The sequence below is a fragment of the Erwinia sp. MMLR14_017 genome, from assembly GCF_033657285.1.
In the GTDB taxonomy this organism is placed as follows: Bacteria; Pseudomonadota; Gammaproteobacteria; order Enterobacterales; family Enterobacteriaceae; genus Erwinia.
The window spans coordinates 1-57,671 of the sequence record NZ_JAWVWP010000011.1; the positions used below are offsets into that span (position 1 = coordinate 1).

Consider the following 57,671-nt stretch of genomic DNA (forward strand, 5'->3'; position numbering starts at 1 on the left):
GCGGCGTTACCGCAGGTAAAACCGGAGAGCGTTGCAGACGCGGCGTGATGCCCACCGGCGCGGAAGAAGAAAGAAAAGGGCCCCGCGCTGACGCACGGGGCCCTTTTTTATTGCCATGTTGCATGTATAAAAAAGCCCCGACACTATGTCGGGGCTGGTTTTACGAAGCGCTTTGGTAAGGTTATCTCCCTTAGTGAATAACCTGGGAGAGGAAAGCGCGGGTACGTTCAGATTTCGGATTGGAGAAGAACTCCTGCGGCGGAGCTTGCTCGACGATCTCGCCCCGATCCATAAAGATCACCCGATCTGCAACAGTACGGGCAAAGCCCATCTCATGCGTTACGCAAAGCATGGTCATACCGTCTTCAGCCAGACCAATCATGGTATCAAGCACTTCTTTCACCATTTCAGGATCCAGAGCTGATGTGGGCTCATCAAACAGCATGATTTTTGGTTTCATACACAGAGAGCGGGCAATCGCCACACGCTGCTGCTGGCCACCCGACAATTGACCGGGAAATTTGTGCGCATGCTCAGCGATACGCACACGCTCCAGGTAATGCATAGCCAGAGCCTCAGCTTCTTTCTTCGGCGTTTTGCGTACCCATATGGGTGCCAGCGTGCAGTTTTGCAGCACGCTTAAGTGGGGGAACAAATTAAAATGCTGAAATACCATGCCGACTTCAGTACGTACCCGCTCAATATTCCGCAAATCGTCGTTCAGATGAATGCCGTCTACCACAATACGGCCTTGTTGATGCTCTTCCAGATGATTGATGCAGCGAATGGTCGTGGACTTTCCTGAGCCGGAAGGGCCACAGAGTACGATGCGCTCACGCGGTTTAACATGCAAATTGATATCTTTCAGCACGTGAAACTGACCGTACCACTTGTTAACGTTCTCGAGTGTAATCATCATTGCGTCGTCAGATTGGGTCATAGTTTGTGTCATTTTAAGCCTCAGTGCGGTGCACGTCCGGTGTGGAAACGCTTCTCCAGATACTGGCTATAGCGCGACATGCTAAAACAGAAAATCCAGTAAACCAGTGCGGCAAAAACGTAGCCTTCTGTAGACATTCCCAGCCATGCAGGGTCCACGGTGGCTTGCTGCACACTGCTGAACAGGTCAAACAGGCCGATGATGATCACCAGGCTGGTATCTTTAAACAGCGCAATAATGGTGTTAACTAAACCAGGGATAACCATTTTCAGCGCCTGTGGCAGAATAACCAGTCCCTGCGTCTTCCAGTAACCGAGCGCCAGTGATTCCGCCGCCTCATACTGACCTTTTGGCAAAGCTTGCAGGCCGCCACGTACCACTTCCGCCACATAGGCTGACTGGAACAGAATGACGCCAACCAATGCGCGGATCAGTTTGTCGATACTGCTTCCTTCAGACATAAACAGCGGCAGCATCACCGAGGACATAAAGAGCACGGTAATCAGCGGCACGCCGCGCCAGAATTCAATAAAGATGATGCAGAGAGAGCGAACCACCGGCATGGTCGAACGTCGACCTAAAGCCAGTAAAATCCCAAGCGGCAGCGCGCCTGCAATGCCTACCGAAGCGATAATCAGCGTCAGCGTTAATCCGCCCCACTGGCGCGTCTCCACGCGTTCCAGACCGAAGAAACCCCCGTACAGCAAAAGCCAGACTATTATCGGATAGGCCACAACCCAGACGGCAATATAGAGTCCCCGGCGGGGCAGGCTTTTCAGGAACATGGGAACAATCGAAGCGAGGCCAATAATCAGTGCCAGATTGATGCGCCAGCGCAGCTCATGAGGATAAAGCCCGTACATAAACTGGCCAAAGCGGGCATGGATAAACACCCAACATGCACCCTCTTTTGTACAATCTGCACGCGTGGTTCCGAACCAGTTAGCCTGGAAAATCAGCCAGTTGAGGGCGGGAGGGATCACCGCCCAGATCACCCAGAGACAGAACAGCGTTAGCAGGGAGTTACCCCAGCTTGAGAACAGATTTTTTCTTGCCCAGCGGACGGTGCGGGAAAACGCGTTGGTCGGCACCGGCGGGGTTTCATGCGTAGCTAAAGTCATAATGATCCCCTTCCCTTAACGCTCAATCAGACGGATTTTGCGGTTATAAATATTCATTAACAGCGAAATCAGCAGGCTGATAATCAGATAGACCCCCATGGTAATAGCGATAGTCTCGATTGCCTGGCCGGTCTGGTTCAGTACCGTTCCCGCAAACAGCGAAACCATATCGGGATAGCCAATTGCTGCGGCGAGCGAGGAGTTCTTCACAATGTTCAGGTACTGGCTGGTCAGCGGCGGAATAATCACCCGCATAGCCTGCGGAATGATCACCTGGCGCAGCGTAACGGGATTAGGCAAGCCTAACGAACGTGCGGCTTCATGCTGACCGTATGGCACTGACTGGATACCGGAGCGGATAACTTCAGCAATAAACGACGACGTATAGATGGAGAGCGCCAGCGTCAGAGCCGCCAGTTCAGGGATCAGGGCAAACCCTCCGCGGAAGTTAAAGCCGCGCAGCTGAGGTACATCCCAATGCATGGCCGCACCGAAGGTGAAATGCGCAATCAGCGGGAAGAGGATCAGCATCATAACGGTCACTGGCCAGGTCCGGCGCAGTTGTCCCGTTTTCAACTGATATGCCCGGTTATAACGAAACAGGGCCAGGGTTCCAGCTATCGCTAACAGCACGGCAATTACAAAAGGCCAGGTGCCTGGAGCATACTCAGGCCATGGAATATAGAGTCCCCGGTTACTGACGAAAGCTAAATCAAACGCATTTACGGCCTGACGCGGCCCCGGCAAATTGCGCAATACAGCAAAGTACCAGAAGAAAATTTGCAGCAATGGCGGGATGTTGCGGAAGGTTTCGATGTAGATATTAGAGATTTTCCGCAGCAGCCAGTTATCTGACAAACGCGCAAGGCCAATAAAGAAGCCCAGAAAGGAGGCAAAAACGATACAGAGTGCAGAGACCAGCAGCGTATTAGTTAAACCGACGAGGAATACCCGAGCGTAAGTGTCACCCTCTGTATACTCGATTAAGTGCTGAACAATACCAAAGCCAGCGCTACGTTCAAGGAAGCCAAAACCGGAAGTTATGCCGCGGTTTGCCAGGTTAAGCACGGTATTATGAACCAGATACCCTGCCACACCTAAAACAACGACAATCGCAATGATCTGGTACAGCCAGGCGCGCACCGCAGGATTGCTGAATGAAAAATCCCTTTTTACGGTTGGGCGTTGAGACATGTTAAAACCTCAGTGACGACAATTCTGACGAAGGCGCCAGCGAACCGGCGCCCTGTTAACGGAAGGAATTAACGCACTGGCGGAGCGTACTGAATGCCGCCTTTGTTCCAGAGGGCGTTCTGACCACGGGCAATTTTCAGCTGGCTGTCTTTACCAACGTTACGGTCAAAGACTTCCTGATAGTTACCAACCTGTTTAACGATGTTATAGGCCCATTTGTTGTCCAGCTTCAGATCTTTACCGAAGTCGCCTTCAGAACCTAACAGGTGAGCCATATCAGGCGTGGTAGGTTTGGCTGCCATCTGATCAACGTTTTTCGAGGTAATCCCCATCTCTTCTGCGTTCAGCATAGCGAACAGAGACCATTTCACGATGGTGAACCAGTCATCATCACCACGACGCACCACAGGCCCTAAAGGTTCTTTAGAAATCACTTCTGGCAGAACGATAAATTCGTTTGGCTTGCCGAGTTTGATACGCAATGCGTAGAGCTGCGACTGGTCAGAGGCCAGCGTATCACAGCGGCCGGTATCCAGCGCTTTAGCGGATTCGTCAGAACGATCGAAGGTGACCGGGGTGTACTGCATATTATTGGCTTTAAAGTAGTCCGCCACGTTCAGCTCAGTATCCGTACCGGCCTGAATGCAAACGGTTGCGCCATCAAGCTCTTTGGCGCTTTTAAGGCCTGCTTTCTGATGTGTCAGGAAACCGATGCCGTCATAGTAATTTACGCCAGCAAAAATGAAGCCCATGCCGCCATCGCGGGCAGAGGTCCAGGTGGTGTTACGGGAAAGAATGTCCACTTCGCCAGACTGCAGTGCGGTGAAACGCTCTTTTGCAGTCAGTGGGGTATATTTCACTTTATTCGCATCACCAAACACGGCCGCTGCTGCCGCACGACAAACATCCACGTCGATGCCGCTGAATTTGCCGCTGGCGTCCGCAAAGGAGAAACCAGGAAGACCATCACTGATACCGCACTGAACAAAGCCTTTCTTTTTAATGGCATCCAGGGTGGCGCCGGCGTGAGCCTGATTCGCAACTGCAAACAGCGCTGCAGCGGCAACCAAAGTGGAGAGCATCATTTTTTTCATAAAGCATCCTGTGTGGCGAAATCGTTTTTATGTTTAACGCACGCTGTGGTGCACTTTTCCTGTCTGTGGCAAGAAGCCATCCACGACACTGCAAAGGTAATGCCAAACTTGCAGAGTCCTGAATTTGTTGGAAAGGTTTGCTTATAATTCGAAGCATTTGGAAAGTTTGCTTAATATCGCGCACTACAGGGGGGCAAAAACAGGTGGGACGGTCACAAATGGTGCAACTTGTTTCACTATATGAAAGCAATGTGAGCAAAAGCTTGGTTTATGTTTCAGGATTGTTAAAGTTGGCATAATGGCCCAGCTCAGAAGCGAGCCGGACCACAACTATGACAAGAAGGGATCAATAAAGAGAATTTGCCCCATCCGGGCGGGTTTTAAAACGGCGATGGAGCCACATGTATTGATTGGGCGCGCGCATAATTTCACGCTCAATAACCTTATTCATATAGGCTGCTGCCTGCTGCTCATCCCCGATAGGGTACTCCTTGAGCTCTGGTTGGATAACCAACTCGTAGCCACTGCCATCCTCATTACGGATCAGGACTACGGTAATCATTGCCGGTTTGGCCATACGGGCAATCATCCATGTTCCGCTGGTGGTGGCCGCCTGTGGAACGGCAAACAGTGGAGCGAAAACGCTGCCTTTAGGACCATAGTCCTGGTCCGGGGCAAACCAGACGGCCTCGCCCTGTTTCAACGCCTGAACCATTCCACGCAGATCGCGACGGTTAATCATCGCTTTGTTAGAACGCATGCGGCCTTTAGTCTGCACCCACTCCATTAATTTATTATTGTGCGGGCGGTACATCGCCATCATTGGCTGGCAAAGCCCCATCGCCCGTCCACCCAGTTCGAGGGACATAAAATGGACGCCAATGATCAGGGCGCCACGGCCTTCTTGCTGCGCCGCTTTAAGATTATGCAGACCGTTGACCGTAAACCAGCGTTTAACACGACTGTCCGACCAGAACCAGGCCATGCCCGTTTCTAACAGTCCCATACCCAGGGATTCGAAATTTTTCACAATCCGGGCTTCAAGCTGATCGGCAGGCATATCAGGAAAGCAGAGTTCAAGATTACGGCGAGTAATGCGGATGCGGCGTTTCAGAAAACGCATCGAAGTGCGGCCCATCCAGGTTCCCAGCTTTTGCAGCAGCGGAAAAGGCAGTTGGACCAGCAAAAAAAGAAAACCCACTCCTGCCCATGTTATCCAGTAACGTGGGTGCAGTAAGCTGCGGTTGAAACTCGGGGAAGACTTCATAGTTCTCTCTTTTGCATGCATAGGATATGTAGCGCAGCAGGACGCGATACATAACTCTGACAACTTTATTGGCAGGAAGTTGAGCCTGGTGCTGCTGATTTACACAATCAAGACAATTCTGCTCGTGCAGAGGATATAAAAAAGGCGCTAACAGTACGGTAGCGCCTCCATCACAATGAACCGAAACTTAGTTCATGCCGTATTTTTTCAGTTTTTTACGCAGTGTACCACGGTTGATGCCCATCATCAGGGCCGCACGGGTCTGGTTGCCACGGGTGTATTGCATCACCATGTCCAACAAAGGCTGTTCTACTTCAGCCAGTACCAGCTCATACAGGTCATTCACATCCTGACCATTCAGTTGAGCAAAATAGTTCTTCAGTGCCTGTTTGACCGAATCACGCAGTGGCTTTTGAGTCACCTGATCCTGTGAGTTTACGGTAGATACGGTCAGTACGTCAGAATTTACGCGTTGTTCGAACATAGTTCTGTCAGCTCTTTATTTCTATTAGGCAAGTTTTTCGAAGTATGCTTCCAACGCCTCCAGCTGTTCGCTGGCATCCTCTATGGCGTTGAATGTGCGCCGAAACTGGTCGTTTGGGGCGTGCTCCTGCAGATACCAGGAGACGTGCTTCCGGGCAATACGGTATCCCTTGCGATGACCATAAAAGTCGTGCAGTTCCCGTAGGTGCCCGATGAGCAAGTGCTTAACCTCAGCCAGTGGCATCGGTGCCAGCAGCTCCCCAGTGTCCAGATAATACTGGATTTCCCGGAAGATCCACGGTCTTCCCTGAGCCGCACGTCCTATCATCAGGGCATCTGCCCCCGTATAGTCGAGTACGGCTCTGGCTTTATGCGGGTCAGTGATGTCACCATTCGCGATAACGGGAATAGAGACATTCTGCTTAACTGTCCGAATGCTGTCATATTCAGCTTCACCGTTGAACAAACACGCGCGAGTGCGTCCGTGAATGGTCAGGGCCTGAATACCGCAGCGTTCAGCCAATTGGGCAATCTCAACACAATTACGGTTTTCTGGATCCCAGCCGGTACGAATCTTCAGCGTAACAGGGACGTCAACTGCATTCACTACCGCAGAGAGGATAGATTTCACCAACTCTGGGTGTTGCAACAGGGCCGACCCCGCCAGTTTGCGATTCACCTTTTTTGCCGGGCATCCCATATTGATGTCAATAACCTGCGCGCCAGATGCAGCATTGATGCGCGCGGCTTCCGCCATCTCATGAGGGTCACAGCCGGCAATTTGCACGGTACGAATACCGGGCTCATCACTGTGAACCATACGCAACCGGGATTTGTCCGTGGCCCAAACTTCAGGGTTTGATGACAACATCTCAGATACGGTCATACCAGCGCCCATTGCATAACAAAGCGTCCGGAAAGGCCTGTCGGTTATCCCGGCCATTGGTGCTGCAATCAGACGATTACGAAGCTGGTGGTTTCCTATGCGCATGAAAAAAAAGTGACCATAGTGTGTCCGCAAGGCGGCGTATATTACGCATTTTTTAGCGAAGATGAAAGGCCAAACTTTGAACAATCAGGAAGAAAAAGGATGAGAAGAGTATCGTAACAGAGGGAAAAGGGTGAATAATCATAATTATCATTGTGTTAGAGTGAAACGATAAATCCGTAAGCAAGTTTTTCTTTTTTTTGTGACTCACTTAACAACATAAATACCATAACTTAACCCCTTAAACGGAACAACTTATCGTCGGTTCATCAGCAAAAGAGAGGGCAACAGAGAAAGTTCTGCGTTGCCCGGTTTTTTATTCGACGATGAGGCGTCCATGTAAAGGTTGCAGCGGACGATTATTGCTTTGTTTTAATTGCCGCTGGAACTGTTGTAACTGCTTCTGAGAAAGAGTGGCCGTTTCTTTCATTACCAGCCAGCGAACGCCTTCCGTACAAGGTGGTGTAGTCAACGAGCCGCTGAAACGGTAGTAATGTTTGTCTGACGGGAACAGTGCGGCAAGGTTTACGGATTTTTTGAGCACCTCTGTCTCATTAATTTTTGGCGGAATTGCGGCCAGAAGAGGATCGAGCGCGCTATTTTTGTCGCCAGGCTCAAACATAACGGCAACAACAGCTAGCTCACCTTGAGCGTTGGCATGCACAAAATGCGCCTCTAAAGGAAAAGCTTTTCCGTTAATGTGGTTCTCACCTGGCGTATGGAAATGGAACTGCATCAACTTAAAGTCTTCATTATCCAGTACAAAATCATCGCTGTCGTTCACGGTAATTTGAATGGTATGACCATTATTAACGATTGACTCAGTATCGGTATGGAAGTTGATTTCCAACGGAGGGAGCCTGGCATCGACAAGGTTTTTAATATCGACTGGGGACTGAAACTGGCCATTTTTACAGGTCTGAAATTGTTCACTTAACTCACCCCAATGGTCTGGAGAAGCCCGCCCTTCATAGGCCCAGTGTGGGGAGGAAGTAGCCAGGGCAGGGAGAGTGGCGGTAAGGGCAAGTAATATAACCAGAGATTTGAATTGCATCTGTAGAGTCTTCCATGAAATGGCCAGCCCTGTGAGGCTGGCACGGATATAACTGGCTGAGCAGCAAAACTATGCTGAATTGAATGTATACCACATTTCAGCGGCACTAAAGTAAAAATAAAATCAGCTATTAAGCTCTTATCCCGGTAATGCGGCACCACTCCTCTTTTTCGGCCACGGCGTCTAAAGTAAAGAGATCCTGATAGGCTTCACAAACGCTTTCAGCCTGGCTGGCCAGTACACCGGAAAGCCCTAAATGGCCCCCTTTCACAGGCAGCACGCTAATCAGCGGAGCCAGTTCACGCAGTGGGCCAGCCAGAATGTTTGCCACCACCACGTCGGCAGTGAGATTTTCAGGCTGCTCATGGGGCAGATAGAGAGAAAGACGCTCAGAAACGCCGTTGCGCTGGGCATTATCCCTGCTGGCCTGGATCGCCTGCGGATCGATATCGATCCCGATAGCGCTGGCGGCGCCAAGCTTAAGGGCGGCAATGGCAAGGATGCCTGAACCACAACCAAAATCGATCACGGTCTTTCCAGCCAGATCCAGGCCATCAAGCCAGGTAAGGCAGAGTGAAGTCGTGGGATGCGTCCCGGTCCCGAAAGCCAGTCCCGGATCCAGCATCACGTTGACCGCATCCGGGTCCGGTACATCACGCCAGCTTGGACAGATCCATAAACGCTGCCCGAAACGCATGGGGTGGAAATTATCCATCCACTCGCGCTCCCAGTCTTTATCTTCTATCTGCTCAATTTTATGAGCGAAGCCATTACCCAGCAGCGGACAAGCCTCAAGGCCAGCGATGACTCCCTCCATATCCGTTTCGGCATCAAACAAGCCTATCGCGTCAGTATCGCCCCACAGCAGCGTTTCGCCAGGGAGAGGCTCGAACACCGGATTATCGTGCGTGTCCTGAAACGTGACCGAGACAGCCCCGTTCTCGATTAGCGCATCGCCCAGCTCTTCTGCCTGGGTGCCGGTGGTGTTAATTTTCATTTGTATCCAGGGCATGGCAATTCTCTTTATCTGACAAAGGTGGAAGTCTGCGCTGAGGGGAGAGCCGCAGGACCAAAACGGTTTCCGATGATGAAGGCGATCAGGCTGATGACCAACGACGGAACGATAGGGTGGAAACCCCAAAGCTGCAGCGAGAAGCTGGCCAGCAGGGTATAGCAGCCGGCACCAAAGAGCATGCTGCTTAGCGCACCGGATGCATTGGCTTTTTCCCAGTATAAACCCAGCACCAGCGGCCAGAGGAACACCGCTTCAAGGCCGCCAAACGCCAGCAGGTTTAGCCAGATAAGCATCTGCGGCGGATTCCAGGCGGCCAGCAGCAGCAGCAGGCCCAGCACAAGGGTGACAATACCGGACAGGCGTTTCAGCAGAGGTTCGTTATCCATCTGCTGTGGCCGCACCCGTAAATAGAGATCCTTTACGATCGTGGCGGAAGATTGCAGCAGCTGAGCATTGATGGTCGACATAATGGCGGCCATCGGCGCGGCAAGAAAGATCCCGGCAGCTATCGGCGGCAGCACGTGGATCATCAGCGTGGGGATGACCTGGTCAGGGATCGCCAGATCGGGCATCACCGCACGGCCAAGCGCGCCAGCAAGATGCATACCAAACATCAGCAGCGTGACGACAATCGTACCGATGATAATTCCGCGATGGACCGCTTTGCTGTCTTTATAGGAGATGCAGCGCACTGCGGTGTGCGGCAGGCCGATCACGCCGAAACAGACCAGTACGGAAAAAGAGGCCAGGAAAGTGGGGCTGAGGATATTGTCAACGCCGCTGGAAGAGACCAGTTGGGGATCGATCTGTTGGAGCTTTTCTACCGCGCTGTGCACGCCACCGGCGGCATGAATAACGGCAAACAGCAGCAGAAACGTACCTGCCAGCATCACCATTCCCTGCATGGCATCATTCAGCACGCTGGCTCTGAAGCCGCCAAATGCGGTATAGAGCGCAATGCTGCCGCCAAAAATAAGCAGCCCCTGATTGTAAGGGATCCCTGCGGCGGTTTCTAACAAACGCGCGCCACCGATAAACTGCACGGTCATTGCGCCGATAAAGGCAATCAGCAGGCTGAGACTGGCAATCCATACCAGCAGCGGGCTGTGATAACGTGCGTAAAGCATGTCGTTAAGCGTAACGGCGTTATAACGTCTCGCCAGAATGGCGAATTTCTTCCCCAGGATCCCTAAGGAGAGCCAGACCGCAGGCACCTGCACCATCGACAGCAGCACCCAGCCAAGACCATATTTGTAAGCCGCACCCGGGCCGCCGATAAAGGAACTGGCGCTGATATAGGTCGTGGTCAGCGTCATCGCCAGCACAAAACCACCCATTGACCGGCTACCCAGGAAATATTCATTCAGGAAGTTGCCTTCGCGGCGTTTGCGCATGGCAAAAACAGAGAGGCCGGCAACCAGCAGCAGATAAGCAATCAGAGGCAGGATGATTTCAAGTTTCACTTTTCATCTTCCAGAGGAATGTCACGGAATACCAGCCTGATCATCAGCCAGCAGAGCAGAATAAACAGCATGGGAACCAGCAGGCAGGCCATTTCAAACCAGTGCGGCAAGCCAGTAATCCCGGGAAGATCGTCCGATAGCCAGCTCGTTGCGGCCCAGGCCGCAAGATAAGCCACGGCGAGCCAGAACGACCAGCGAGCCTCACGATGAGCCTGAACGAAACGCTTGTCCATGTTTCACCTCACCTTACAAACGCAAAGAAAAAGGCCGGTCAGACCGGCCTTTATTCAGAACATCAGGCTAATCAGGTTTCCTGAAGGCCGAGTTTTTTCTCCAGATAGTGGATGTTGGTGCCACCCTGCTGGAAATTCTCGTCATTCATGATCTTCATCTGCAGCTCAACGTTCACTTTGATGCCATCAATGATCAGCTCCGCCAGCGCATTTTTCATGCGGGCGATAGCCACTTCACGGTTTTCACCGTAAGTGATCAGTTTACCAATCATGGAGTCATAGTACGGCGGCACGGTATAACCAGCGTAGATATGAGATTCCCAGCGCACGCCAAAACCACCTGGCGCATGGAAGCGCGTGATTTTGCCAGGGCTTGGCAGGAAAGTGTTTGGATCTTCGGCATTGATACGGCATTCCACCGCATGGCCACGGATCACTACATCTTCCTGCTTGATAGAGAGAGGCTGACCGGCAGCAATACGCAGCTGCTCTTTGATCAGATCAACGCCGGTGATCATCTCGGTAACCGGATGCTCAACCTGAATACGGGTGTTCATCTCAATAAAGTAGAACTCGCCGTTTTCGTACAGGAACTCAAAGGTACCTGCACCGCGGTAGCCGATCTCGATACAGGCTTTAGAGCAGCGTTCGCCAATAAAGCGGCGCATCTCTTCAGTGATGCCTGGCGCAGGTGCTTCTTCCACTACCTTCTGGTGGCGGCGTTGCATAGAGCAGTCACGTTCAGCCAGATAGATGGCGTTGCCCTGACCGTCAGCCAGTACCTGAATCTCGATGTGGCGCGGATTTTCCAGGTACTTCTCCATATAGACCATATCGTTGTTGAAAGCCGCTTTGGCTTCCGCACGGGTCATATTAATGGATTGTTCCAGGTCTTTGTCGTTGCGCACAACGCGCATACCACGACCGCCGCCGCCGCCAGACGCCTTAATGATTACCGGATAGCCGATACGCTTGGCGAAGGCACGGTTTTTTTCCGTGTCATCCGTCAGCGAACCATCAGAGCCGGGTACGGTGGGTACGCCCGCTTTTTTCATGGCGTTGATGGCAGAGACTTTGTCTCCCATCAGGCGAATGGTTTCCGCTTTAGGGCCAATGAAAATGAAACCAGAACGCTCAACCTGCTCGGCAAAGTCCGCATTTTCAGACAGGAAGCCATAACCAGGGTGGATAGCCACCGCACCAGTTATCTCGGCAGCGGAGATAAGAGCAGGGATGTTCAGATAGCTTTTCACTGACTGGGCAGGACCAATACAAACGGTTTCATCTGCCAGCAGCACATGTTTCAAATCGCGGTCCGCGCTTGAATGCACGGCAACAGTTTTAATGCCCAGCTCTTTGCAGGCACGCAAAATGCGCAGCGCGATTTCACCGCGGTTAGCTATTACAATTTTATCCAGCATGGTTCGCCTCGTTATTCGATGACTACCAGCGGCTCGTCAAATTCAACGGGTTGGCCGCTTTCAACCAGAATCGCTTTCACAACGCCGGATTTATCGGCTTCGATCTGGTTCATCATTTTCATCGCTTCAACGATGCACAGAGTGTCACCAGCGTTGACTTTCTGACCCACTTCCACAAACGCTTTAGCGTCCGGGCTTGGGGTGCGGTAGAAAGTGCCAACCATTGGGGAACGTACGATGTGGCCACTGATCTCTGCAGCTGCCGGGGCTTCCATAACAGGTGCGGTTGCCGGTGCAACGGCGTTAGCCAGCGCAGGCTGCTGCATCATTGGCGCAGCATAGTGCTGCATCATCGGGTAGCCAGGATTTGCCGGTGAACGACTGATACGAACAGACTCTTCGCCTTCAGAAATTTCCAGTTCAGAGATGCCTGATTCTTCAACCAGTTCAATCAGTTTTTTTATCTTACGAATATCCATGAGTGTGGTTCCGTACTCTGTTTAATTAGATTGTGACAGACGTTTTACCGCCGTCTGTAAAGCCCAGGAATAACCGTCGACACCAAGTCCACAGATTACGCCGGCAGCAATATCAGAAAGATAAGAATGATGGCGAAACGGCTCGCGAGCATGCACATTCGACAGGTGAACTTCAATGAATGGAATGCTAACGGCCAGCAAGGCATCCCGCAGCGCTACGCTGGTATGGGTAAATGCCGCCGGGTTAATGACGATATAATCGACATTGCCTTTTGCCTCATGAATGCGGTCAATTAACGCATATTCCGCATTGGACTGGAGATGACTCAGCTTCACGTTGAGCGCGTCAGCCTGCGATGACATATCACTGACGATCTCTGCCAGGGTCGTTTTCCCATACTTTTCTGGCTCACGCGTGCCGAGAAGGTTAAGGTTGGGACCGTTTAAGAGCAGTATGTGAAACTTATCAGCCATTGTGCTGCTATCTCCCGCGATAATTGAGGCATCGCACAAAATACATGGGGAAACGCCGTTTGTCACCTTTCCTGGTGAAAATCGGGCCGCATGCCGGTGTAAAGTCGGGCATTATAACGATTTCGTGGCAATTCGCAGCTAAATACTGGTCGTATCAGCGAAGATTATCAACCGCCTGTCGCACAGGAGAGGCGGTTGACTGCAGGATTTGCGGAGCGGCACACACTCTTACGGGAACTTTAACGCAGCCACTGGCGGAATTTTTTATACCGACATGCCAGCAGAATGGCCGCAATAAGCGCATAAATCCACGGTTGAGGCGAGAACGTCTTCACCGACCAGAGATAGTGAATGGGCGCCAGGATCAGCACCAGATAGACGCCATTATGCAGAGTTTGCCAGCGTTTACCTAGCTTGCGCTGTGCTTTCTGGAAGGAGGTGAGCGCCAGGGCCAGCAATACCAGCCAGCTGATAATGCCTAATGTCAGATAAGGTCGGGAGATCAGTTCCGAACCTAACAGCCCTAAATTACTGATGCCTAACTCCAGCACCGAGTAGCTCACCAGATGCAGCGTGGCCCAGGCAAAGCACCACAACCCCAGCAGCCGACGCACACGAATCAGCAAAGGCTGCTTTCCATAACGGGCCAGAGGAGCGATCAACAAGCTGCCGAGCAGAAATTTTAGCGCCATCCGCCCGGTAAAATGTTGAATATCTTTCGCTGGATCGGCGCTGAACCCCCCCTGATCGATCGATAATAGCAACCACAGCAGCGGCAAAAAGCCGGCAAGATGCAGTGCCACCTTCAGGCCGGTAATCTGTTTAGCTGTCAGACGAACCACTAGAAATTCTCCCGCAGATCCAGTCCACGATATAACGAGGCTACCTGCTCGCCATAACCATTAAAGAGTAAGGTTTGCTGGCGTTGCACATCCAGAATGCCGCCAGAGCCGATAAAACGCTCGGTGGCCTGCGACCAGCGAGGGTGATCGACATGGGGGTTAACGTTGCCGTAAAACCCATATTCGTTTGAAGCCAGCTGATTCCATGTCGTTGGCGGCATATCCCTGACCAGAGTAATTTTCACAATGGATTTGATGCCCTTGAAGCCATATTTCCAGGGCACAGTCAGGCGAATCGGTGCGCCGTTTTGCGGCGGTAACTCTTTACCATACACGCCGGTAGAAAGCAGAGTCAGCGGGTGCATAGCCTCATCCAGCCGCAGCCCTTCCACATAGGGATAATCGATCCCGCCGCCGATAAACCGATCCTTCTGGCCTGGCATCTCATCGGGCGCATAAATGGTCTGGAAAGCCACATAGCGTGCATTACTGTTTGGTTCGGCTGCTTTCAGCAGTTTTCCCAGCTCGAAGCCAACCCACGGAATAACCATTGACCAGGCTTCTACGCAACGCATGCGATAGATCCTCTGCTCAAGAGGGAAGCGCTTGTAAATATCATCCATCGACAGGGTCATGGGTTTGGCCACTTCGCCACCAATTTCGATCTTCCAGTCATCGGTTTTCAACGTCCCGGCATTGGCTGCCGGATCGGCTTTATCCAGCCCAAATTCATAGAAATTATTGTAACCCGAGACTTTATCTGCGGGCGTCAGCGCCAGGTCCGCCTGGTACTGTGCAGGTTTGGTAAAATCAAGAGGCTTACCGGCTGGGGCGGCAGGACGGTCGTTACCTTTAAACCAGGAAAGGACGTCAGCGCGGGCAGCCGCAGGCAGGGACAACGCTGCGGCACTAATGCCCAAAGTTTTCAACAGTTCACGCCGGCGGGTGTTAAAAATGCCTTCTGGCGTGACATCGCTTTCAGTGAGTTTATCAACAGGTTTCATCGGGCGGCCTCCAAAGGCACGGTCATATCTTACCTTGAGCATGACGAAAGAGCCGGATTTGCGCGAATTCAGAACCAAAAATGTGAAATTTCCTGGAAGACCCTCCTTCCTTTTCTGACTGCGGAAGGAGGCGAGGGGACTAGCGGATTTTCACCAGCGTGCGGCCGGTAATCTCATTGTTTAACAGCTTAGCGGCGCATTCCGGCACTTCGGCAAGGGAGATTTCCCGCGAGGCCTGCTGATAGAAGGTGTCCGGCAGCGTTTTCACCAGACGTTTCCAGGCTTCTCTTCTTCGGGCTACAGGCGTGCTGACGGAATCAACCCCCTGAAGGCGAACATTACGCAGAATAAAAGGCATCACGGTGGTGGGTAAAGCAAAACCACCAGCCAGTCCACAAGCCGCTACCACGCCGGAATAGTGCATTTGTGCCAGCACGGTTGCCAGAATGCCGCCGCCGGCCGTATCTATCGCGCCTGCCCAGCGTTGCTTATCCAGCGGTCGGGCGTCTCCACTGAAGGCGCTACGCGGAAGAATTTCAGTGGCTCCCAGCGTTTTCAGATACTCATGCGTAGTGTCGCGTCCGCTAACCGCGACCACGCGATAGCCCAGCGCGCTTAACAAGGCGACGGCGGTGCTGCCAACGCCTCCGCTTGCGCCGGTGACTAACACTTCACCACTTTCAGGGGTGATGCCACCCTCTTCGAGCGCCATGACGCAAAGCATAGCGGTGAAGCCAGCGGTGCCGACAATCATCGCTTTGCGGCCATCCAGCCCTTCCGGCACGGGAACCAGCCAGTCAGCTTTAACCCGCGCCTGGTCGGCAAGACCGCCCCAGTGATTTTCGCCAACGCCCCAACCCGTCAGCAAAACGGCCTGGCCTGTATGAAAACGCGGATCTTCGCTGTGATGCACTTTTCCGGCAAAATCAATGCCGGGTACCATCGGAAACTCGCGGATGATTTTCCCTTTGCCGGTGATGGCCAGCGCATCTTTATAGTTCAGGCTTGACCAGTCGATATCCACGGTGACTTCGCCAGCGGGCAGCGCATCAGCGTCCAGCGTTTTAATAGCGGCGAGAGTCTTACCTTGCGATTGTTCAAGGATCAATGCTTGCATGAGAATCTCCTGAAAAATGGAACCAGAAAATAGTATTAAATTCTTACATCACTATACTCCCGATAAGGGAGAGTAAACTGATTACCAGCAAGTAATTACCTTACAGCACGTGATAATTTCTCGGGCGGCCCGCAGAGCGGGATGGAGATAACGTTATACTGCTGACTGAAAACGCAAATGCCGTTATTCAGAAGCAGTCAATGGACACAGGGATGCGATTAACCACCAAACTTTCGACGATGATTACCCTGATGAGCGCACTGGCGATGTTACTGATGCTGGTGGGCTGCGTTATGAGTTTTTTTTACCTGAGTACCCAGCGAGCGGAACATCGGCTGGAAATGATGGCCGAAGATGTGGATACGGCGCTGGCGTCAGAGTCACCTGAGCAGGTCGCGCAGTGGTTGAGCAGAGTGATGGGGCCGCTGCAAATTGTCCGGTTAGAGTTAAAAGAGGGGGAGAATACCCGGCTGGCCATCGCGCATCATCAGGAACCGGTTCTGGATGATGAGCCTAATCAGTATCGTATCACCGTTCTGCCGCTGCAAAATAACTCCCGTTACTCCCTTAACATTCAGTGGGTCGATTCCACCAAAACCTGGCTGAAGTCATTTATTGGCGCCTCAATCCTCAGCGTGGTTGTGACCGTTGTGACAATCATGACCGCCATCCTGTTTGTGACCCACCGCTGGTTAAACCGTCAGCTCGAGGGTATGGAGCGCCTTGAGTTCAGGGCCGGAAAAATTGTGAAGGGGGAGAGAGAGACGGTAAAACCGGGATCTGTTCATGAATGGCCACCGAAAGCCAGCAGCGCAATTGACCTGCTGCTGGCCGATCTTCAGGAAGCGGGGGAGCAGCGCTCGCGTCTTGATACCTTGATCCGGGCTTTTGCTGCGCAGGATGCGAAGACGGGTCTTAGCAACCGCCTCTTTTTCGATAATCAGCTGGCTACCATGCTGGAAGATACCGAGACGGGCGGCGTCCACGGCATGGTGATGATGATCCGTCTGCCAGACTTCGATACCTTGCGGGATAACTGGGGACACAACCAGACCAAAGATTACCTTTATGCGTTGGTGAATCTGCTTTCAACCTTCGTATTACGCTACCCAGGCGCGCTGTTGGCCCGCTATTTCCGCAGTGATTTTGCCGTGCTGCTTCCACACCGTAGCCTGAAGGATGCTGACAGCATCGCTTCGCAGCTGATCAAAGCTGTTGACGCGCTTCCCCCCACCCGAATGTTGGATCGTGAAGATATGATCCATATCGGCATTAGCGCCTGGCGCAGCGGGCAGGCTACGCAACAGGTTATGGAGAATGTGGAGCTGGCTACGCGTCATGCGGCTTTGCTGGGGGGTAATAACTGGTCACTGGGTGAAGCGCCGCAGCAGGAATTTGCCCGTGGCAGCGTCAAATGGCGCACGCTACTGGAAAATACGCTACAGCGGGGTGGGCCAAGATTATATCAGAAGCCCGCCGTAAGGCGGGATGGCACGGTCCATCATCGGGAGCTAATGCCGAGGATCTTTGATGGTGAGAAAGAGCTGCTCTCAGCGGAATATTTGCCCTTTATCCAGCAGTTAGGCATGGCCGAAGGGTATGACCGTCTGCTGGTGACGCGGATTATAGCGCTGCTGGCTCTCTGGCCGGAAGAGACGCTGACGATCCCGCTCACCGTTGACGCTTTATTGCAGCGGCCTTTCCAAATCTGGCTCCGGGATATGCTGCTGCAATGCACTAAATTACAAAGAAAACGCATTTTATTTGAACTTGCTGAAGCAGATGTGTGTCAACACATCAGCCGTTTGGGTTCTGCCTTTCGACTGCTGAAGGGTTTTGGCTGTCGGATTGCGGTTAACCAGGCCGGGTTAACGGTAGTGAGCACGGCCTATATCCGACAGTTCGAAGTGGAGCTGATCAAACTGCATCCGGCACTGGTCAGGAATATTGAGCGCCGCACCGAGAATCAGCTCTTTGTCAGGAGTTTGTTAGAGAGTTGTACCCGGACATCCACTCAGGTTTTTGCTGCGGGCGTCCGTACCAGAACCGAGTGGCAACTCCTTATGGAACTAGGCGTGGCGGGCGGTCAGGGGGAATTTGTTGCGTCTTCGCAACCGCTTGACAGCCGCGTGAAAAAATATTCGCAAAGATATCAAGTTTAATCTGCCGTTGTGCTGGAATTCACGTAGAATACCCGCGCGGCTGTGGTGCCGGCATGGGGCTTCTGGTCTGCCAGTAACCCGAAACATGGTAAATATTATGTACGTTATGTCCTTCTGTCAGCCCTGAATACTGCGTGCAAGGCCTGAGTCAGGCTGATTGATTCGCCCATATTTCAAACGACTGACGAAAAAGTGAGATAGCGTGATTTTTCACCGAAGTAGAACGTTTTTGCGCCTTGTCGCTGCTTCGTGTGGTTGGTAAAGTAAGCGGATTTTATTTTCCGCCCCCAGCTTGCAGGATTATCCTTTAGTATGTTTAAAAAATTCCGTGGCATGTTTTCCAACGACTTGTCCATCGACCTGGGTACAGCCAATACCCTGATTTATGTGAAAGGGCAGGGCATCGTTCTGAATGAGCCCTCTGTCGTTGCTATCCGTCAGGATCGTGCCGGCTCCCCTAAGAGCGTTGCGGCAGTCGGTCATGACGCCAAACAGATGCTGGGACGTACTCCCGGCAATATCGCTGCTATCCGGCCAATGAAAGATGGCGTGATCGCCGACTTCTTCGTCACCGAGAAGATGCTGCAACACTTCATTAAACAGGTTCACAGCAACAGCTTTATGCGCCCAAGCCCGCGCGTGCTGGTGTGTGTGCCTGTTGGCGCAACGCAGGTGGAGCGTCGTGCCATCCGTGAATCCGCGCAGGGTGCGGGCGCCCGTGAAGTCTTCCTGATTGAAGAGCCAATGGCTGCGGCTATTGGTGCCGGTCTGCCGGTCTCTGAAGCAACCGGTTCAATGGTTGTCGATATCGGTGGCGGTACCACAGAAGTAGCAGTGATCTCCCTGAACGGCGTGGTTTACTCCTCCTCCGTTCGTATTGGTGGCGATCGCTTTGATGAAGCTATTATTAATTATGTGCGCCGTAACTATGGTTCATTGATTGGTGAAGCAACCGCTGAGCGCATCAAACACGAAATCGGCTCGGCCTATCCGGGCGATGAAGTACGTGAGATTGAAGTCCGTGGGCGTAACCTGGCCGAAGGTGTGCCGCGCGGCTTTACGCTGAACTCCAACGAGATCCTGGAAGCTCTTCAGGAGCCGCTGACCGGTATCGTCAGCGCGGTGATGGTTGCGCTGGAGCAGTGTCCGCCGGAACTGGCATCTGACATTTCCGAACGCGGTATGGTTCTGACCGGCGGGGGCGCGCTGCTGCGTAACCTCGATCGTCTGCTGATGGAAGAGACCGGCATCCCGGTTGTGGTGGCAGAAGATCCGCTGACCTGCGTTGCACGCGGTGGCGGTAAAGCGTTGGAAATGATCGACATGCACGGCGGCGATTTGTTCAGCGAAGAATAATTTGCCTCAGGGAGTGCGGACGCGCGCTGTTCCGTACTCCTTTTTTAAGATGTCGAGGAATACGCCGAGTTTATGAAGCCGATCTTCAGCAGGGGACCTTCCCTGCAGTTACGCTTATTTTTAGCGGTTATTGTGGCTATAGGCGTGATCATCGCCGACAGTCGTATGGGCGCTTTCAGCCAGATACGCACCTATATGGATACGGCGGTCAGCCCATTCTATTTTTTGGCCAACGGGCCACGTCAAATTCTGGACAGTGTTTCTGAAACACTGGCCTCCCGCCAGCAGCTGGAGCTTGAAAACAAAGGGTTACAGCGCGAGCTGATGCTGAAAAACAGTGAACTGCTGATGTTGGGTCAGTTCAAGCAGGAAAATGCCCGCCTTCGTGAACTGCTGGGTTCGCCGCTGCGTCAGGATGAGCATAAGATGGTCACCCAGGTCATCTCTACCGGCACCGATCCTTACACCGACCAGGTCGTCATTGATAAAGGCAGCGTCAATGGCGTGTATGAAGGTCAGCCAGTCATCAGCGATAAAGGCGTAGTAGGGCAGGTGGTTGCCGTTGGCAAAATAACCAGCCGCGTGATGCTGATCTGTGATTCCTCCCATGCGCTACCGATTCAGGTGCTGAGAAATGACATCCGGGTGATCGCTGCCGGGAACGGCTGTACTGAAGATTTGCAGCTTGAACATTTGCCCGGTAACACCGATATCCGCGATGGTGACGTGCTGGTGACCTCAGGCCTCGGCGGTCGTTTCCCGGAAGGTTATCCTGTAGGGGTAGTCTCCTCGGTGAAGCTGGATACGCAGCGTGCTTATACCGTGATTCAGGCACGGCCAATGGCTGGCTTGCAGCGCCTTCGCTATCTGCTTCTCCTGTGGGGAGCCGATCGTAACGGCACTATGCCAATGGCGCCGAACGAAGTGCATCGGGTAGCTAACGAGCGGCTGATGCAGATGATGCCGCAGGTGCTGCCTGCCGCCAGCGAGATGGTAGGGCCGCCAGCGCCGGGACAAACCGTTGTCACGCCGCCTGCTACTCAGGGGCAACCCGCCGCTCAGAGCGTTGCGCCCGCCTCCTCTGCGGAGCATCGGGCGCGCGGAGGCCAACCGTGAGCAGTTATCGCAGCCACGGACGTTGGGTTATCTGGCTGTCATTCCTCGTCGCACTGGTTTTGCAAATAATGCCCTGGCCTGAGCAACTTTATATGTTCAGGCCCTCCTGGCTGCTTCTGATTTTGATTTACTGGACGCTGGCTCTGCCGCACCGTGTGAATGTCGGCACGGGCTTCGTGATGGGATCTATAATGGATCTTATCTCTGGCTCAACGCTGGGCGTACGGGCGTTAGCGTTCAGTATTGTGGCTTATCTGGTAGCGTTCAAATTCCAACTCTTCCGTAACCTCGCGCTCTGGCAGCAGGCGCTGATGGTTATGGTGCTCTCCCTGGCAATGGACGTTATTGTATTCTGGGCTGAATTTTTAGTGATAAACGTCTCGTTCCGGCCGGAAATTTTCTGGAGCAGTGTTGTCGACGGTATCCTCTGGCCCTGGCTCTTCTTGCTGATGAGAAAAATACGCCGCCAGTTTGCCGTTCAATAAGGAAGATTATGATATCCCTTTATCTGGCCTCTGGTTCTCCCCGTCGTCGCGAGCTGCTTACCCAGCTTGGCCTGCGCTTTGAACGCCTCTCCACTGAAGTTGAAGAACAAAAACGACCCGATGAACAGGCGGAAGCCTATGTGCGCCGTCTGGCGCGTGAAAAAGCTCAGGCGGGCGTTGTGGTTGCCACACGGGATCTCCCGGTGCTGGGTGCAGACACCATTGTAGTGCTCAACGATGCAGTGCTGGAAAAACCGGTAAATGAGGCAGCCGCTACAGAGATGCTGACGAAACTCTCTGGCCAGACGCATCTGGTGATGACAGCGGTAGCCCTGGCAGACAGTAAAGCCTGTCTTGACTGCCTTGTGGTGACCGAAGTGACTTTTCGCACCCTGACGATGGAAGATATCGCCGCCTATATCGCCAGCGGTGAACCGATGGATAAGGCTGGCGCATACGGCATTCAGGGTTCAGGGGGCAATTTTGTCCGAAAAATTAATGGAAGCTATCACGCCGTAGTGGGTCTGCCGCTGGTTGAAACGGCCGAGCTGCTGAGCCACTTTCAGTCACTGCGTGAAGTAAGGGAGCAACATGACCGCTGAACTGCTGGTAAATATTACGCCTTCGGAAACGCGGGTTGCCTATATTGATGGCGGCATCCTGCAGGAGATCCACATTGAACGTGAAGCGCGCCGTGGCATTGTCGGCAATATCTATAAAGGGCGCGTAAGCCGCGTGCTGCCTGGTATGCAGGCGGCCTTTGTTGATATCGGGCTGGAAAAAGCCGCGTTTCTGCACGCCTCCGACATCATGCCGCACACCGAATGCGTGGCGGGTGATGAGAAAAAGAATTTCACGGTGCGTGATATTTCCGAACTTGTCCGCCAGGGGCAGGATCTGGTGGTGCAGGTGGTGAAAGATCCGCTGGGCACCAAAGGGGCGCGTCTGACCACCGATATCACGCTGCCGTCGCGCTACCTGGTATTTATGCCCGGTGCTTCACACGTCGGCGTTTCGCAACGGATAGAGAGTGAAGCCGAGCGCGACCGCCTGAAGAAAGTAGTCTCTTCCTACTGCGACGAGCTGGGCGGCTATATCATTCGCACCGCCGCTGAAGGCGTAGGGGAAGTTGAGCTGGCTTCCGATGCCGCTTTTCTTAAGCGTCTGTGGACAAAGGTTATCGAGCGAAGGAAACGCAATCAGACCCGCTGTCGTCTGTATGGCGAAGTGGCGCTGTCGCAGCGAATTCTGCGTGATTTTGCTGGCGCAGCGCTCGACCGCATTCGTATTGACTCGCGCCTGACCTATGAACATCTCGTCGAGTTTACCAGCGAATATATCCCGGAAATGACCGACAAGCTGGAGCTCTATACCGGTAAACAGCCGATCTTCGATCTGTTTGACGTCGAAAACGAAATTCAACGCTCGCTGGACCGTAAGGTGGAGCTGAAGTCTGGTGGTTACCTGATCATCGATCAAACGGAAGCGATGACCACCGTCGATATCAATACCGGCGCGTTTGTTGGCCACCGCAACCTCGATGAAACCATCTTTAATACCAATATTGAAGCCACCCAGGCTATCGCCCGTCAGCTGCGGCTGCGTAATCTGGGGGGCATTATCATCATCGACTTTATCGATATGACCAATGAGGATCACCGCCGGCGGGTACTGCACTCACTGGAGCAGGCGCTGAGCAAGGATCGGGTGAAAACCGGAATTAACGGTTTCTCGCAGCTTGGGCTGGTGGAGATGACACGCAAGCGGACGCGGGAAAGTATTGAACACGTACTGTGCCAGGACTGCCCGGTCTGCAAGGGGCGCGGCACGTTAAAAACGGTTGAAACCGTTTGTTATGAAATCATGCGTGAAATTGTTCGTGTGCATCATGCCTATGATTCGGACCGCTTCCTGGTCTACGTATCACCAGCCGTGGGCGAAGCGTTAAAAACTGACGAATCGCATGCGCTGGCCGAAGTGGAAATTTTTGTCGGCAAGCAGGTCAAAGTTCAGGTCGAACCGCTCTATACTCAGGAGCAATTTGACGTGGTCATGATGTGACAACCACAGGGAGAAGTGCGTGAGGCGATTACCAGGAATTCTGCTGCTGACTGGCGCAACGGTTGTGGTGATCGTTGCGCTGATGGTCAGCGGGCTGCGTCTGGTTTTGCCGCATATCAACAGCTGGCGGGAGCCTTTGCTGGAGAAGATCTCTTTGGTTGCCGGAGTGCCGGTGCAGGCCAGCGCCCTGAACGGTCACTGGGAGAATTATGGCCCGGTGCTGGAAATCCGCGATCTGCATCTCAGCCTGAAAGAGGGCGACGATCTGCAAGCGGAGCGCATTACCCTGGCGCTGGATATCTGGCAGTCCATACTGCATCTGCGCTGGCAGTTTCGTAACCTCACTTTTTATCAGCTTAACCTGGCCACCAGCAAGCCGTTGACCTCAGGAGACGGCGCAAAGCTAAAGCTGGAACCGGGTAAATTCATCGATCTCTTCCTGCGTCAGTTTGACCATTTCGATCTGCGCGACAGCCATATCAGCTTCCTCACGCTTTCCGGCCAGCGCGCCAGGCTCGATATCCCGCAGTTGACCTGGCTCAACGAGAAAACCCGTCACCGCGCAGAAGGTATCGTTAACCTCTCCAGCTTTACCGGGCAGCACGGCGAAGTGCAGGTTCGTCTGGATCTCAGCGACAGCGATGGCTATCTCGATACTGGCCGGGTCTGGATGCAGGCCGACGATGTGGACGTGAAACCGTGGCTGGGAGAGTGGATGCGTGATAACACCACGCTCGACAGCGCCCGCTTCAGCCTGGCAGCCTGGATGAGCCTGAGAGAAGGTGAAATTTATGACGGTGATATTCAGCTAAAAAAAGGCGGGGCGAGCTGGCAGGGCGATAAGCAGCGGCACAGGCTCACGGTGGATAACGTGACTGCTCACGTCTCCCGCTTTAACAGCGGCTGGCAGATTGAACTGCCGCAAACCAACCTGGTAACGGATGGCCAGCCCTGGCCTGCAGGGCGGCTTTCCCTGCTGTGGCTGCCGGAAAACGGGCTGCTGCCGGGGCCGAATCATAATGAAGAGGTGCGGGTGCGTGCCACCCAACTGGATCTGGAACGTCTTGATCCGCTTATCCCGCTTTTTTCCCGACTCTCTCCCACGCTGCTGGAAAACTGGCGTTCTTTACAGCCTCAAGGTCGGCTTGAGGCACTGGCTGTTGATCTTCCCGTTCAGCAACCAGAGCAGAGCCGCTTCCAGGCGCGCTGGCGTGATCTGAGCTGGCAGCACTGGGAATTGCTGCCCGGCATGGAGCATTTCAGCGGAACAGCGTCTGGCGGGGTTGCCAGTGGCAAGGTGAGTTTCGACATCAACAAGGCAAGCCTGCCTTATGGCACCATGTTCCGTGCGCCGCTTGAAATCGAAGCGGCTAAAGGATCGTTTAACTGGCAGTATGATAAAGACCACTTCACGTTTGCCGGTCACCAGCTGGATATCAAAGCCCGTTCGCTGTGGGCTAAGGGTGATTTCACCTATGCCCAGCTTAAAGATCAGGCTCCGCGCCTGGATATCCTCGCCGGGATTAATCTCACTGATGCTGGCGATGCATGGCGTTACTTCCCGGAGCCACTGATGGGCACCTCGCTGGTGAACTATCTGAGCGGGGCGATCAAGGGTGGTCAGGTTCACAATGCTTCTCTGATCTTCGCTGGTAATCCGCATCTTTTCCCGTTTAAGCATAATGAAGGGATGTTTGAGGTGTGGGTGCCCCTCCGGCAAGCAACCTATCAGTTCCAGCCAGGCTGGCCTGATTTGCAGGATCTGGATATCAATCTCGATTTCGTCAATAACGGACTGTTTATGAAGGCCGAACAGGCGAAACTTGGAAAGGTTGACGGAAACAGGGTCTCTGCAGTCATCCCCGATTATCTCAATGAGAAGCTGATTGTTGACAGCGAGATCGTCGGCGCAGGTAAAGAGATTGGTCACTATTTTAATCAGACGCCGTTAAAGTCTTCACTGGGCGCGGCGCTGGATGAACTCCAGATCGACGGGGATGTAAGTGGTCGCTTACATCTTGATATTCCGCTGGACGGTAAGCCGGTCAGGGCCACGGGCGAGGTGGATCTGCTTAACAATTCGCTGTTTATTAAGCCGCTCGACAGCACCATTAAACAGCTAACCGGACACTTTACCTACGACAATGGCGACCTGAAAAGCGACCCTATGACCGCCAGCTGGTTCGGTCAGCCTCTGAACGTCAGCTTCAATACGCAAGAGGGTGACAAAAACTATCAGATTGGCGTCGATCTGCAGGGGGACTGGCAACCGGGCAAGATAGAGGCAGTCCCTGTGCAACTGCGCGATAAGCTGTCGGGTGTCGCCAACTGGAAAAGTAATGTTCTGATCAATATGCCGCATAAAGGTAGTGCAAATTATCAGATCGCCCTGGAGGGCGACCTTAAGAATGTAAGTAGTCACTTACCCGAGCCGTTGGATAAAAAAAAGGGCGAGGCCCTGCCGGTAAAGGTTTCTGCTAAAGGGGATCTGCAGAGTTTCAACCTGAACGGTACGGTTGGCGATGGAGGCCGCTTTAACAGTCAGTGGCTGCTGGGCAAACAGCTGAAAGTAAGCCGCGGCATCTGGGAAAATAATACAAAGCATATACCAGCCTTGCCGGAATCGGATGGTATGGTACTGAATCTGCCGCCGCTGGATGGCGAAGCCTGGCTGGCGTTATTCGACAGCGGTGATGGAAATAAAAACGGCCCGTCAGCTGGCGGCCAAAGTCAGTCAGGCCGTGCGATGATCCCGGATAATATTACCCTGCGCACGCCAGCTCTGACGCTGGCCGGGCAGCAATGGCATGACCTGGAAGTTACGCTGGGTCAGACGGTATCGGGCGATCCTCAGGTACAGGCAAAAGGGAAAGAGATCGCTGGCACGCTTAAAATGAACCAGCGAGCGCCGTGGGATGCGCAGATCAATTACCTTTATTACAATCCGCAGTGGGGCGACGGGCAAAAGAGTTCGCCTCTGCCTGATGAAGCCACCGCGATCAATTTCAGTAGCTGGCCTTCACTGGGCCTCACCTGTGATGAGTGCTGGCTGCGTGGTCAGAAGTTTGGGCGGATGAGGGCTAACCTCAGCCATACCAGCGATACGCTGACCCTGAAAAACGGCCTGATAGATACCGGAAACGCCCGTCTGAAAGTGGAAGGAGAATGGGTTAACCGTCCGGGCGAGCAGCGTACGGCGCTGAAAGGTGTGCTGAGCGGCGGCAAAATTAATGATGCTGCCAACTGGTTTGGCGTGAATACGCCTTTGCGGGACTCTCCCTTCAAGATTGATTACGATCTGCACTGGCAATCCGCACCCTGGAAGCCTTCAGAGGCGACGCTGAGCGGCTTGTTGAAAACCCACTTCGGTGCAGGGCAGATAGCTGATGTGAACACCGGCAGAGCAGGACAGCTGCTGAGGCTGATGAGTTTTGATGCTCTGCTGCGCAAGCTCCGGCTCGATTTCAGCGATACGTTCAGCCAGGGCTTCTATTTCGACTCCATTAACGGCACGGCCTGGATTGAAAAAGGGGTGATGCGTACCGACAATCTGCTGGTGGACGGTCTTGAGGCGGATATCGCCATGAAGGGCAAGATGGACCTGGTGCAGCGGCAGATCGATATGGAAGCTGTTGTCGCCCCTGAGATTTCGGCTACGGTAGGGGTCGCCGCCGCCTTTGCCGTCAATCCAGTTGTGGGCGCAGCAGTCTTTGCTGCCAGTAAAGTTCTCGGTCCGCTCTGGAACAAAATTTCCGTGCTTCGCTATCATATTTCCGGCCCCATTGATAAACCGCAAATTGATGAAGTGCTGCGTAAGCCGCGTGAAAAGAGCGCGAAGTGAATTTGACGTGACCTGCGAATTGCCTCAGGCTATAGAGATGCGACGCCAGCGATTACTGGCTCATCCAAACAGAGCGAGAATACATGAGTCTGAATCTGGTAAGTGAGCAGTTGCTAACTGCGAACAACATTAATCAACAGGATCTCTTTTCCCTTCTCGGTCAGCTGTCTGAACGTAAACTGGATTATGCCGACCTCTATTTTCAATCCAGCTATCATGAATCCTGGGTGCTGGAAGACCGCATCATTAAAGATGGCTCCTGGAATATCGACCAGGGCGTGGGCGTGCGTGCCGTCAGCGGTGAGAAAACCGGTTTTGCCTATGCCGACCAGATTACGCTGAATGCCCTGACGCAAAGTGCCACGGCGGCGCGCAGCATTGTACGTGAGCAGGGAAATGGAAAATCGCATACCTTGGGCGCGGTAATGCACCGGTCGCTTTATCCCACAGCAGATCCGTTGCAGAGCCTGACTCGCGAAGAGAAAATTGCGCTGTTGCATCGCGTTGACAGCGCTGCCCGTGCCGCAGATAAGCGTGTGCAGGAAGTGAGTGCCAGCCTGAGCGGCGTTTATGAGCTGATTCTGGTGGCTGCCACCGACGGGACACTGGCGACCGATGTGCGTCCTCTGGTTCGCCTCTCTGTCAGCGTGCAGGTTGAGGAAAACGGTAAGCGTGAACGCGGCTCCAGCGGCGGCGGCGGACGTTTCGGCTATGAATTTTTCCTCGCCGATGAGTCTGGCGAAATGCGCGCAGAAGCCTGGGCGCGTGAGGCGGTGCGGATGGCACTGGTTAACCTCAATGCAGTGGCAGCGCCTGCCGGAACGATTCCGGTGGTGCTGGGCGCTGGCTGGCCTGGCGTACTGCTGCATGAAGCCGTTGGGCATGGACTTGAAGGTGACTTTAATCGCCGTGGCACTTCGGTGTTCAGCGGGCAGATGGGGCAGTTGGTGGCTTCTGAAATCTGTACCGTGGTTGATGACGGCACTATCGAAGGGCTGCGCGGCTCGCTCGCGGTAGACGATGAAGGCGTGCCGGGACAGTATAACGTGCTGATTGAAAACGGCATTCTGAAAGGTTATATGCAGGATAAGCTGAATGCGCGACTGATGGGTGTCAGCCCAACCGGCAACGGCCGCCGTGAATCCTACGCCCATTTACCGATGCCACGCATGACCAATACCTATATGCTGGCCGGGAAATCTACGCCGCAGGATATTATTGAAAGCGTTGAGTATGGCCTCTATGCACCAAACTTTGGCGGCGGCCAGGTGGACATCACCTCCGGTAAGTTTGTCTTCTCAACCTCTGAGGCGTACCTGATTGAGAACGGTAAAGTTACCAAACCGGTTAAAGGCGCGACCCTGATCGGTTCCGGCATTGAAGCGATGCAGCAAATTTCTATGGTCGGAAACGATCTGGCGCTGGATAAAGGCGTGGGTGTTTGCGGTAAAGAGGGGCAGAGTCTGCCGGTTGGCGTAGGTCAGCCAACCCTGAAGTTAGATAAGCTGACGGTGGGCGGCACGGCCTGATCCCACAACCTCTGCCCGGAGCACTCCCCCTTTCTGTAGTGAGGACGGTTTGTGCTTTAAGGAGAAGATGACTTGCCCCTGAATGGAGTGCTTTTAGCGCTCCATTTTTTTCGCTGGTCTACTCCTGCCGTGATCCCTGATAGATATCCGCCACTTTATCAAAATACTCCGTCAGATAATTAATGCACACTTCCACCTTCAGCGGCAGCTTGTCCTTCTGCGTATAGACTGCATAGACCGGTCTTGGCGCGGAATGATAATGCGTAAACAGAATGTCCACTTTCCCGGCATTGATCTCCTCTATCACCCACATCAGAGGGAGATAGGCGATCCCGGCACCGGAAACCAGCCAACGGATCAGCGTTTGTGAATCATTGGTAGCGAAACGGCCCTGTGGTGAAAGGCGAATAGAGACGCCTTCCGGCGAAATAAGGTCAAAGTCATTATCGGGACGAATGCTGTACTCCAGCCAGGAAAACTTACCGATATCTGTAGGGTTATCCGGGGTGCCATGCAGCGTCAGATAGCTTTTCGCTGCGCAGACCACCATGGGCATCGATCCCAGGCGTCGTGAAAACAAGCTGGAGTCCTGAAGTGCGCCTACGCGAATAAGCAGATCCAGCCCGTCGGCAATCAGGTCAGGTGCGGGGTTACCGGTCACCAGGCTTACCGTCAGTCCGGGGTACTCTTTCAGCATTTCAGCCGTCATTGTCGCCAGCACATTTTGCGCCATTGTTGAGGAGCTGCCGATGCGTAGCGCGCCAACCGGGGTGTTATTGAATGCATAAAGCTGTTCATGAACCTGTTGTGCCTCCAGCATCATGCGGCGGCAACCCTGAAAATAGATTTTTCCCGCTTCCGTTAGCCCAAGACTGCGCGTACTTCGGTTCAGCAGCTTAACCTGAAGTTCATCTTCCAGTCTGGCCACGCTCTGGCTGACGGCGGAGACGCTCATTTGCAACCGCTGTGCCGCGGCCGTAAAAGAACCCAGCTCCACTACCCGGGCAAAAACCGACATGCCTTTTAATCTGTCCATTATTAACTCTGGCTTAAAAGTGATTTAGATCACATTAGGTAGAAAACGTATAGTCAGGCGCGTTACTATAGCATCGCCGGGTTACTCTCTTGTAACTCTACTCGTCACTATGCTGGCTCATGGATACGCTATGATTCATTGAGCGCCGGTTAGGATTATCTGACAGCTTACCGTCATGAATTACCTTCAACCTGTAGATCAGCGGACCCCCTTATCAGGAAGGGAGCCTGACGCAAGGCGTGTGCCCGGCAAGGTACTGACAAGGAAAAAAGATGAGTGTGCTTCCGGTTATTGTAATATTTGGGCTTTCGTTTCCGCCCATTTTCTTTGAAATAATAGTGTCACTGATGCTGTTCTGGCTGGTGCGTCGGCTGCTGACGCCTACCGGGATCTATGACCTGGTCTGGCATCCTGCACTGTTTAATACGGCGCTCTATTGCTGCCTGTTCTACCTGGTTTCCCGATTGTTTGTCTGAGGTCTTAGTGAAAGCGCTAACAACTAAAATTGCCCGATACGCCATTACCATCATTCTGGTGATTATCGCCGTCATCGTTATCTTCCGCGCATGGGTGTTCTATACCGAATCGCCCTGGACGCGTGATGCTAAATTTACCGCTAATGTCGTGGCTATTGCCCCTGACGTCAGCGGGCTGATTTCCGATGTGCGCGTCCGTGATAACCAACTGGTGAAAAAAGACCAGGTGCTTTTTGTGGTCGATCAGCCCCGTTATCAGCAGGCGTTAGATGAAGCTGAAGCGGACGTGGCTTACTATCAGACGCTGGTGAATGAGAAACGGCGTGAAGCCAGCCGTCGAAATCAGCTTGGCGTTTCCGCCATGTCCCGTGAAGCAATTGAGCAGTCTAATAACGATTACCAGACTTCGGAACATCAGCTGGCGAAAGCGGTTGCCACGCGTGATACCGCTAAGCTGGATCTGGCCCGTACCGTGGTTAAAGCGCCTTCCGATGGCTGGGTCACCAATCTGAACGTCTACCGGGGAGAGTTTATTACCCGCGGCTCCACGGCGGTGGCGCTGGTTCAGCAGCATACTTTCTATGTGCTGGCCTATATGGAAGAGACCAAGCTGGAGGGCGTCCGTCCGGGTTATCGGGTTGAAATCACCCCGCTGGGCAGCAACCGGGTTCTGCACGGCACGGTAGACAGTATTGCCGCAGGCGTAACGAACAGCAGCAGCACCATCGACAGCAAAGGTATGGCTACCATCGACTCTAACCTTGAGTGGGTGCGCCTGGCGCAGCGCGTACCGGTACGCATTCATCTGGACGAGCAGCAGGGCAATCTCTACCCGTCGGGTACCACAGCCACTGTGGTGGTGACCGGCGCCCGGGACCGCAAACCCGAAGAGATGTCGCCGATGATGAAATTAATGCATCGCCTGCGTGAGTTCGGCTAACCAGGGGCGCATTATGCAGTGGCACCGTTTGCGGTTCCCGATCAAGCTGACCTTCGCCATTTTGCTGGCTCTGCTTATCGGCTTTCACTTTAATCTGGAAACGCCTCGCTGGGCGGTGATGACCGCCTGTATCGTTGCCGGCGGCACGGCCTTTGCCGCCGGGGGCGATCCCTTTTCTGGCGCCCTGCGCCACCGTGGCATGTTACGCATCATCGGCACTTTTCTGGGCTGTATTGCGGCACTGACCATCATGATAGCCACCATTCGCGCGCCCGCTCTGATGCTGCTGCTTTGCTGTCTCTGGGCGGGATTCTGCGTCTGGCTCTCTTCACTGATCAGAGTTGAAAACTCCTATGCGCTGGGGCTGGCGGGCTATACCGCGCTGATTATCGTGGTCAGCGTGGATGCAAACGGCTCTGTTCTTCTGGCTCCGCAGTTTGCGGTAGAGCGCTGCAGCGAGATCATTATCGGCATCGTTTGTGCCATTCTGGCCGATATGCTGTTTTCTCCCCGTTCCATTAAAAACGACATCGATCGTGAAATTGATGCGCTGCTGGTAGATCAGTACAAGCTGATGCAGCTCTGCATCGCCCATGGCGACCGGGAAGAGGTGGATAAACTCTGGACAGGACTGGTGCGCCGCACCTCCGCGCTGAACGGCATGCGCAGTAACCTGATGATGGAGTCCAGCCGCTGGCAGAAAATTGACGAGCGGATGCGGGCCCTGAATACCCTCTCGCTTACGTTGATCACGCAGGCCGCAGAAACCTATCTTATTCAGAACTCCCGCAAGGAGTATGTTCCGCCACAGTTCCACATCTTTTTTGAAAAGCCGGTTGAGAACATTGGTGATATCCACAAACGCATGAAAATCATGCGCCGGGTGATCACCCGCAGCGGCAGCAAAAACACGCCGGTGACCATCCGTAACTGGGTAGTAGCCGCCACGCGTTACCTGTTGTTGCTGAAAGGTATCCATACCAACAGCAGCATCAGCCGTATTGAACAAGAGGTGCTGAACGACGAACCGGTGGTCAAAATGCGATCTGCCGAAACCCGGCACGCGTTGATTAATGGCATCCGTACCTTTGTGGCGACGTCGGTGGGATCGCTCTTCTGGCTATGGAGCGGCTGGACTTCAGGAAGCGGAGCAATGGTAATGCTGGCAGTTATTACCGCGCTGGCTATGCGCATGCCTAATCCGCTGATGATGGCGAAAGACTTCCTCTATGGCATGGTGGTGGCGATCCCGCTGGGATCGCTCTATTACATGGTGATCATGCCCGCTACTCAGCAAAGTATGCTGTTACTGTGCATCGCCCTTGGCGTGATGACTTTCATTGGCGGGATACTGATCCAACGGCGACAAATTGGTACGCTGGGTGCGTTGGTGGGGACAATCAATATCATCACGCTGGATAATCCAATGACCTTTAACGTCAGTGCATTTCTGGATAATGCGCTTGGCCAGGCGATTGGCTGTTTCCTTGCGCTGCTGGTGATCCTGCTGATCCGCGACACCTCTAAAGCGCGTACGGGGCGCATTCTGCTCAACCGCTTTATGTATGCCGCCGTCTCTGCCATGACCACCAATCAGGCCCGCCGCCGTGAAAACCACCTTCCCGCGCTCTATCAACAGCTCTTTATGCTGCTGAATATCTTCCCCGGTGACATCGATAAATTCCGTATAGCCCTGACGTTGATTATCGGACATCAACGCCTGCGGGATGCAGATATCCCGGTGAACAGCGACTTGTCGGCTTACCACAAACAGCTGCGACATACCGCCGACCGCGTGATAGCCTCCGGAACCGACTCTAAACGCCAGCACTATTTTGAACGGTTGCTGGCTGAACTGGAGGTTTATCAGGAAAAATTGCGCCATTACGAGGCACCGCTAAGCGTGACCGAGCCAGTGCAAAGGCTTGCCTTTATGCTGAAAAAATATCAAAACACCCTGATCAAAATTTGATTCAACGCTGATACCCTCGGGTATCAGCGCTTTCCTACTCCGCACTCTCCCGCCTCAACATCTGCCAACTATACTTATTTTTATTATGTTGGTTATTCAATGAGGAGAAGACGATGAGCACCTCCACGCTACAGGACAATGCGCTATTCCAGACCGGTTACTTTGTGGGTGGCCAGTGGCTGCGCGGCACTGCAACCTTCGATGTAGTTAATCCGGCAACCGGCGAGGTTATCGCTCAGGTGGCACGAGCAGGGAAAGCGGAAACGGAAAAGGCTATTGATGCAGCAGAAAAAGCCTTCCCCGCCTGGCGCGCAAAAACGGCGAAAGAGCGCAGCGAGATCCTTTATCGCTGGTATCAGCTGATGATTGAAAATAAAACCTGGCTGGGCAAGCTGATGACGGCTGAGCAGGGCAAGCCGGTTAAAGAGGCTGAAGGTGAAGTGGAGTATGCAGCCAGCTTTATTCAATGGTTTGCTGAGCAGGCTAAACGCGCAAACGGTGAAATTATCCCGCCAGCAAAAGCAGGCTCGCGCATTCTGGCGACGCGTGAACCTGTAGGCGTGGTGGCGGCAATAACGCCCTGGAATTTCCCGATGGCAATGCTGACCCGTAAGCTGGGGCCGGCGCTGGCCGCAGGCTGTACCGGCATTATTAAACCCGCCAATAACACACCACTCTCCGCCTTTGCGCTGCTGGCGCTGGCGCAGAAAGCGGGCGTGCCGGATGGCGTCCTGAACGCTGTCGCGGGCGACACGCACGCCATCAGTGACGCCATTATGGCCAGCAAAGCGGTGAGAAAAATCTCTTTCACCGGCTCCACCGCCGTTGGCAAACTGCTGATGCGTAACGCTGCAGAAACAATGAAAAAAGTGTCGATGGAACTGGGGGGCAATGCACCCTATATCGTTTTTGAGGACGCGGATATTGATGCGGCTGTTAAAGGGGCTATTGCCAATAAATTCCGCAACGCCGGGCAGGTATGCGTCAGCGTAAACCGGTTCTTTATCCACAACAGCGTTTACGACCGTTTCGTCAGCCAGCTGGCCGAGGAGGTAAGCAAGCTCAAAGTGGGTAATGGTATGGAAGAGGGCGTCATTGTCGGGCCGCTGATTGAAGCTTCCGCAGTGGAAAAAGTAGAGGAACACGTCAAGGATGCAGTAGCCAATGGCGGCAGGATTGTGACCGGCGGGGCACGGCATGCGCTGGGCGGCAATTTCTGGCAGCCGACGGTGATTGCTGAAGCCAATGAGAATATGAAGCTCTCCAGAGAAGAAACCTTTGGACCTGTAGCGGCCTGTTTCCGTTTTGATAATGAAGAGGAAGCGATCCGTCGCGCCAATGAGACGGAATTTGGTCTGGCAGCCTATTTTTATACGCAGGATCTGCAGCGAGTGTTTCGCGTTTCAGCAGCGCTGGAAAGCGGCATGATTGGCATTAATGAGTGTGCCGTCTCCACGGAACTGGCACCTTTCGGTGGCGTAAAAGAGTCCGGGCTGGGACGTGAAGGCTCGGTTTTAGGTATAGAAGAGTATCTGGAAGTCAAAGCCCTGCATATAGGGGGACTGTAACTCAACGGGCGGATAACACTGCCCAGATTTGTGCCTCGCGGAGCGGCCAACATGAGAACAGAGTCATTTGATTTTGATGAAATTGTCGATCAGGCGCATTTTTTCCACCAGTTCTGCCAACGTTTTGCGCTTGCCGATTTGACCGTAACGGATTTAGACGGTTTATGGGAGGTAGTGAAGGCAAGCGTGATCCCTTTGCCGCTGGAGATAAACTTTATTCATCTGGGAAAAGGTCAGAAACGACGCTATGAGGCGCTGATCCTGTTGTTTGAAGAAGCTGAAGAGGAACTGGAGGGGCAGCTCCGCTTCAGCATTCGTTAAAAGCAGTGGCAGGGTAAAAAGGGCCCCGGCAAGCGGGGCCAAAGGGTCGTCATACTGACGAGGAATATCCTGGAGCAGGTACAAACCGGTGCTGCTTACAGACATGCTTCGACGACATGCCCGCAACGCAGTGCTTATTTATACAGCTCAGCCGTGGCGTGGTAGTTGCCATTATTATAGGCCTCAATCACACGATAATGGCTGGCGCCCTGCTGTTCAGCTTTCTGCGAAAGCGCCTGACGGATATCGGTTGGCGCTCCATCAATCCCGCTTACGCTTACGGTGCCCATAGACTGCAGATTTTGCTCAGTAGCCTGTTGGTCAGTTACGAGGTTAGCGGCGCTGGCACCGAAAGAGAGAACAGAGGCCAGACTGAGTACAGCGATAGCGAATTTGGTTTTCATGATTCATGCTCCACATAGGGTTAAGCGGTAACCGAAAGGGCTGTAAAGCGATTATTATTCTTGGGGTTACCATGTTGTCAGGTTAAAACAGGTCAGTGACTGGTTGGTTTATTTGTACAGCTCAGCAGTCGCATGGTAATTGCCGTTGTTATAAGCCTCTATAACATGGTAAGCGCTGGCACCCTGGGCATCCGCTTTATCGCTCAGCTTCTGCTTGATGTCCATGGGTGAACCTGCAACGCCGCTTACGGAGATGGTGCCTACAGATTGCAGATTTTGCGCCTGATCCGCATTGACAGATTCAGCTGCAAAAGCACCAAACGACAGGGCGGAAAAAAGGCTTAATGTGGCAATAGTAGTTTTAATGTTCATGGTTTATTCCTCGTAGTCCGTTTTTATCTTTCTGTTTAATGTGATTCTCATCACGAAAAGAAGTATAGATCTAATAACCCCAAAAATTAATAGCACGCTAATAATTTTTTGTTGTGCTCCTTTGCCCCATTTGCGCTTTTTAATAACCTTAAGTTATAAAAGATGCGGGTAATTTACCCACCACATGTTAAATACATGTAAAAACATAGGCATAGGTTAATTTAGCCATTTGTGCGCTAATTTGTGGTTGATCACACCGTGAGACGGGAGTATCCAGTTTTTATGGCTGAATCTGCGCCGCTGCGGCAGTTCATCATGCTGGAAAAGGAGGAATAGTCGTCAGCAAAAAAGCCAGCAGTTGCCGGCTTTTACGAGAATATAAAAAGGGGGAGCGCAGCTGGTACGTCTGGCTACTGCTTAGAGTTCCTGTTCGAACAGGATCAGGATGCTGTCAATCAGCTTCCTGACCGTAAAGTTTCGCGCAGGGGTGATAAAAATGGTGTCATCTCCGGCGATGGTGCCGAGAATACCATGCGGTTTACCTAAAGAGTCAAGCATGCGCGCGATGAGCTGAGCCGCTCCCGGACTGGTATGAATAACTATTAGCGCATCGTTATGGTCGATATCCAGCACAAGATTTTTTAGGGGGCTGGTGGTCGTCGGCACACCCAGCTCGGCAGGCAGGCAATAAACCATCTCCATTTTGGCGTTACGCGTACGCACCGCACCAAACTTGGTCAACATACGTGACACTTTAGACTGGTTGATATTGTCAAAACCCTCTTCCTGCAGCGCGGCCACAATTTCGCCTTGAGAGCTGAACTTCTCTTCTTTTAACAAAGCCTTGAAGGCTTTAATCAGATCTTCTTGTTTTGATGGATTACGCATAGGTGTCCGCTAAAATTCGCTATCTATAAGGGAAAGCCCTGAGGGAATAGTACATGATTATGCAATTATATGAATTTTTATGCAATGCATAAGCTATTTAATTGGCCAGAGTGCCAGGCGGAGCGGCAGTTTACCAAATATTGCTGATGAAAAAAATGCGTTATTCACGGCCAGGTTTGATCTAAAAGTAAACAAATTGTTATTAAATTGATGTTGTTCTGATTAGCGCTAAGGGTGTAATGTAACGCCGAAACATGTTGTCTGCAGACGGCTACGAATAGCGTTTCCGGTAATGCGGTCAATCTCACTCGCTTCAGCTTTTTCAGGCATAAAGCCCGAAACCACAGAGAAGCATTCGCGTTTGACCTTACGGGTCGTCTATTCTTAACCAGATGGATTCACGGCACATTTCGTACACTTATAAGGAGTTCAGGATGAAAGTTGCAGTTCTCGGCGCAGCCGGCGGTATTGGCCAGGCTCTCGCACTTCTGCTTAAAACCCAGCTTCCGGCGGGTTCAGACCTTTCTCTGTATGACATTGCTCCCGTTACGCCTGGCGTTGCGGTTGACTTAAGCCATATCCCTACAGCCGTTACTATCAAAGGATTCAGCGGCGAAGATGCCCGACCAGCCCTTCAGGGTGCCGATGTGGTACTGATCTCCGCTGGCGTGGCCCGTAAACCGGGTATGGATCGCTCCGACTTGTTCAACGTCAATGCTGGCATTGTGCGTAATCTGATTGAACAAGTCGCCAGCACCTGTCCTGAAGCCTTGATTGGTGTGATCACCAATCCGGTCAATACCACGGTGGCTATTGCCGCCGAAGTGCTGAAAAAAGCTGGCGTTTACGATAAGAACAAGCTGTTTGGTGTCACGACGCTGGACATCATCCGCTCGAACACTTTTGTGGCTGAGCTGAAAGGCAAAAATCCTGCTGAGCTGGACGTCCCTGTTGTCGGCGGACACTCCGGCGTTACCATCCTTCCGCTGCTCTCTCAGATACCTGGCGTCAGCTTTACCGAACAGGAAGTCGCTGACCTGACCAAACGCATTCAGAACGCGGGAACGGAAGTGGTGGAAGCGAAAGCTGGCGGGGGATCTGCCACCTTATCAATGGGCCAGGCAGCCGCGAAATTTGGTCTGTCACTGGTGCGGGCGCTGAACGGCGAGAGCAACGTGGTTGAGTGTGCTTATGTGGAAGGGGATGGCGAACATGCCCGCTTCTTCTCACAGCCGCTGCTGCTGGGTAAAAATGGGGTGGCCGAGCGCAAGCCAATCGGTACGCTGAGCGCATTCGAGCAGCAGGCGTTGACCGGCATGCTTGATACGCTGAAAAAAGATATTACCCTGGGTGAAGAGTTCGTCAAATAACTGAGCAGAGGGCCAGCCAGCCTGGTCCTCTGTTATTGCATCGCGCTTTCCTGCTTAAGTCCCCGGATATTCAAGAACCGTTACAGACAGCGTCATTTTTTGATCGTTGCGGATAATATCCATATTAATTACCGTACCAGGCCGGATTTCAGCAACCTGATCCATGGTTTCAAGTGCGGAAATTGCGGGTTTATGGTTCACGCTGGTAATCACGTCATTGACCTGCAGACCCGCTTTAGCGGCTGGTCCACCCTGCGCTACGTTAGTCACTACAATCCCCTGAATATGATCAAGGCCGTTATTTTGCCCATGCATCTGAGGCACTTCGCGACCACTGATACCAATGAAGCCGCGAATAACGCGCCCATCGCGGATCAGTTTATCCATAATTTTTGCTGCCAGCGCAGTAGGGATAGCAAAGCCTATGCCTTCCGGCGTTTCGCCATCGTTACTTTTGTCAAACGATAACGTATTGATTCCCATCAGTTCCCCCAGTGAGTTGATCAGTGCCCCGCCGGAGTTGCCTTTGTTGATAGAGGCATCGGTCTGCAGAAAGTTCTGGTAGCGCGAAGGGCTTAAGCCCACGCGGCCGGTTGCACTGATTATCCCCTGGGTGACGGTCTGCCCAATGTTATAGGGGTTGCCGATAGCCATCACCAGATCGCCAATGTGAGCAATGCGTTTAGGGTTGATAGGGATAACGGGAAGAGCAGAGGCGGTTATTTTCAGCACAGCCAGATCGGTCAGGCTGTCTGAACCCACCAGCATCGCTTCAAAGATACGGCCATCCTGCAGCGCAACGATGATCTGATCGGCATCGTTGATCACATGTTTATTGGTCAGGATATATCCCCGGCCATCCATGATCACGCCGGAGCCAAGAGTACGGATCTCCAGATTATCCGCAGAGGCATTGGCACTGCGGTTATAGACATTCACCACTGCTGGCGCAGCTCTTCTCACGGCGGAGTTATAGCTGACAGGCGTCTCATCGGCGCTTTCATTCTTATGAGAGAAAAAGTCACTGCCGATCCTCAGCGCTGGCAGGGCTGCCAGCAAGAGACCCGCGACCACCAGGCCAATAAGCACTGAACGCAAAAGTTTAGGAAACATGGCTTTACAGGGTGAGTGAATCAACGCGGGCAGGATAACATGAGTTAAGCGGACACGCAGGTGTCCGCTTCATGATTTAACGTAAAAGCAGGTAGATGTTCTCATCGCCGCGGATCACATTCAGCGCCAGCAGAGGCGGTTTAGCCTCCAGCAATTTACGCAGTGCTGCCAGATTATCGACTTTCGTCCGGTTAAGTCCGACAATGACATCGCCTTTCTGTAAGCCGAACTGCTCGGCCGGGGTGGATTTTTCGACAGCATCGATAATCACGCCTTTGGTGCCGTCTTTCGCAGCGCCGTCGCTTAACGTCGCCCCCTGCAGGGCTGGTGTCATCTGCTCGGCGCTGATAGCACTCTGGCTACTTGTATCAAGCTTAACGGTCACCGTCATCGGTTTGCCCTCGCGTAGCAGACCAACCTTCACATCTTTACCTGGCGCGGTGGTACCAATTTTTACGCGTAGCGCAGCAAAACTCTCCACAGCCTTGTCATCCAGCGTGGTAATGATATCGCCAGATTTAATGCCTGCTTTCGCTGCGGCAGAGCCTGGCAACACTTCGTTGACGAAGGCGCCGCGCTGAACGTCTACGTTGAAAGCTTTCGCCATCTCACCCGTCATCTCGGTGCCCTTGATGCCCAGCTGGCCGCGTTTGACCTCGCCAAATTCAATCAGCTGCTGCGCCAGGTTCATCGCCATATTGCTCGGGATGGCAAACCCGATGCCAATATTGCCGCCGGCAGAGGAGAGGATGGCGGTATTCAGACCAATCAGCTCACCATTAAGATTCACCAGCGCACCACCGGAATTCCCCCGATTAATGGCTGCATCGGTCTGAATAAAGTTTTCCAGTCCTTCCAGATTCAACCCGCTGCGCCCTAATGCGGAAACAATCCCGGAAGTTGCCGTCTGGCCTAATCCAAACGGGTTGCCGATGGCAACGGCAAAATCGCCCACTTTCAGCCGATCAGAATCTGCAATTTTAATTTGCGTCAGCCCTTTTGCGCCGCTGATTTGCACCAGCGCAATATCAGTCTGCTCATCGTGACCAAGCAGTTTGGCCTCAAATTCACGTCCGTCGCTTAGCTGCACGCTGATTTTATCCGCGCCATTCACCACATGATTGTTGGTCAGCACGTAGCCTTTTTCGGCATTGATCACCACGCCGGAGGCCAGCCCTTCAAACGGTTGAGGCTGAGCATCACCCTGTACGTTGCCCTGGCCGAAGAAGCGTTTTAACGGCTCCGGGATCTCCTGAGTTTGTGTTTGCGTCCCTTCCACATGTACGCTGACCACCGCCGGCAGCACTTTCTCCAGCATCGGCGCCAGGCTTGGCAAAGGTTGCCCTTCCACCTGCGCAGGCAGCGTAGCAAAAGCCTGAGGAGCAAGGGCCAGATTCAAACCAACGCTCAATGCCACTGCGCTTAAAAGTAAGGATTTTTTCTTCATCGTTACGACGCTCTCGCTACCGGTTAATGGGGAAGTTGGAAACACAATTGCTGGATACAAGCATAAGAAAAGGGCGCGGCGCGCCCTTATAACGTGGTTATTTCTGTGCAGCGCGGTCGCCGCGAAGCAATCCTGATGCGCTGTCCGGATAGTCGCGCGGCATCTGGACAGGAACCTGATCGTTATCCGCTTCAGACTCCGTTAGCTGATAAGCAAACGGGTTCTTTTCACCCGGAAGGTTAGGCAGCAGATCGTTCGAGCCTTTCGCCATATGCTGATAAAGCTGGCGGTAATCCCGCGCCATGTTATCCAGCAGCTCAGCGCTCTGTGCAAAGTGGCTGGTCAGCTCTTCGCGGTAATCGGAAAGCTCCGCTTTGGTTTTTTCCAGCTCATACTGCATGCTTCGCTGTTCACGAAGCTTCCTGTTACCGAAACGCATTGCCACCGCGCCGATGATTAATCCCACTACTAACCCAATAAGCGCGTATTCCCAGGTCATAATAACTCCCGTGTTGTCGTCGTTGTTCCGTAAGGGCTACTGGCCAACGCCAGTTCACTACCTGCCACTATAACCGCTAATCTGATGGAAGTGGAATCCTGAGGCTGCATCGCTTAGTGTAGAGCGGCCTTTTTTTCGACAATCAAATACCTGGCGCACCGAATTTTTCAGGAAATGTGACTAAATTATGCAAACGCTCTCCCCTTTGACGTTGTACCAGCAGGCACTGGATAAAGGTGAATTTCAACCTGATGATGTTCAACGTGAAGCAATGACCCGTCTGGACGGGGTTTTTCAGGCCCTGACTCACGTTGAGCCGCCCTCTGCACCCTCCGGGAAGGGGTTATTTGGCAAGCTGAATAAGCTGTTGGGTAAGGGACAAACGGAGACTCAGACACCGGCGCGCGGGCTTTATATGTGGGGCGGCGTTGGGCGGGGAAAAACCTGGCTGATGGATCTGTTTTTTCAGTCAATTCCTGGTGAGCGCAAGCAGCGTTTGCATTTCCACCGGTTTATGTTGCGCGTCCATCAGGAACTGACCGAATTACAGGGCCAAAGCGATCCGTTGCAGATCGTTGCCGATCGTTTCAAGAGCGAAACGGATCTGCTCTGCTTTGACGAGTTTTTTGTCTCTGACATTACCGATGCGATGCTGCTGGGTACTCTGATGGAGGCGTTGTTCGCCAGGGGAATTACGCTGGTAGCCACCTCCAATATTCCGCCAGACAATCTTTACCGCAACGGTCTGCAGCGTGCCCGCTTCCTGCCCGCTATTGAGATGATTAAGCAACATTGTGACGTTATGAACGTTGACGCCGGTATTGATTACCGTCTGCGGTCGTTGACCTCTGCTCATCTGTGGATATCGCCGTTAAACGATGCCACGGATAAAGAGATGGATCGCATGTTTATCGCGCTCTCCGGGCAAGCAAGAGGGGAGAAGCCGGTACTTGAGATCAATCACCGTTCTCTCGCCACCCAGGGTATAGCAGAGGGTGTTGTGGCGATAGAGTTCCTGACGCTGTGCGGAGAAGGACGCAGCCAGCACGACTATATTGAGCTTTCACGACGTTTTCACACCGTATTGCTCTATAACGTGCCGGTGATGATCTACAAAACAGAAGACCAGGCCAGACGATTTCTGGCATTGGTGGATGAGTTCTACGAACGGCATGTTAAGCTGGTGGTCTCCGCCGAAGCCTCGCTGTATGAGATTTATCAGGGCACCAGGCTGAAGTTTGAATACCAACGCTGCGTCTCCCGTTTACAGGAGATGCAAAGCGAAGAGTACCTCCGTCTGGCACATTTGCCCTGAGGCAAGCCAGGGCGGGGGAAGGGGAAGCAATTATTATCAAAAAAGGGTCGCTCTTTACGGGCGACTTCTCTATAATCTTGCGACCCCACGTTACAACAAAGGTTTTTTTCCCAAAACTCTTTGTGTTCCAGTAACTCTATCCGAAGGGGTGGGCTTGCTGGTCAAGATGGTCGTGTGAGCCTCAACCGTTTATTCAAGCGTTTGGGATTTCACCAACGTGTAACTTAATTTGGGTAAGCTTTTAGATGAAAACTTTTACAGCTAAGCCAGAATCGGTCCAACGTGACTGGTTTGTTGTTGACGCAACAGGCAAAACCTTAGGTCGTTTAGCGACTGAACTGGCTCGTCGCCTGCGCGGTAAGCACAAAGCGGAATATACTCCGCACGTAGATACCGGTGATTACATTATCGTTCTTAACGCCGAAAAAGTTGCCGTAACTGGTAACAAGCGTACCGATAAGGTTTATTACCATCACACCGGCCACATCGGTGGTATCAAGCAAGCGACCTTCGAAGAGATGATTGCTCGCCGTCCTGAGCGTGTGATTGAAATCGCGGTTAAAGGCATGTTGCCAAAGGGCCCGCTGGGCCGTGCTATGTACCGTAAACTGAAAGTTTACGCGGGCAACGAGCACAACCATGCGGCGCAGCAACCGCAAGTTCTTGACATTTAATCGGGATTACAGGCAATGGCTGAGAATCAAAACTACGGCACTGGTCGCCGCAAAAGCTCTTCCGCACGCGTCTTTATCAAGCCGGGTAGCGGTAACATCGTTATCAACCAGCGTTCATTAGAACAGTACTTCGGTCGCGAAACTGCCCGCATGGTAGTTCGTCAGCCGCTGGAACTGCTGGACATGGTCGGTAAATTCGATCTGTACATCACCGTTAAAGGTGGTGGTATCTCTGGTCAGGCTGGTGCGATCCGTCACGGTATCACACGCGCTCTGATGGAGTATGACGAGTCACTGCGTTCCGAACTGCGTAAAGCAGGCTTCGTAACTCGTGATGCTCGTAAAGTTGAACGTAAGAAAGTCGGCCTGCGTAAAGCACGTCGTCGTCCTCAGTTCTCCAAACGTTAATTTGCTCTGCTTCGGCAGAAAAAATTATCGGAAAACCCGGTGCCTGCACCGGGTTTTTTCTTTTCCGCCATCGGCAAAAATGGTTGAAAACGCGACGGGCTTTACCCTTTTCCCGTCAAATCGACGTTCCCGCCCCACAAGCTGTCTAAAATCTGGTAAACTGTGTGTCACTTTGCGCCCATTAGCAGGGCATTGATGCATGAAATCCTGAGTGGATGCTGGTTCGGCTTCACATCATGCTAATGGCAATCTATTAAGCAGGTTAGTCGCCACCTGGCGGGCTTGCGCAGTAATTTTCTGGATAAACTTGGAGGTTTACATGGCTGTCGCTGCCAACAAACGTTCGGTAATGACGCTGTTTTCTGGTCCGACTGACATTTTTAGCCATCAGGTTCGTATCGTCCTGGCGGAAAAGGGTGTCAGCGTAGAGATCGAGCAGGTAGAAATGGATAGCCTGCCCCAGGATCTGATTGACCTCAACCCGTATCGCACCGTGCCCACTCTGGTGGATCGCGAGCTGACGCTGTACGAATCCCGCATCATCATGGAATACCTTGATGAGCGCTTCCCACACCCGCCGCTGATGCCGGTTTACCCGGTCGCCCGTGGTGAAAGCCGTCTGATGATGCACCGTGTGGAGCAGGACTGGTACAGCCTGATGCGTAAGGTTGAAAACGGCACGGCGCAGGAAGCGGAAGCGGCGCGTAAGCAGCTGCGTGAAGAGCTGCTGGCAATCGCACCATTGTTTGCCCGTACGCCGTTCTTTATGAGCGAAGAGTTCAGCCTGGTGGACTGCTACCTGGCCCCACTACTGTGGCGTCTGCCGCAGATGGGCATTGAACTGATTGGTGCGGGTTCCAAAGAGCTGAAAGGTTATATGACACGTGTCTTTGAGCGTGATTCCTTCCTGGCTTCCCTGACGGAAGCGGAACGTGAAATGCGCCTGCAAACGCGGGGCTGATTACGATGGAAATGTCGCAACTTACCGCTCGTCGCCCCTATCTGCTGCGGGCGTTCTATGACTGGCTGCTGGATAACCAGCTTACCCCGCATCTGGTTGTGGATATCAATCTGCCAGGCGTGATGGTACCACTGGAATATGCCCGTGATGGCCAGATCGTACTGAATATCGCGCCGCGGGCCGTGGGTAACCTGGAACTGGGCAATGATGAGGTCACTTTCAACGCCCGTTTTGGTGGCGTTCCTCGTCAGGTAACGGTACCGCTGGCGGCAGTGATGGCGATTTACGCGCGTGAAAATGGCGCAGGTACGATGTTTGAGCCTGAGCCAGTGTACGAAGAGGCCGGGGAGTATAACCCGGACGCTGAGCAGAACGGCACGCCAGAGACGGTTATGTCCGTAATTGATGGCGACCGCCCGGATGACAGCGTACATAACGATGAAGATAATCCGGACGACGAACCGCCTCCGCGCGGCGGCCGACCGGCATTACGCGTTGTGAAATAAAAAAACGGGCCTTTCGGCCCGTTTTTTTGTCTCTGACTGGCTGACCTGTTATTACCGTCAGCCAGAGCGAGATTAATAGACGTCGCGCAGATAGCGCTTCTCTTTCTTCAACTGGTCAACATAGTCATTCGCCCGCTCAGCGGACATACCGCCAAACTGCATAATCACCTGATAGAGTGCTTTATCCACATCTTTTGCCATGCGTGAAGCATCGCCGCAAACGTAGAAATAGCCACCCTGTTCAAGCCAGGCAAACAGCTCTGCACCCTGTTCCATCATGCGATTCTGCACATAGATTTTACTGGACTGATCGCGGGAAAAGGCGAGATCCAGATGGGTCAACAGGCCGCTTTCCTGCCAGGCCAGCAGCTCATCCCGATAGATGAAGTCATGTTCCTGATGTTGATCGCCAAAGAACAGCCAGTTTTTACCGCTGGCTCCAACTGTCTGGCGCTCCTGCAGGAAGGCGCGGAAGGGGGCGATCCCCGTACCAGGGCCAACCATGATCAGCGGCGCTTCGCCGTTGGCAGGCACACGGAAGGATTTATTAGGGGAAATAAAGATAGCAGGCTTTTCCCCCCGTCCAACGCGCTCGGCCAGGTATGAAGAGCAGACGCCGCTGCGTACACGGCCTGCGCTCTGATAACGCAGCGTAGCGATGGTCAGATGCACCTGATTGGGATGCGCTTTCGAACTGGAAGAGATGGAGTAAGCACGATGCTGTAGCGGACGCAGCAGGGCCACAAACTCAGGAATGCTCAGCGAGCGCGTCAGCTCAAGCTGCAGCAGATCCAGCGTGTCTTTACCCCACAGCCAGACGCCCAGCGCCTCTTTATCATCATGCTGCAGAACGTGACGCAATTCCTGATTCGTGGTGTTCTGACCAACCCACTCAATCAGCTTGCGGGAAGGCTCAGAAATCTCGAACTGATAGGTCAGCAGGTCGCCCAGGCTTCTGTCGAAGCCAGAAACCGGCGTCTCATAGTCTGAGTTCAGCTGCGTCAGCAGTAAAGAGACCAGCGAGGGATCGTTGACCGGGATCACCCCCAGCGCATCGCCAGCTTCATACTTCAGGCCGCTGTCCGTTAAATCGAATTCAAAGTGGCGAATATCTTTGCCGGAATTAGCGCCCGACAGGCGCTTGTTGGTGATCAGCGCGGCCGCATAAGGATTCTGCTTGTTGCTGCCGGGGATAACCGGCGCTTCCGGTAAGTTTTCCAGCGCCGTACCGCTGCTGCCCGCACTGGCGGCAAACTGCGGCATGGAGGTGGCAATCCACTGATTGGATGGCTCTTCATAATCGATATCGCAGTCGATACGATCGCTGACGCGTTTTGCGCCCAGCTGCTCCAGCCGCATGTCGATGAATTTGCCCGCCTGGCAGAAACCATCATAGCCGGTATCACCAATGGCCAGGACGGCGAAGTGCATCTGCTCCAGACGTGGCGCGGTGCTGGCAGAAATGGCCTGCCAGAAGAGCTGCGCATTATCAGGCATTTCGCCTTCACCGTAGGTGGAGGTAATAATCAGCACATGACGCATGGTCGCAAAGACTTCAATATCCACTTCACCCAGGCCCTGAACCACAGGCACCAGACCCTGCGCGCGGGCAGCTTTGGCTGCATTCTGCGCTAAGGCTTCTGCATTCCCGGTCTGAGAACCAAACAGGATATGCAGCTGAGTCGTGGCCGCCGCAGTGGTTCCGGCAACCTGTTTATTGTCTTCCAGCACCAGCAGGCGCGAGTGCAGCCCGGCGAGAAACCCCGCCAGCCAGTATTTCTGATCGCCATTAAAAGGCGCATCTTCAGGAATGTAAGGAATTTTCATCGGTTATCTGTACTCAATCCCGTTTCATCATATTCAGTCAAAGGGGGTAAACCGTCAGGATAATTTCCCGACGGCAGCAGCGATCTCTGGCAGAGCGGCCCGCGCAAACAGCTCTTCAAAATCAGGCAGTCCGCCCAGCACTTCTCTGTTCCGCGCATCCTGATACATGATCCAGCCGTAGGTTGCCAGGCTGTCCATAGAACGGATATTTCGCTGCGTCAGGGCCGCCTTGTAATCGGCCATGCGTTTCGCTGCGATGAGGCAGGCCAGTTCATCATCACTGTAATTTTCAATCGCCGAGCGTGCATGACGCTGTAATTTAGCAATCAGCGAAAAGTCTTCTGTCATCAACAGATTACGAACCGCTTTTTCTACCGCTGCATCTTCTACCGGCGTTCCTTTCGGCAAGCGAGAGAGCGCCAGCTGCTGAGCGAAGCTGAGAACGGTATAGTTGTTGAGCAACACAAACATCTCTTGCGTGTCCGTTGCGCCATAAGCCGGGACCGCACCGTTAGCGATAGATTTTTTCAACCGCCACGCCGTCTTGAATTTTGTCACCTGATGGCCCGCCAGCGCGGTGGAAAGCTCTTCCAGCAGATCCTTGCGGCTCTTCGCCTTCAGAATTTCCGCGCTCTCCTGATAGAGCAGCAGCGAACGCGGCATGACGTAGACAAAGTGTTGGCACTCGGTTTCCCAGTGCTCAAGCAGCCAGGCCGCACGAGGCGACTGGGTCGCTTCCAGATGCCAGTTCAGCATCGCCAGCACCGCCTCTTTGTGCACGCGCGCCATTTCGTTATCGTCACTAATGGAGCCAAACAGCACGGAATCCCCGGCGGCCGAAGCTGCCAGCGTACCATACGGGTCGTACTGATAGGCGAAGCCACCGCTCATGCCATTGCCGAAACCGGTACCGTAAGTGCCCAGGTTAAGAATGGCGCCATTGGTCATGTATTCACAGCAGAAATCGCCTACGCCTTCCACAACGGCTGTGGCGCCAGAGTTACGTACCGCAAAGCGGTCGCCCGCCTGGCCCTGCACAAACAGACGGCCACCGGTCGCGCCAAACAGAGCGAAGTTACCAATCAGCACGTTGCCTTCAGCATCCTGCGAGCCGCCGCCAGGTGAGGTCACCACAATTTCGCCACCACACTGCCCTTTGCCTACGCCGTCGTTGCAGGTACCTGTGTGCTTCATCTGCATTCCGTCGTTGCAGAACACGCCGTAGGACTGACCTGCAGATCCTGAGGTAGTGATGTTCACCGTGGCAGGCGCAAGATAGTGACGCCCACGATCGTCCAGCAGCACTGCCGGGATGTTCGCCAGCTGTTCTGTTTTCAACTCATGGTTCAGCAGGCGTTCAATATCAATTGCCAGCTGACCGCCCACGCTCTTGTTGCGGTTGTTCAGAACAATACCGTTGCCGAACTGAATAGCCGTTTTACCCTGATCGACCAGCTCCAGTTTCAGCTGTTCTGACCAGCAATTATCCAGTTCAAAATCTTTTTCCAGATAAACCGGATGGGCGATTTTCAGCTCAGGCACCACGGTGAGCATGGCACGGAAATCCAGCTTGCCGACTTCCAGTGGATGATCCATCAGGTGCAGCAAATCGGAGCGACCGCGCGCTTCACGCAGCGAGCGTAAGCCCAGGCGAGCAAGGATCTCACGTACGTCGTGCGCCACGTTGATAAAGTACTGCGCCAGCTGACGCGGATCGCCATCAAAGGCTTCGGCGTTAGTGGTCAGGCCTGCCGGGCACTTCACGTTACAGTTTTTCGCCATCACGCATTTCAGCATCATCAGCGCAGTGGTGCCGAATTCGAAGCTGTCTCCACCGAGCAGGGCTGATTTCACCACATCGCTACCGGTTTGCTGAGCACCTGAACAGCGCAGAAGCACTTTTTCACGCAGTCCATTGGCACAGAGCGCCTGATGAACTTCCGCGATACCAATTTCGGCAACACGCCCAGTGTATTTCAGGCTGGTGACGGAAGCCGCGCCGGTGCCGCCAGTATTACCCGCGACGTTTATCACATCGGCGCCCGCTTTGGCGACGCCGACGGCGATAGTGCCTATCCCTTCAGAAGAGACCAGCTTCACGATAACGCGCACGCGTGCCGCTTTACAGTCGTGGATCAGCTGAGCCAAATCCTCGATGGAGTAGGTGTCGTGGTGCGGAGGAGGAGAAACCAGTTCCACGCCAGGTGTACCGCCACGAGCCGCAGCGATTTCAACAGTGACTTTCGCCGAAGGAAGCTGTCCGCCTTCACCCGGTTTCGCGCCCTGACCAATTTTAATCTCCAGCTCTTCCAGCATCGGGTCGGCCAAATAAGCAGCCCAGACGCCAAAACGACCAGATGCGAGCTGTTTGATGCGGGACGCACGAATGGTGCCGTGGCGCGAGTAGTGCTCGCCGCCTTCGCCACAGTTACTCATGCCGCCAACCATATTCGTCCCATGCGCTACCGCTTCGTGAGCCGGCGCAACCAGTGCGCCGTGGCTCATCGCGCCAGAGGCAAAGGTGCGAGTGATCTCGCTGGCCGGCTGGATCTCATTCAGCGGCAGAGAGGGGGCTGAGGTAAAGATGCGTGACAGATACTCCGCCGCTTTACCTGTTGCGGCCAGGTGCAGTGCACCGGTGACGATTTCACTGTCGCCGATTTCGTCGGTGAAGCGGGTTTTCAGCGCGCTGAACAGCGCCGCCAGACGCTCTTTTTCCGGCTTCAGGCCAACAATGGTATCGGTCAGACGCAGGGTAAAGTAGCCTTCGCGGCCTTCCGTTGCTTCACATACCAGTCCACGCGTAGCAAACCCGTTGTTGGTAAGCGAATAGCGACCCAGCTTGCGGGCAAATTCGGCCTGGCTGTCCACATGGGTCAGGTCGGCAGGAAACGCCAGGATATCGCGCAGCGCCGCCGGACGACGTTTACGCTCCTGATTCATCAGGCTGGAGAATTCACGGTAATCGGGCGTGATGGTAAAGTTATCAATCACGTCGTTCGGGATGCGCTCAAAGCTGCTGTCTGCAAAGGAGTCAGGCTTGATGTTAAATGCATTATCCAGCTTAGCCAGCGTCAGCAGACGGATGAACTGATCTTCATCGCGTGGCTTGTCCGCAAAGCGGACAGGCTGCTCCGTCATGTCGATAAAGGTTCTTACTGCAATGGTGCCGTAAGAGTGTCCGGCACCTTCTGCGCGCTCTTTAAAGAGGCCCAGCAACGGCACTTCAGCTTCACCCTGAATCTTCAGCGAGCTTTGATGCCAGTCCACGGCCATCTGAGCGATGGTGGCAAAGCCTGCGCCGCCTACCGGCGTTTTGATATTCGGGAAATATTTCTTCAGTACGCGATCTTCAGTATTCAGGAAGTTCGGCTCGAAGAATTCGCCACAGCTGTAGCTTTCTACGGTACAGAGACCCACTTTACCCATGGTTTTCATCAGCGCTTTTTCCGCTGCTTTGGCATAGCGTTTAAAGGCTTTATTGCCTTCCTCACCCTCACCGAATTTCTCTTCGGCACGCATCTGCACGCCCAGCGGGTAAATTGCCGAAGCACCAAAGCCCAGCGCTGCTGCAATATGGTGTGAGGAGATGCTCTGACCGCTTTCGACGACCAGAGAGACGTCGAGGCGCAACCCTTCCTGCACCAGACGCTGGTTAATAGCAGAGACCACCAGCAGCATCGGAATAGCGGCGCGGGTAGAGGAGATATGGCGGTCGGTCAGAACGGCGATACCGCCCTGCTCACGGGCAAAGTCCACCACCTGCTGAGCAAGATCGTCAATCGCTTTTTCCAGTGCATCTGCGTTGTCGAGGCGGTTTTGCGGTTCAGTTCCCGTCACCGGTGAATAGAGCATGTCAAAGCGAGCATAAGGCGCCACTTTCTGTTCACGCAGCTGCAGCATATCCAGGTGGGTCAGGATTGGCGTGGGCACGATGATCTGACGGCCTTTGCTTCTGCCCAAATGTGGTTTAGCGCCCAGCGCTACCCGCAGCGTCATGCCGTCAACTTCACGGATGGAGTCTAATGGTGGGTTCGTTACCTGAGCGAAGCGCTGAGAGAAGTAGTGCGCCATGCCGCCTTCATGATCGGACAAACCGTTGATGGCGTTGCCATAACCCATTGCCGAAATCTTCTCAGCGCCGGTATTCAGCATCGGGTCCATCATGAACTTGAAGCTTTCCTGGTTATAGTAGTACGCCACGAAACGCTGATACGTTTTCAGGTCGCCGCTGTAGCGCAGCGGCGATCCCTGTTGCTCTGCCGGGATCACCGGGAGATCCTGCAACGTCACGCGAGACTGCGCCAGCAGCGCCGGGTAATCTTTCTCTGCCGCCAGCTTTTCCAGCGCTTCGAGCGTGGTATAGCTGCGTTTTTCACGGTGATCGTAATAGAGCATGCCGCCCGCTTCGATACGGCCACGGCGCAACACGCTTTCCGGTGGGAAGGCGATCTGGCCCGCTTCAGACATGGCGCCGATATACTCAGCGGTTTCTACGGAGCGCAGAGGACGCAGGCCCAGTCGATCCAGGCGTGCGCCAATGATCTCACCATTGCCGAAAATCAGCGCAGCAGGGCCATCGTTCTTCTCTTCGTACAAAGAGAAGTACTCCAGCATGGCGCGAACTTCGGTGGACAAGGAGGGATCGTTTTCCCACGCTGGCGGCATCATGGAGACAACGGCGTTAATCAGATCGAGATTGTCCTCCATCAGGCGGCTGTGAATGCTCTGATCCAGACGAGAGCTGTCGGACTGTCCTTTAGGGCGCACGATATTTTTACCGCGCGCCAGCGCCAGCGCCGATTCTGCAATGCGGTTTTTACGATCGGTATTCAGTTCACCGTTATGCGCCATCAGCCGGAAAGGCTGGGCCATGGTGGTGTGCGGATCGGTATTAGTAGAGAAACGGGTATGGAAGAACAGCCCGCGCACCTTGTGATCTCTGTCGGTCAGATCTTTGAAGTAAGGGATCACTTCATTGGAATTCAGGCGAGCTTTCAGAACCTGCGTGCGCGAAGAGAGCGAAAGCGGGTAGAGGCCGCCAAACTGGCTTTCGGTAAAAGCACGCGCTTCAATATCCAGCAGAGCGCGGTAGATGCGTTTTTCAAAGTCGTTTTGATTCAGCACATCCTGCGGGGCAGCAAACACCCATTGCACGATTGGTAGCTGGAACGAGAGGGCGGCAGGACGCAGCACGCTGCCATCCAGCGGCAGATCGCGTTTCAGCAACAGCGCTAAACCGTAAGCAGCTAAGGTTTCTTCAACCAGACGCTCGGCGTTGGCGCGCAGCTCAACATCTTTAGGCACAAAGAAGTTGCCCACGCCAAACTGTCCTGACTCCAGCGGCTGGCCAGTAATTTTGCGGAAGAAGTGTAAGGAGAGGTCCACGTTGACGCCAGCGCCATCACCCACGCCTTCCGCCGACATACCCCCACGATGAGGTACCGTGCACAGGGCACTGTGTGCCATCTGAAGTATCTCATGAGTCTGCTCGCCGTCCTTACGCGTGATAAAACCTACGCCACAGCTGTCGCTGCCTTTGGTCGGGTCGTACAAGCCATAGGGAAAAGGTTTTGTGTTGGACATCGGGGGCCTCCTCAACTTCTTTTTGACATTACCTATAGAGTTTCAATCACAGTAAGCTTCTGGTGGTGTGCCAGGCTCTGTATCATTTTCCTGACCGCTAAACGCGGACGCCGTTACCCCGAGCACTCCTCCAGACTTTTTATCTTGTTCCTGAAGGGAGAGCTGCTCTTACATTTCCGGGTCTCTTGATATGGAGATAACTTGCATCACGAGGGAGTCTTCTTGCTGCATAGATATGCCGAGACACTGGCCCGTTAGGAAAGCTTCCAGCGGATTTCCAACTTATCGGGAAAGCGTACTAAGGTCAAATAGCGCGCTTAAGGACGCTTTTAGGGTGTTAAGATGTGCTATCTTTCTGATATGTAAGGTTTTGTAAGGCTTTTTAATGGTGGGGATTTGATGGCAAAGCCCGCAATAAGTGTGAGCTGTCTCACTGTAGTGCAGCGGCCAAATCTCTGCACCATGCTGGTGCCGGGGATATTGGTAGCAGAATGTTCTGACAATCTTGGGTGATTTACTGAAATATACTGTTTTTAAACTTGTCACCTATTTGAATTAAACAACTGCTCGTCATTAGTAAAATTAATTATCTCAGGGGTGATTAAATTTCCGCTAAACATGAATTTTTATTCGTTAACGAAACGGGTCTGGCCTGGTAAAAGCGTGCTATCACCTTGAACCGGCGTTATCAGGCCGGAAAATCGGTCAGATAAATGACTCACAGATTATGCATTCAGAAGAATGAGTCAGCCCTTTTACCACAGGAAAATGACAGCATTATTAAAAGAAATAAAAAGGCTGATTTCTTCCGGGATTTAAACGGCAAACCCAGACAGCACGCAGCCTGAACAGACATTACCCCGACAAATGCAGAAGCTAATCTCTGCGTCTGCCTGACGTAGCGCATTCTTCTCTGTTTATTTAAAGTCCGGATGAAATAAGAGGTCTGTGCCAGGCAAATGAGTTGTGGTCAGGCGCCACCTATTTCCTCTTGTTAGCTGGTCTCACAAAGCGGCGAGTGCTTAAGCAGGCAATTCTAAGTGCTGCTGCACCATGCTGGTGCGATTAAAGCGTGAACGGTTGCGTGGGTCCCGCAGGCTTTTACGGTATGATTGAACGATCGGGCTGGAAGGAACCTTTTATGAAACAAATTCGTCTGTTGGCACAATATTACGTCGATTTAATGGTGAAGTTAGGGCTTGTGCGCTTCTCTTTGCTGCTGGCTTCTGCGCTTGTCGTTCTGGCGATGATCGTCCAGATGGCGGTGACGATGGTGTTGCGCGGCCATGTTGAAAGTATTGATATGGTCCGCTCGGTGTTCTTTGGCTTGCTGATCACACCCTGGGCAGTCTACTTCCTCTCTGTGGTGGTTGAACAGCTTGAGGAGTCCCGGCAGCGCTTATCCCGACTGGTTGATAAGCTTGAGGAGATGCGCCACCGCGATCTTGAGCTGAATCAGCAAATGAAGGAAAACATCACCCAGCTGAATCAGGAAATAGCCGACCGTATCAAAGCGGAAGAGGCGCGTTTGCAGGTCATGGCTAAGCTGAAGGAAGAGATGGCGAGGCGTGAAGAGGCGCAAATCGAACTTGAACAACAATCCTCCTTCCTGCGTTCGTTTCTTGATGCCTCTCCCGACCTGGTGTTCTATCGCAACATAGATCAGCAATTTTCCGGCTGCAATCGCGCAATGGAGTTGCTTACGGGTAAAAGTGAAAAGCAGCTTATTGGCCTGACGCCACGAGACGTTTATGACAATGATGCCGCTTCTAAAGTTTTAGAAACTGATGACAAAGTGTTCCGCCACAACGTCTCGCTCACCTATGAGCAGTGGTTGCAGTATCCCGATGGGCGTAAAGCCTGTTTTGAGATCCGTAAAGTCCCCTATTACGACCGTATTGGTAAACGCAGCGGGCTGATGGGTTTTGGGCGCGATATAACGGAGCGTAAGCGCTACCAGGACGCTCTGGAGAACGCCAGCAGGGAGAAGACCACTTTTATCTCCACAATCAGCCACGAGCTTCGTACGCCGCTTAATGGCATTGTGGGATTAAGCCGCATCCTGCTGGATACTGCCCTGAACAAGGAGCAGCTTAATTATCTGAAAACGATCCACGTCTCAGCCATCACGCTGGGCAATATTTTCAACGACGTGATCGAAATGGACAAAATCGAACGGCGTAAAGTCCAGCTCGATATCCAGCCGGTCGACTTCACCGGTTTTATCACCGATCTGGAAAACCTCTCCGGCTTGCTGGTTCAGCCTAAAGGTTTGAAGTTTGTGCTGGAACCTGAGCTTCCTCTTCCACACCAAATCATGACCGACGGTACCAGGCTGCGACAGATCCTGTGGAACCTTATTGGTAATGCGGTGAAGTTTACTCAGCAAGGCAGCATTATTGTCCGTGTGGCTTATCAGGGGGAAAGCTGCCTGCGGTTTGAAGTGGAAGACTCCGGCATGGGGATACCCCAGGATGAGCAAGATAAAATTTTCGCTATGTATTACCAGGTGAAGGACCAGCGGGGTGGAAAACCCGCTACAGGAACCGGAATTGGTCTGGCGGTCTCCCGTCGTCTTGCGCAGAGCATGGGAGGAGATATCAGCGTTCATAGCGCACCAGGTAAAGGCTCCTGCTTTACGCTGACGGTTAATGCGCCGCGTATTGAGGAAGCACCAGAGGAAGCGCAGCCCGCCGAAGATCTTCCGCTTCCTGCGCTCCACGTGCTGCTGGTGGAAGATATTGAGTTGAACGTAGTGGTCGCGCGTTCGGTGCTTGAGAAGCTTGGCAATAGCGTAGAAGTGGCCATGACGGGTGGGGAAGCCCTTAAACTCTTTGACCCGGAAGAGTTTGACCTGGTGCTGCTGGATATTCAGCTGCCAGATATGACAGGCCTGGATGTGGCGAGGGAAATTCATCAGCGTTATGCCGGTTGTCATCTGCCGCCGCTGGTCGCGCTGACTGCCAACGTGCTGAAGGATAAAAAAGAGTATCTGGATGCCGGAATGGATGATGTGCTGAGTAAACCGCTGGCGGTGCCCGCCCTGACAGCCATCATCAAAAAGTATTGGGATTTTCAGCAGGAAGATGACGAGGAGCGAAAAGTGGACGAGAAGAAACTGGGGCTGTTGGACGTGGCAATGCTGGAACAGTATATCGAACTGGTTGGCCCCCAGCTTATTCATCAAAGTCTGGAGATGTTTGAACAGATGATGCCCGGCTACCTTGAAGTGCTGGACTCTAATATGATGGCGCGCGACCAGAAAGGTATTGCGGAAGAGGGGCATAAAATCAAAGGGGCAGCAGGATCGGTCGGGCTGGTGCATTTGCAGCAGTTAGCGAAGCAGATCCAAAGCCCTGAACTGCCGGCCTGGTGGGACAATGTGCAGGAGTGGATCGATGAGCTCAAACAGGAATGGCGTAATGATGTGGCGGTGTTACGTGAATGGGTTTCGGACGCTGGAAAAAAATGACCCCGACCGAAGCCGGGGTGCGCGAATACTGCGCCAACACCAGGGAAAAGGGTAACCTGCGCTATTCTGAGAAGAAGAGTTTAAAAGCACAGGCGCGGTATTGGGTAAAACGCTCAGGAACTACCTTAGCAAATCCTGCATCACGTGTTACGAGATTCATTAAAATGTGTGATGTTGAGCAGCGATTTCAGACAGAAAACATTAATTTGATAACACAGTCAAGCGGGAAATGATTTTTCACGCCAGATTGTCTATATTTTGCACAAATATGACAGGTTTTGCGACATATTACAGGGTGCCTTACTCAGGAAGATGTTAATTGCGCTAGCAGGAATGCTAATAAAATTTGCCATAAATACGTAAAGTTTAACTGATTGTATAACATGTTCTTTTTGTGAGATCAGGGTCTCGTGTCTCTCTGATGCTGCGAGGCGATCCTGAGAAGGGTGCACACAAGGTAAAATCGATTGATACAGGCTTTTTAAACGGCTTTAACAATCGGGGCAAATCAGCAGTTAAAAGGGCCTGTTAAAAGGTTGGGTGAAGATTCTTACCGGGTTTGCTACCTGTTAAGATGAATTTTGCAAAAGCTTGCGCACGGAATTTATAAGCAATGTAAACCATTCATTTTCATCCTTGCCCCAGATTATCCGCTTTACCGTAATGGGGTAAAAAGGTTCGTTTCGTGTATGGAACCGATTCCTTAAGTGCGGAAGTGGTTGAAGCAGATAGAACATTTAGGATTAAGCCGGGGATTAAACTGGCTGACCGCTATTAATAGCGGTCATCTGCTGAGGTTACTGGTTGAAAAAGCAGGTGGGTTCAGACCGCTTCCCTGATAAGAATTGATAAGATAGTTATGGATATTATTGTATGAAAGCGTCTCAAAAAAAGGGGTTTCATCGTCTCAAATCCTGGGGTTTACGGGCTGTTTTTACCATGGTGGGTTTATGGGGCGCGGGGATTATTCTTTTCTCTTTTCTCCCGGTTCCCTTTTCGGCCGTGATGGCTGAAAAGCAGGCAGGCGCGTGGCTAAGGGGCGATTTCGGTTATGTCGCCCACTCTGACTGGGTGGGTATGGATGCTATCTCACCCTGGATGCCGCTCGCTGTTATCGCCTCGGAAGACCAGAAGTTTCCTGACCACTGGGGCTTTGATGTACAGGCCATTCAGTCCGTACTGGACCGTGAGGGAGGCGGACGGATCCGTGGGGCTTCCACGCTTTCTCAGCAAACGGCCAAGAATCTCTTTCTATGGGATGGAAGAAGCTGGGTGCGGAAGGGGTTGGAAGCAGGATTAACCGTGGGCATTGAAACGGTATGGACGAAAAGGCGTATCCTGACGGTTTATCTCAACGTGGCAGAATTTGGTGAAGGCGTCTTTGGCGTGGAAGCCGCTGCGCAGCGTTACTTTCATAAACCAGCAAGCCGGTTGACGATGTCAGAAGCGGCGTTGCTGGCGGCAGTGTTGCCCAACCCCATCCGCTTCAGGGCCAGCGCGCCTTCAGGTTATGTTCGTCAGCGGCAGCAGTGGATTTTACGTCAGATGCGGCAGCTTGGAGGAGAAGGCTTCTTACGTCAGCATAAGCTGAAGTAGGCCGGGTGCCACAGGCATGAAGTACACATCATGCCTGTTCAGGCCATCACTCTTCGTCAAAACCTGCGTTAAATAATTCAATGACCGCTTTTAGCGCCTGCTCTTCCTGAGGACCTGAAGCTTCGATTTCAATGTGGCCTCCCTTTGCCGAATCCAGCATCAGTAAGGCGATAACGCTGCT

49 protein-coding genes (1 of these 49 running past the window's edge) are annotated in these 57,671 nt (G+C 53.1%); 22 read left to right on the top strand and 27 right to left on the bottom strand.

All coding sequences use genetic code 11. From position 1 onward, the window contains the following. Window positions 1–190: 190 nt before the first annotated feature. From SD961_RS16835 to SD961_RS16915, 17 genes are all read right to left on the bottom strand, one after another. On the bottom strand, window positions 191–952 hold the full coding sequence (locus SD961_RS16835; RefSeq protein WP_318791501.1) for an amino acid ABC transporter ATP-binding protein: 762 nt from the start codon (window positions 950–952) through the stop codon (window positions 191–193). 8 nt (window positions 953–960) lie between these two features. After that, complete coding sequence (locus tag SD961_RS16840; RefSeq protein WP_318791502.1) at window positions 961–2,061, bottom strand: amino acid ABC transporter permease; 1,101 nt, start codon at window positions 2,059–2,061, stop codon at window positions 961–963. A gap of 15 nt (window positions 2,062–2,076) precedes the next feature. Then, the gene (locus SD961_RS16845) at window positions 2,077–3,255 is read right to left on the bottom strand and encodes an amino acid ABC transporter permease (RefSeq protein WP_318791503.1); all 1,179 of its coding nucleotides are present in this window, start codon (window positions 3,253–3,255) and stop codon (window positions 2,077–2,079) included. Window positions 3,256–3,323: 68 nt separating this feature from the next. Beyond that, window positions 3,324–4,349, bottom strand: coding sequence for an amino acid ABC transporter substrate-binding protein (locus SD961_RS16850; RefSeq protein ID WP_318791505.1), 1,026 nt, complete (start codon window positions 4,347–4,349; stop codon window positions 3,324–3,326). A gap of 346 nt (window positions 4,350–4,695) precedes the next feature. After that, window positions 4,696–5,616: a kdo(2)-lipid IV(A) palmitoleoyltransferase gene (gene lpxP / locus SD961_RS16855; RefSeq protein ID WP_318791506.1), complete on the bottom strand. Its 921-nt coding sequence runs from the start codon at window positions 5,614–5,616 to the stop codon at window positions 4,696–4,698. A gap of 187 nt (window positions 5,617–5,803) precedes the next feature. Beyond that, on the bottom strand, window positions 5,804–6,100 hold the full coding sequence (gene fis / locus SD961_RS16860; protein ID WP_000462905.1) for a DNA-binding transcriptional regulator Fis: 297 nt from the start codon (window positions 6,098–6,100) through the stop codon (window positions 5,804–5,806). Window positions 6,101–6,124: 24 nt separating this feature from the next. Then, complete coding sequence (dusB, locus tag SD961_RS16865; protein WP_412916697.1) at window positions 6,125–7,090, bottom strand: tRNA dihydrouridine synthase DusB; 966 nt, start codon at window positions 7,088–7,090, stop codon at window positions 6,125–6,127. A gap of 313 nt (window positions 7,091–7,403) precedes the next feature. Further along, a complete protein-coding gene (locus tag SD961_RS16870) occupies window positions 7,404–8,141 on the bottom strand; it encodes a carbonic anhydrase family protein (protein WP_318791507.1) in 738 nt (245 codons plus the stop codon). Between the two features lie 130 nt (window positions 8,142–8,271). Beyond that, complete coding sequence (gene prmA, locus SD961_RS16875) at window positions 8,272–9,153, bottom strand: 50S ribosomal protein L11 methyltransferase (protein WP_318791508.1); 882 nt, start codon at window positions 9,151–9,153, stop codon at window positions 8,272–8,274. Window positions 9,154–9,164: 11 nt separating this feature from the next. Continuing rightward, window positions 9,165–10,619 (bottom strand): sodium/pantothenate symporter, encoded by a 1,455-nt coding sequence (panF, locus tag SD961_RS16880; RefSeq protein ID WP_318791509.1) that lies wholly within the window; start codon window positions 10,617–10,619, stop codon window positions 9,165–9,167. Further along, window positions 10,616–10,852 carry a YhdT family protein gene (locus SD961_RS16885; protein WP_318791510.1) on the bottom strand — a complete coding sequence of 79 codons (237 nt, stop codon included), beginning with the start codon at window positions 10,850–10,852 and terminating at the stop codon, window positions 10,616–10,618. Before SD961_RS16885 ends, panF begins: the two co-directional genes overlap by 4 nt. A gap of 71 nt (window positions 10,853–10,923) precedes the next feature. Then, window positions 10,924–12,273, bottom strand: coding sequence for an acetyl-CoA carboxylase biotin carboxylase subunit (accC, locus tag SD961_RS16890; RefSeq protein WP_318791511.1), 1,350 nt, complete (start codon window positions 12,271–12,273; stop codon window positions 10,924–10,926). 11 nt (window positions 12,274–12,284) lie between these two features. Continuing rightward, a complete protein-coding gene (accB, locus tag SD961_RS16895; RefSeq protein WP_318791512.1) occupies window positions 12,285–12,752 on the bottom strand; it encodes an acetyl-CoA carboxylase biotin carboxyl carrier protein in 468 nt (155 codons plus the stop codon). Window positions 12,753–12,773: 21 nt separating this feature from the next. Further along, window positions 12,774–13,226 (bottom strand): type II 3-dehydroquinate dehydratase, encoded by a 453-nt coding sequence (gene aroQ, locus SD961_RS16900; RefSeq protein WP_318791513.1) that lies wholly within the window; start codon window positions 13,224–13,226, stop codon window positions 12,774–12,776. Between the two features lie 239 nt (window positions 13,227–13,465). Further along, the gene (msrQ, locus tag SD961_RS16905; RefSeq protein WP_318791514.1) at window positions 13,466–14,068 is read right to left on the bottom strand and encodes a protein-methionine-sulfoxide reductase heme-binding subunit MsrQ; all 603 of its coding nucleotides are present in this window, start codon (window positions 14,066–14,068) and stop codon (window positions 13,466–13,468) included. After that, window positions 14,068–15,072, bottom strand: a complete 1,005-nt coding sequence (msrP, locus tag SD961_RS16910; protein WP_318791515.1) for a protein-methionine-sulfoxide reductase catalytic subunit MsrP — start codon at window positions 15,070–15,072, stop codon at window positions 14,068–14,070. The genes msrQ and msrP overlap by 1 nt, the downstream gene beginning before the upstream one ends. Before the next feature lie 139 nt (window positions 15,073–15,211). After that, window positions 15,212–16,189: an MDR family oxidoreductase gene (locus SD961_RS16915; protein ID WP_318791516.1), complete on the bottom strand. Its 978-nt coding sequence runs from the start codon at window positions 16,187–16,189 to the stop codon at window positions 15,212–15,214. 212 nt (window positions 16,190–16,401) lie between these two features. Here SD961_RS16915 and csrD point away from each other — a divergent pair, with 212 nt between their 5' ends. The 8 genes from csrD (at window position 16,402) to tldD (ending at window position 28,739) form a co-directional block, all read left to right on the top strand. Then, on the top strand, window positions 16,402–18,351 hold the full coding sequence (gene csrD, locus SD961_RS16920; protein ID WP_318791517.1) for an RNase E specificity factor CsrD: 1,950 nt from the start codon (window positions 16,402–16,404) through the stop codon (window positions 18,349–18,351). A 312-nt stretch (window positions 18,352–18,663) separates the two neighbouring features. Further along, a complete protein-coding gene (gene mreB / locus SD961_RS16925) occupies window positions 18,664–19,707 on the top strand; it encodes a rod shape-determining protein MreB (protein ID WP_003855260.1) in 1,044 nt (347 codons plus the stop codon). Window positions 19,708–19,779: 72 nt separating this feature from the next. Next, complete coding sequence (mreC, locus tag SD961_RS16930; RefSeq protein WP_318791518.1) at window positions 19,780–20,823, top strand: rod shape-determining protein MreC; 1,044 nt, start codon at window positions 19,780–19,782, stop codon at window positions 20,821–20,823. Then, the gene (gene mreD / locus SD961_RS16935) at window positions 20,820–21,308 is read left to right on the top strand and encodes a rod shape-determining protein MreD (RefSeq protein WP_318791519.1); all 489 of its coding nucleotides are present in this window, start codon (window positions 20,820–20,822) and stop codon (window positions 21,306–21,308) included. Before mreC ends, mreD begins: the two co-directional genes overlap by 4 nt. An 8-nt stretch (window positions 21,309–21,316) precedes the next feature. Beyond that, window positions 21,317–21,910, top strand: coding sequence for a Maf family protein (locus tag SD961_RS16940; protein WP_318791520.1), 594 nt, complete (start codon window positions 21,317–21,319; stop codon window positions 21,908–21,910). Then, window positions 21,900–23,369: a ribonuclease G gene (gene rng / locus SD961_RS16945; protein ID WP_318791521.1), complete on the top strand. Its 1,470-nt coding sequence runs from the start codon at window positions 21,900–21,902 to the stop codon at window positions 23,367–23,369. The genes SD961_RS16940 and rng overlap by 11 nt, the downstream gene beginning before the upstream one ends. Before the next feature lie 19 nt (window positions 23,370–23,388). After that, window positions 23,389–27,210 carry an AsmA2 domain-containing protein YhdP gene (gene yhdP, locus SD961_RS16950; protein WP_318791522.1) on the top strand — a complete coding sequence of 1,274 codons (3,822 nt, stop codon included), beginning with the start codon at window positions 23,389–23,391 and terminating at the stop codon, window positions 27,208–27,210. A gap of 83 nt (window positions 27,211–27,293) precedes the next feature. Then, entirely contained in the window at window positions 27,294–28,739 is a 1,446-nt protein-coding gene (gene tldD, locus SD961_RS16955; RefSeq protein ID WP_318791523.1) for a metalloprotease TldD, read from the top strand. A 118-nt stretch (window positions 28,740–28,857) separates the two neighbouring features. On the opposite strand, the gene aaeR is transcribed toward tldD, so the two are convergent. Further along, the gene (gene aaeR, locus SD961_RS16960; protein ID WP_318791524.1) at window positions 28,858–29,775 is read right to left on the bottom strand and encodes an HTH-type transcriptional activator AaeR; all 918 of its coding nucleotides are present in this window, start codon (window positions 29,773–29,775) and stop codon (window positions 28,858–28,860) included. Window positions 29,776–30,047: 272 nt separating this feature from the next. Here aaeR and aaeX point away from each other — a divergent pair, with 272 nt between their 5' ends. The 5 genes from aaeX (at window position 30,048) to SD961_RS16985 (ending at window position 35,052) form a co-directional block, all read left to right on the top strand. Beyond that, window positions 30,048–30,251, top strand: coding sequence for a p-hydroxybenzoic acid efflux pump operon protein AaeX (gene aaeX, locus SD961_RS16965; RefSeq protein WP_034890367.1), 204 nt, complete (start codon window positions 30,048–30,050; stop codon window positions 30,249–30,251). A gap of 7 nt (window positions 30,252–30,258) precedes the next feature. Then, the gene (gene aaeA / locus SD961_RS16970) at window positions 30,259–31,191 is read left to right on the top strand and encodes a p-hydroxybenzoic acid efflux pump subunit AaeA (RefSeq protein ID WP_318791525.1); all 933 of its coding nucleotides are present in this window, start codon (window positions 30,259–30,261) and stop codon (window positions 31,189–31,191) included. Between the two features lie 13 nt (window positions 31,192–31,204). Continuing rightward, window positions 31,205–33,163 (top strand): p-hydroxybenzoic acid efflux pump subunit AaeB, encoded by a 1,959-nt coding sequence (gene aaeB, locus SD961_RS16975; RefSeq protein WP_318791526.1) that lies wholly within the window; start codon window positions 31,205–31,207, stop codon window positions 33,161–33,163. Between the two features lie 113 nt (window positions 33,164–33,276). Next, window positions 33,277–34,731: an NAD-dependent succinate-semialdehyde dehydrogenase gene (locus tag SD961_RS16980; protein ID WP_318791527.1), complete on the top strand. Its 1,455-nt coding sequence runs from the start codon at window positions 33,277–33,279 to the stop codon at window positions 34,729–34,731. A gap of 51 nt (window positions 34,732–34,782) precedes the next feature. Then, entirely contained in the window at window positions 34,783–35,052 is a 270-nt protein-coding gene (locus SD961_RS16985; protein WP_318791528.1) for a hypothetical protein, read from the top strand. A gap of 134 nt (window positions 35,053–35,186) precedes the next feature. Here the strand turns inward: SD961_RS16985 and yhcN (SD961_RS16990) are convergent, their stop codons facing one another. The 3 genes from yhcN (SD961_RS16990) to argR form a co-directional block, all read right to left on the bottom strand. Then, on the bottom strand, window positions 35,187–35,456 hold the full coding sequence (gene yhcN, locus SD961_RS16990; RefSeq protein WP_318791529.1) for a peroxide/acid stress response protein YhcN: 270 nt from the start codon (window positions 35,454–35,456) through the stop codon (window positions 35,187–35,189). 108 nt (window positions 35,457–35,564) lie between these two features. Further along, a complete protein-coding gene (gene yhcN / locus SD961_RS16995; RefSeq protein WP_318791530.1) occupies window positions 35,565–35,828 on the bottom strand; it encodes a peroxide/acid stress response protein YhcN in 264 nt (87 codons plus the stop codon). Window positions 35,829–36,245: 417 nt separating this feature from the next. After that, entirely contained in the window at window positions 36,246–36,716 is a 471-nt protein-coding gene (gene argR / locus SD961_RS17000; RefSeq protein ID WP_318791531.1) for a transcriptional regulator ArgR, read from the bottom strand. A gap of 434 nt (window positions 36,717–37,150) precedes the next feature. Here argR and mdh point away from each other — a divergent pair, with 434 nt between their 5' ends. Continuing rightward, window positions 37,151–38,086: a malate dehydrogenase gene (gene mdh, locus SD961_RS17005; protein ID WP_318791532.1), complete on the top strand. Its 936-nt coding sequence runs from the start codon at window positions 37,151–37,153 to the stop codon at window positions 38,084–38,086. Between the two features lie 54 nt (window positions 38,087–38,140). On the opposite strand, the gene degS is transcribed toward mdh, so the two are convergent. The 3 genes from degS to zapG all read right to left on the bottom strand — a co-directional run bounded on the left by degS (window position 38,141) and on the right by zapG (window position 41,145). Continuing rightward, on the bottom strand, window positions 38,141–39,199 hold the full coding sequence (gene degS / locus SD961_RS17010) for an outer membrane-stress sensor serine endopeptidase DegS (protein WP_318791533.1): 1,059 nt from the start codon (window positions 39,197–39,199) through the stop codon (window positions 38,141–38,143). A gap of 76 nt (window positions 39,200–39,275) precedes the next feature. Beyond that, window positions 39,276–40,646 (bottom strand): serine endoprotease DegQ, encoded by a 1,371-nt coding sequence (gene degQ / locus SD961_RS17015; RefSeq protein WP_318791534.1) that lies wholly within the window; start codon window positions 40,644–40,646, stop codon window positions 39,276–39,278. 97 nt (window positions 40,647–40,743) lie between these two features. Then, window positions 40,744–41,145: a Z-ring associated protein ZapG gene (gene zapG / locus SD961_RS17020; protein ID WP_306210136.1), complete on the bottom strand. Its 402-nt coding sequence runs from the start codon at window positions 41,143–41,145 to the stop codon at window positions 40,744–40,746. A 187-nt stretch (window positions 41,146–41,332) separates the two neighbouring features. Between zapG and zapE the strand changes: the two genes are divergently transcribed. The 5 genes from zapE (at window position 41,333) to sspB (ending at window position 45,009) form a co-directional block, all read left to right on the top strand. Continuing rightward, a complete protein-coding gene (gene zapE / locus SD961_RS17025) occupies window positions 41,333–42,460 on the top strand; it encodes a cell division protein ZapE (RefSeq protein WP_318791535.1) in 1,128 nt (375 codons plus the stop codon). Window positions 42,461–42,705: 245 nt separating this feature from the next. Next, window positions 42,706–43,134 (top strand): 50S ribosomal protein L13, encoded by a 429-nt coding sequence (gene rplM / locus SD961_RS17030; RefSeq protein WP_306210140.1) that lies wholly within the window; start codon window positions 42,706–42,708, stop codon window positions 43,132–43,134. A gap of 15 nt (window positions 43,135–43,149) precedes the next feature. Beyond that, on the top strand, window positions 43,150–43,542 hold the full coding sequence (gene rpsI, locus SD961_RS17035; RefSeq protein WP_306210142.1) for a 30S ribosomal protein S9: 393 nt from the start codon (window positions 43,150–43,152) through the stop codon (window positions 43,540–43,542). A gap of 319 nt (window positions 43,543–43,861) precedes the next feature. Beyond that, on the top strand, window positions 43,862–44,503 hold the full coding sequence (sspA, locus tag SD961_RS17040) for a stringent starvation protein SspA (RefSeq protein ID WP_306210144.1): 642 nt from the start codon (window positions 43,862–43,864) through the stop codon (window positions 44,501–44,503). Window positions 44,504–44,508: 5 nt separating this feature from the next. Then, window positions 44,509–45,009, top strand: coding sequence for a ClpXP protease specificity-enhancing factor (gene sspB, locus SD961_RS17045; protein ID WP_318791536.1), 501 nt, complete (start codon window positions 44,509–44,511; stop codon window positions 45,007–45,009). 72 nt (window positions 45,010–45,081) lie between these two features. Here sspB and SD961_RS17050 read toward each other — a convergent pair whose 3' ends face one another. Then, window positions 45,082–46,836, bottom strand: coding sequence for a sulfite reductase subunit alpha (locus tag SD961_RS17050; RefSeq protein WP_318791537.1), 1,755 nt, complete (start codon window positions 46,834–46,836; stop codon window positions 45,082–45,084). 54 nt (window positions 46,837–46,890) lie between these two features. Beyond that, window positions 46,891–52,422, bottom strand: coding sequence for a glutamate synthase-related protein (locus tag SD961_RS17055; RefSeq protein ID WP_318791538.1), 5,532 nt, complete (start codon window positions 52,420–52,422; stop codon window positions 46,891–46,893). Between the two features lie 1,141 nt (window positions 52,423–53,563). On the opposite strand from SD961_RS17055, the gene arcB reads away from it, so the two are divergent. The 3 genes from arcB to mtgA all read left to right on the top strand — a co-directional run bounded on the left by arcB (window position 53,564) and on the right by mtgA (window position 57,490). Continuing rightward, a complete protein-coding gene (gene arcB, locus SD961_RS17060; protein WP_318791539.1) occupies window positions 53,564–55,894 on the top strand; it encodes an aerobic respiration two-component sensor histidine kinase ArcB in 2,331 nt (776 codons plus the stop codon). After that, entirely contained in the window at window positions 55,891–56,127 is a 237-nt protein-coding gene (locus tag SD961_RS17065; RefSeq protein WP_318791541.1) for a hypothetical protein, read from the top strand. Before arcB ends, SD961_RS17065 begins: the two co-directional genes overlap by 4 nt. A gap of 706 nt (window positions 56,128–56,833) precedes the next feature. Continuing rightward, entirely contained in the window at window positions 56,834–57,490 is a 657-nt protein-coding gene (mtgA, locus tag SD961_RS17070; RefSeq protein ID WP_412916700.1) for a monofunctional biosynthetic peptidoglycan transglycosylase, read from the top strand. 46 nt (window positions 57,491–57,536) lie between these two features. Here the strand turns inward: mtgA and npr are convergent, their stop codons facing one another. Continuing rightward, on the bottom strand, window positions 57,537–57,671 hold the final stretch of the coding sequence (gene npr / locus SD961_RS17075; protein ID WP_318791543.1) for a PTS phosphocarrier protein NPr. 138 nt of this gene lie beyond the right edge of the window; 135 of the gene's 273 nt are visible here — the last part of the coding sequence; its start codon lies off the right edge, out of view; the stop codon is at window positions 57,537–57,539.

Coding starts and splice junctions, on each gene's coding strand:
- SD961_RS16835 (WP_318791501.1), bottom strand. CDS start 952: ATGACACAAACTATGACCCAATCTGACGACGCAATGATGATTACACTC.
- SD961_RS16840 (WP_318791502.1), bottom strand. CDS start 2,061: ATGACTTTAGCTACGCATGAAACCCCGCCGGTGCCGACCAACGCGTTT.
- SD961_RS16845 (WP_318791503.1), bottom strand. CDS start 3,255: ATGTCTCAACGCCCAACCGTAAAAAGGGATTTTTCATTCAGCAATCCT.
- SD961_RS16850 (WP_318791505.1), bottom strand. CDS start 4,349: ATGAAAAAAATGATGCTCTCCACTTTGGTTGCCGCTGCAGCGCTGTTT.
- lpxP (WP_318791506.1), bottom strand. CDS start 5,616: ATGAAGTCTTCCCCGAGTTTCAACCGCAGCTTACTGCACCCACGTTAC.
- fis (WP_000462905.1), bottom strand. CDS start 6,100: ATGTTCGAACAACGCGTAAATTCTGACGTACTGACCGTATCTACCGTA.
- dusB (WP_412916697.1), bottom strand. CDS start 7,090: ATGCGCATAGGAAACCACCAGCTTCGTAATCGTCTGATTGCAGCACCA.
- SD961_RS16870 (WP_318791507.1), bottom strand. CDS start 8,141: ATGCAATTCAAATCTCTGGTTATATTACTTGCCCTTACCGCCACTCTC.
- prmA (WP_318791508.1), bottom strand. CDS start 9,153: ATGCCCTGGATACAAATGAAAATTAACACCACCGGCACCCAGGCAGAA.
- SD961_RS16885 (WP_318791510.1), bottom strand. CDS start 10,852: ATGGACAAGCGTTTCGTTCAGGCTCATCGTGAGGCTCGCTGGTCGTTC.
- accC (WP_318791511.1), bottom strand. CDS start 12,273: ATGCTGGATAAAATTGTAATAGCTAACCGCGGTGAAATCGCGCTGCGC.
- accB (WP_318791512.1), bottom strand. CDS start 12,752: ATGGATATTCGTAAGATAAAAAAACTGATTGAACTGGTTGAAGAATCA.
- aroQ (WP_318791513.1), bottom strand. CDS start 13,226: ATGGCTGATAAGTTTCACATACTGCTCTTAAACGGTCCCAACCTTAAC.
- msrP (WP_318791515.1), bottom strand. CDS start 15,072: ATGAAACCTGTTGATAAACTCACTGAAAGCGATGTCACGCCAGAAGGC.
- SD961_RS16915 (WP_318791516.1), bottom strand. CDS start 16,189: ATGCAAGCATTGATCCTTGAACAATCGCAAGGTAAGACTCTCGCCGCT.
- csrD (WP_318791517.1), top strand. CDS start 16,402: ATGCGATTAACCACCAAACTTTCGACGATGATTACCCTGATGAGCGCA.
- mreB (WP_003855260.1), top strand. CDS start 18,664: ATGTTTAAAAAATTCCGTGGCATGTTTTCCAACGACTTGTCCATCGAC.
- mreC (WP_318791518.1), top strand. CDS start 19,780: ATGAAGCCGATCTTCAGCAGGGGACCTTCCCTGCAGTTACGCTTATTT.
- SD961_RS16940 (WP_318791520.1), top strand. CDS start 21,317: ATGATATCCCTTTATCTGGCCTCTGGTTCTCCCCGTCGTCGCGAGCTG.
- rng (WP_318791521.1), top strand. CDS start 21,900: ATGACCGCTGAACTGCTGGTAAATATTACGCCTTCGGAAACGCGGGTT.
- tldD (WP_318791523.1), top strand. CDS start 27,294: ATGAGTCTGAATCTGGTAAGTGAGCAGTTGCTAACTGCGAACAACATT.
- aaeR (WP_318791524.1), bottom strand. CDS start 29,775: ATGGACAGATTAAAAGGCATGTCGGTTTTTGCCCGGGTAGTGGAGCTG.
- aaeX (WP_034890367.1), top strand. CDS start 30,048: ATGAGTGTGCTTCCGGTTATTGTAATATTTGGGCTTTCGTTTCCGCCC.
- aaeB (WP_318791526.1), top strand. CDS start 31,205: ATGCAGTGGCACCGTTTGCGGTTCCCGATCAAGCTGACCTTCGCCATT.
- SD961_RS16980 (WP_318791527.1), top strand. CDS start 33,277: ATGAGCACCTCCACGCTACAGGACAATGCGCTATTCCAGACCGGTTAC.
- SD961_RS16985 (WP_318791528.1), top strand. CDS start 34,783: ATGAGAACAGAGTCATTTGATTTTGATGAAATTGTCGATCAGGCGCAT.
- yhcN (WP_318791529.1), bottom strand. CDS start 35,456: ATGAAAACCAAATTCGCTATCGCTGTACTCAGTCTGGCCTCTGTTCTC.
- yhcN (WP_318791530.1), bottom strand. CDS start 35,828: ATGAACATTAAAACTACTATTGCCACATTAAGCCTTTTTTCCGCCCTG.
- argR (WP_318791531.1), bottom strand. CDS start 36,716: ATGCGTAATCCATCAAAACAAGAAGATCTGATTAAAGCCTTCAAGGCT.
- mdh (WP_318791532.1), top strand. CDS start 37,151: ATGAAAGTTGCAGTTCTCGGCGCAGCCGGCGGTATTGGCCAGGCTCTC.
- degS (WP_318791533.1), bottom strand. CDS start 39,199: ATGTTTCCTAAACTTTTGCGTTCAGTGCTTATTGGCCTGGTGGTCGCG.
- degQ (WP_318791534.1), bottom strand. CDS start 40,646: ATGAAGAAAAAATCCTTACTTTTAAGCGCAGTGGCATTGAGCGTTGGT.
- zapG (WP_306210136.1), bottom strand. CDS start 41,145: ATGACCTGGGAATACGCGCTTATTGGGTTAGTAGTGGGATTAATCATC.
- zapE (WP_318791535.1), top strand. CDS start 41,333: ATGCAAACGCTCTCCCCTTTGACGTTGTACCAGCAGGCACTGGATAAA.
- rplM (WP_306210140.1), top strand. CDS start 42,706: ATGAAAACTTTTACAGCTAAGCCAGAATCGGTCCAACGTGACTGGTTT.
- rpsI (WP_306210142.1), top strand. CDS start 43,150: ATGGCTGAGAATCAAAACTACGGCACTGGTCGCCGCAAAAGCTCTTCC.
- sspA (WP_306210144.1), top strand. CDS start 43,862: ATGGCTGTCGCTGCCAACAAACGTTCGGTAATGACGCTGTTTTCTGGT.
- sspB (WP_318791536.1), top strand. CDS start 44,509: ATGGAAATGTCGCAACTTACCGCTCGTCGCCCCTATCTGCTGCGGGCG.
- SD961_RS17050 (WP_318791537.1), bottom strand. CDS start 46,836: ATGAAAATTCCTTACATTCCTGAAGATGCGCCTTTTAATGGCGATCAG.
- SD961_RS17055 (WP_318791538.1), bottom strand. CDS start 52,422: ATGTCCAACACAAAACCTTTTCCCTATGGCTTGTACGACCCGACCAAA.
- arcB (WP_318791539.1), top strand. CDS start 53,564: ATGAAACAAATTCGTCTGTTGGCACAATATTACGTCGATTTAATGGTG.
- SD961_RS17065 (WP_318791541.1), top strand. CDS start 55,891: ATGACCCCGACCGAAGCCGGGGTGCGCGAATACTGCGCCAACACCAGG.
- mtgA (WP_412916700.1), top strand. CDS start 56,834: ATGGTGGGTTTATGGGGCGCGGGGATTATTCTTTTCTCTTTTCTCCCG.